Below are 57671 nucleotides of genomic sequence, written 5' to 3'. Positions count from 1 at the left end.
TCATAAAAAACGGAGCAATAGCTTCTTCGTTTTTTATAGTTCCCCGTAATGTACTTGGTGGAATTGGGTTTATTTCTCCAAGTGACCAATTAAACCTAGCAGCTATCGGTGCAGGTGGAAAAGGTAGGAGCGATATCAAAAATGCGTCGGTAAATGGGCGTGAAAGAGTAACAGCTTTGTGTGATGTCGACTTTTCAGGATCGGCTGCTGACTCGGTAAAGTTATTTCCAAATGCCAAACGTTTTTCGGATTATCGTGTAATGTTAGATTCGATGAAGGACATCGATGCAGTTACAATTTCTACACCTGATCACGTACATGGTCCTGCAGCGAAATATGCCATGGAAAGAGGGAAGCATGTATATGTGCAAAAACCAATGACACATAATATCCGTGAAGCTAGGTTACTCACAGAAATGGCTCGAAAATATAAAATTGTAAGCCAAATGGGTAACCAAGGAGCCTCAAATCCGCTTTTGAAAACTGTTCAGAAATGGGTGGATTCAGGCAAATTGGGCAAGATTGGTAAAGTTCAAATATGGACAAACCGTCCAGTATGGCCACAAGGTGGAGCTATGCCAAAACCAGACGACAGCCTTAAGCCCAAAGATTTGGATTGGGATATGTGGTTAGGACCAGCCGAATTTAAGCCTTTTACACCAAATATGCACCCATTTAACTGGCGTGGATGGTGGGATTACGGCACAGGAGCATTGGGTGATGTGGGTTGTCACTTGATTGATATTCCTTTTCGTACCTTAGGTTTGAAGTATCCAACAGATGCAGAATGTAGTGTAGCCTCGGTTTACACCAAAATGTGGACAGCTGACTACAATCCAGAGGGTTGCCCTGCATCTTCATTCATTACTTTGCATTTTGGCGAGACTCCGAAAAGTAAGTCAAAAATAGAAATGACTTGGAGTGATGGAGGCATAAGACCTTCACATCCTGATATAATTCCTGCAAACGAAGATATTGGCGGTGCGAATAGTGCAAATGGTGTAATGATAATTGGAGAAAAAGGTATCATAACCACCAATATAAACGATAGCTCTCCAATGATGCCTAAGTTATTTTTGAATGATGGCACCCGCGAACTCGGCCCTGATCTACCAAAAGATATGGAGTCTGAGTATGGACACCAAAGACTATGGGTGGATGCCTGCAAAGCTGGTTTTAAGAGCAAGGAGCATCTTGGTTTGACTTCCTCATTCGATTACGCCGGCCCAATGACCGAAACCGTTTTGATGGGTAATTTGGCCATTAGAAGTTATATGCTCAGAAAAGAAGATAGTAAAGGCAAAATGGAATTCTTCGCTCGTAAGAAATTGCTTTGGGATGGTGAAAACATGAGAATTACTAATCTTGAAGAAGCCAATCAATTTGTTGGACGTACTTACCGTAAAGGCTGGGAAGTGTAGACTGAAAGAAGTAGATATAATTAGGGATGGCATTTTAAAGAAATTTAGAATGCCATTTCTTTTTGCCGGTAGAGGTAGAATTTATGCCTAAAAGTATGGGCATAAAAAAAGCGACTCGAAAGTCGCTTTTTTTATATTTGAGTAGAAAATATTATTTCAACAAGAATTCGGTTCTAGAACCAGATTTTGCTCCGGTAGCGTTGGTGTAAGATGTGTTTGGATCTTCATCGCCAAATCCATCATAAGACATTCTTGCCTTAGATACACATTTCTTTTTCATGAAATAAGTATAAATAGCACAAGCTCTTAATTTAGCCAATCTTACATTTTGAGAACCGCTTCCACCGTCGTTGTAAGTATTGATGGTCAAGTTAGCGTCTTTACATCTTCCAAGAACATCACAAACTCTTTGAAGAGACTTGTAAGAAGATGGCTTCAGTTTGTTTGTTCCAGGGTAGAACTCAATTCCTTGTGCAGCAAAACTCAATTGCTCCAATTCGTTAGCCGTGATTATACAACCACTGGCTGATTTATATCCTCTCATTGGGGCAACACCGTTTACATAACCTTCAGGACAACCTTGGTTGCTCATTAAGCCAGGAACAGACGGACACAAATCTTTATTATCAGGCACTCCATCACCGTCACTATCAGGACATCCGTTGGCAGAGGCTAAACCTTTTACATTGATACAGTCATCGTTTGTATCAGCTATTCCGTCACCATCAGTGTCAGGACAACCGTTCAAGGCAGCAGGACCTGCAGCATTTGGACACGCATCGTCTTTGTCTGCTATACCATCACCGTCGGTATCTGGGCAACCTTTTAGTTCTTTCACACCAGCTACATCTGGACAGGCATCGTCTTTATCAGCAACGCCGTCAAAATCCTTATCTGGACATCCTTTTAAGTAAGCAGGACCCACTAGGGTAGGACATGCGTCGTCTTTATCTGCAATACCGTCACCATCGCTATCCGGACAACCTTTTAAGCCAATTGGGCCTGGAGCTGTTGGGCACTCGTCGTCTTTATCTGGCACTCCGTCGCCGTCTGTGTCAGGACAACCTTGGAATTTTGGCAAACCAGCTTCGTTTACACAAACATCACATTTGTCAACAACACCGTCTTTGTCAGCATCTTTGTCACCAAATCTATAAGAACCTAGTACGTTGGCTAAAAAATAACCATCTTTTCTGTCTGAATTACCGGCAAGGCTCAATCCGTCTAAATAATCCGAAGTAGAGAATCTGTAACCAGCCTCAGCTCCAATCGTAAATCTTCTAGCAATATTGTACTTCAAACCTAAACCCACAGGGATAACTGCAGCTATTCTGTTACCAAACTTGGCTGTGTGGTCTCTATCTGCTTGCAAATCTCTTGGAATTACTGGGAACTGTGCACCAGGTTCTTGGTAGATAGTCGGATTACTATATGTAGCACCAATACCACCAAAAATATAAGGAGAGAGGGTTTTCTTCATAAAACCATCACATGTAAATCGTCTTTCTTTCAATGGATAAAACTCACCAAGAACGGCAGCTTCTACAAACGGAGTAGATGAAAATCTTAGTCTTCTGTAGTCCCAAAGTCCGTCAGGATTGTCAAGGTCTCTACCCGCTAATTTACCAACAAGTACTTGTGGCCTTATTGCGAAATAATCACTGATGTGTCTTCTAACAAAAAGACCACCCATGAAGTTATTCTGCGAAGCATAGGGCTTGCTGCAGTGCATGTCACCGAAATATTGATTGACGCCTAAAAGTGCTCCAATCTCCCAAGGGTAAGGTTTGCAAACAGTACAAGAATCTTGTGCCTTTGTTGTAATGGAGCCAAAAGCAAAGAAAGCTAAAATTAAAAATGTTACCTTCTTCATTTGAATTTAAGTAATATTGAAAGAAATTTGAATGAATTTACTACAAAAAATATTGCTACACAATCATTCAGTGCATATTATTACACAAAAATATGACAAAATACATTTAAATAAAACATTTTAGGGGTTTATTAAAATTTTAATTAAGTTTTTGTGCCAACCCTAAAATAAATGTATACATCAATGCGGTGTTTTTTAACGCTGAAAATCTACCAGAAGCCCCACCATGGCCCGAGGTCATGTCAGTGTGAAGCAATAAGATGTTATCGTCTGTTTTGTAATCTCTTAACTTAGCTACCCATTTTGCTGGCTCCCAATATTGCACTTGGCTATCATGTAAACCGGTAGTAACAAGCATATTAGGGTATTTTTTCTTTTCCAGATTATCATAAGGCGAATACGAAAGCATGTAGTCATAAGAAGCCTTGTTTTTTGGATTTCCCCACTCCTCAAACTCCCCAGTAGTGAGCGGAATAGACTCGTCAAGCATGGTAGTTACAACATCGACAAATGGAACGGCCGCTACAACTCCTTTGTAAAGTTCTGGCGATTGATTGATAATGGCTCCCATTAAAAGTCCTCCAGCACTGCCTCCCATAGCAAATAAATTGTCTTTGCTGGTATATTTTAGGTCAATTAGGGCTTTTGAACAATCAACAAAATCGTTAAAGGTGTTTATTTTTTTGAACATTTTACCGTCCTCGTACCATTGTCTTCCCATTTCTTGCCCGCCCCTAATGTGAGCGATAGCATAAACAAAGCCTCTATTGAGTAGGCTTAGTCTTGTAGAGCTAAACGATGCATCCATTGAAGAACCATATGATCCATAGGCATATTGCAGCAGGGGTGAATTTCCGTCTATTTTGGTGTTTTTGTGGTAAACAATAGACACTGGTATTTTGGCACCGTCTCTTGCAGTCACATAAATACGCTCGGTTTTGTAATTCGATTTGTCAAAACCTCCCAAAACCTCTTGTTCCTTTTTGAGAACTTTCGCTTTTGTGTTCATGTCATAGTCGAATGTCGAGTTTGGCGTAGTCATTGAATTATAACCAAATCTCAAGGTATTGGTATCAAATTCGGGGTTTGTGCCAATGTAAGCGTCATAAGTAGGTTCGCCGAAATCTAGGAAATGTTCTTTCTGCGTTTTTTGATCCATAATTCTGAGTTGAATGAGTCCTTCTTTACGTTCTTGCAAAACCAAATGGTTTTTGAATACCTCCAAACCTTCCAAGAAAACATCGTTGCGATGGGCAATCTTTGTCTTCCAGTTCTTCGGATTTCCACCCAGTTTTTCATCCACTTCCATTAGCTGGTAGTTAGGAGAATTACCGAGGTTTGTTCTTATAAAAAACTTGTTTTCGTAGTGCTCCAAATAATACTCCAAGCCATTCTTTCTTTTCAAAAAAGTTTTAGGTGCCACATTTGGAGTAGTTGCGTTAATTAGTTGATATTCAGTAGCTATTCCGTTTTGTTCAGAGAAAATAACCACATATTTTTTAGATTTCATTCTACCGATACCCATGTAATATTGGTTGTTTTTTTCTTCATAAACCAATACGTCGGTTTTGGGGTCTGTTCCCAAAATATGTTTGTAAACTTTGTTGCCCAGTAAGGTCTGTTGGTCTCTTACCACATAGAAAAAAGTCTTGTTATCGGCAGCCCAAGCGTAGCTTCCGCCCTCTGTATTTGGTATTTTTTCAGGATAAAGCTGGCCCGTTTTGAGGTTTTTGAATTGCAATATGTAATTTCGTCTACTTACCGTGTCTTCTCCGAAGGCTATAATTTCTTCATTATCAGATATTTCAAAGCCTCCAATGCTGAAATAAGTATGACCTTTTGCCATCTGGTTTCCATCGAGCATTATCTCCTCTGCGGCATCAAGAGATTTGTATTTTCTACAAAAAACGGGATATTCGCCGCCTTCAACGAATTTTGAATAATAGAAATAAGATCCATCTTTGTAAGGTACCGATTCGTCTTTTTCTTTTATCCGACCTTTCATTTCCTCAAAAAGTGCATTTTTTTGACTTTCCAAAGAAGACATTACTTTTTCGGTATAGGTATTTTCGGCATTCAAATAGTCTATCACCTCGCTGTCTTCTCTTTTATTGAGCCAGTAGTAGTCATCCACTCTTGTGTGATTGTGAATAGTCATTGGATGAGGTTTTTTAGTAGCTTTGGGTGCTGTCAAACCCGCTGAAGTCATTTTTTGTGCCATTAATACGTTAATTGCTATTATATTTAGAAGAACTAAAAGTGTTTTTTTCATCAGAACAAAGATTTAAAAACTGAAATAAAAAAAAATATTTATATTTATGTTTTGATTTACCTAAACACAAAGCAAATCTAAGCTTCAAACCAATATACTTCCTATTAACAGACCATCATTATGAAAAATTATTTTCTTGCGGCATTTATATTTTTATTTGGCATAAGTGCATTCAAAGCCAAAGATGCGGACCTGAAAGGTATTTTTACGAAGATAAATGCAGACGTTTTACAAAATGGTAAGGTGTATGAAACCTTGGAAGAAGCTACTTCTACAATTGGCCATCGATTAACAGGAAGTACCAACGGCAAAAAGGCGGAGGAATATGCCTACAATCTCCTAAAAAAATATGGATTCGCCAATACGCAATATCAACCATTTGTGGTGGAGTCTTGGTCTAGAGATACCGTGAGTTTGACACTTGTGCCTGAGAAAAGTGACAATTATGTCGATTATAAGGTAGTGGCTTTGGCTCATTCTCCTGTTTCATCGCATGTTACAGGTAAAATTGTCGATTGTGGCGATGGATTAGAGGAAGATTTCGAGAAAGTCAAAGACGAAGTCAAAGGCAAGGTGGCTTTGTTTAATATCAACATACAATCTGAGGCGAACAAGGGCAAAAAGAATTTGCACCGCTCGGAGAAAACGGCTTTGGCTATTCAATATGGAGCTACTGGAGTTATCATTGCCAATGCTGTTGAGGGTGGAGTTTTGCTAACAGGAACGGCTTCGGTTACTGGTGAATTAATACCCATACCGGCCGTTTGTGTGTCAGTAGAATCGGGTAAAAGTATGAGACGTTGGATAAGAGACGAGAAAAATATTTTAGCGGTAATTGATATGCGGAATTTCAGTCGTCCGATAAACGCAAGAAATGTAGTGGCCACGCTTCCTGGAACCTCCAAAAAGCTTAAAAATGAGAAAATAGTGATTGGTGGGCATCTTGACTCATGGGATTTGGCAACTGGAGCTATGGATAATGGAATCGGTTCTTTTACTATTTTGGATGTTGCCAGAGTATTTAAGGCCCTAAATTTGAAAACCAAACGTACCATAGAATTTACGATGTTTATGGGCGAAGAACAAGGCTTGTTGGGCTCGAGACATATGGTTAAAAAGTACTTGGAAACTAATCAATTAAACAACGTGAAGTTGATGATGAACCTTGACATGGTAAACAATACTATGGGTTTTAATGCCGGCGGAAACGATGCTCTGAAGGCAAAAATGGATGAAATAGGTGAAATCATAAAGTCAGTAGACCCAGATTATAAAAACATGAATCGCAACGCCGCTGGTTTACATAGCGACAATCAGCCATTTATGCTTCGCGGAGTTTCTACTTGTTCGCCGTCGGGTAGCTTTCCGGTTAAGGCTTACAACTGTTACCACGCCAATTGCGACAGATTTGATCTTATCAATAAAGACCAAATTAACAACAATGTAAGGTTTACAGCCATGATGCTTTATGCCTTGGCCAACATGGACGAACTACCTACTAAGACCATGACAGACGATGAGACAAAAGAATTTTTAACAAAACAAAACCTCAAGAAAGAGCTAATCATTGGTAAAGATTGGCGTTGGGAACAATAATCACTTATAAAATATATGTTATCCACAACATTTGGTGCTGCCGTTTATGGTGTCAGTGCGGCTTTAATAACAGTAGAAGTTAGTGTACTAAAGGGCGGCTTTGGCGTGAGCGTGGTTGGTCTACCTGACAATGCAGTTCGAGAAAGTTTACAAAGAATAGATGCCTCGCTCAAAAATGGTGGTTTCGAACTTTCGAGATACAAAACCATTATCAATCTCGCTCCGGCTGACATTCGGAAAGAAGGCTCGGCTTACGATTTGCCCATAGCGGTATGTATGCTTACTTCTGGAGGTAAGTTAGAGTATGAAAAAGACCTTAAAGAGTATGTGATACTTGGAGAATTGTCTTTAGATGGAAAACTAAGACCCATAAAAGGAGTTTTGCCAATAGCTATAGAGGCCAGAGCCAATAAACTCAAGGGTTTTATTTTGCCAAAAGAAAATGCTCTTGAAGCTTCCATAGTTAACAATTTAGACGTTATTCCGGTGGAGACCTTACAAGATGCCGTAGGCTTTTTGACTGGAGAACTCGACATAAAGCCACTCATAACCGATACCAGAGATATCTTTTATCATACTATAAACGAGTATGAGGCGGATTTCTCCCATGTGCAAGGACAGGAAAATATCAAAAGGGCGTTAGAAATTGCTGCTGCTGGTGGTCACAACGCCATAATGATTGGTCCTCCCGGGGCTGGTAAAACGATGTTAGCCAAGCGATTGCCTTCTATTTTGCCGCCTTTAACCTTAATGGAAGCCCTAGAAACTACCAAAATACACTCAGTTGCAGGCAAATTGGATTCTTCATCCTCCTTGATTTCAAGAAGACCTTTTCGCAATCCACATCACACCATTTCAGATGCCGCTTTGGTAGGTGGAGGCAGTTTTCCACAACCTGGCGAAATATCTTTGGCACATAATGGGGTATTATTTCTCGACGAATTGCCAGAATTCAAACGGACGGTTTTGGAGGTTATGCGGCAACCTTTGGAAGAACGCAAAGTGGTGATTTCTAGAACTCGACTGGCGGTAGAATTTCCTTCAAGTTTTATGCTCATTGCCAGTATGAATCCTTGTCCATGCGGGTATTATAATCATCCTGAAAAAGACTGTACCTGCCCACCGGGAGCCGTGGAAAAGTATTTGAATAAAATATCAGGCCCACTTTTGGATAGAATAGACCTGCATGTGGAGGTAACCCCGGTGAGTTTTGATGAGATTTCTTCTACGCGTAAAAACGAAACCTCATCTCAAATTAGAGAGCGTGTGGTAAAAGCTAGGGAAATTCAAATTGAGCGATTTAAATCTTTTGAAGAAATACATTCAAACGCCATGATGCCCGCCGAAATGGTGAAGAAAATTTGTGAAATTGGCGACCCAGGCAAAGCACTCCTTAAAAAAGCAATGGAACGTCTTGGTCTTTCTGCACGTGCCTACGACCGAATCCTGAAAGTTTCCAGAACGATAGCTGACTTGGCAGGGACAGAAGAAATAAGAATAGAGCACCTAGCGGAGGCCATCCAATATAGAAGTTTGGATAGAGAAAATTGGGCAGGGTAAGGTTTATTTAGGACTTCTGAACCATTTCCACCTATTTTTGATTACAAAATAAGGCTATTACTGAAAAATACCTCTCTGAAATAATGGAAATAAAACCCCTCAGTTCATATCAAAAGTTTGTGATGGCCATGCTGGCAATTACCCAGTTTACCGTTGTTTTAGATTTTATGGTGATGTCTCCTTTGGGAGATATTTTGATGAAGTCTTTGGTAATTACACCGAAACAATTTGGAATTGCGGTTTCGAGTTATGCATTCAGTGCAGGTATTTCTGGTTTATTGGCTGCAGGTTTTGCAGATAAATTTGATAGGAAAAAGCTTTTGATATTTTTCTATTTGGGCTTTATAGTGGGTACTTTTCTTTGTGGAATGGCTCCAACTTACGAAACATTGGTAGCCGCTAGAATATTCACAGGTATTTTCGGCGGTGTAATGGGTTCCATCAGCATGGCCATCATTACCGATATTTTTGAGCTAAATCAACGAGGACGAGTGATGGGGATAGTCCAGATGGGCTTTGCGGCCAGTCAAGTATTAGGAATTCCAATGGGACTGTATTTTGCCAATCTTTGGGGCTGGCATGCACCATTTATGATGATTGTGGTTTTGGCAGTGGTCGTAATACTCGTTGTAATAATTAAACTGAAGCCAGTCAACGCACATTTATCAGTGAAAAACGAAAGAAATGTTTGGGCTCATTTTAGACACGTTTTGTTCTTGAAAAATTACAGAATTGCGTTTCTTTCAACGGCCTTGCTATCTATTGGAGGTTATTTGATGATGCCTTTTGGAAGTGCCTTTGCGGTGAATAATTTGGGCGTTTTACAGTCAGAACTTCCACTTATTTTTATGCTTACGGGTGTATCTTCTTTGATTTTTATGCCTTTGGTAGGTAAACTAAGTGATAGATACGACAAGTTCAAGATTTTTGCAATCGGGTCTGTTTGGGCTGTGGTTTTTACCTTGATTTATACCAATCTTTCAGTTACTCCGCTTTATGCTATTATTACGCTGAATATTTTGTTGTTCATGGGTATTTCGTCTAGGATGATACCATCAAGCACACTTACTTCTGCTATTCCAAACCTTCAAGATAGAGGAGCATTTATGAGTATCAATTCTTCCTTGCAACAGATAGCAGGAGGCATAGCTACTATGTTGGCAGGTCTGATTATTGTTCAGAAAGACAAAAATAGTCCACTAGAAAACTATCCAATATTGGGTATCATTGGTTCTATTTTTATACTAATGACCGTTTGGTTTATTTATAGGGTTTATAGGATTGTGAAAAATAAAGAAGCACAACCGAAATAATCCGATTGTGCTTCAATTTGTATGCAAAAACCAAGTCCTTTTACTTAAATCCTGCCTTGCCTTTGTCTAAAAACTTGATAAAATCGGCTTCACTAGAGTAACCGAGTGGTTCCAATAATTTCTCACCATTGGGATGAACGATGACGTAGTAAGGCTGAGCGTTATTGTTATATTTGGTGATTTCCAAATCCATGTTTTTGTCGCCAACGGTAGTTTTTAGCTCATCATCGTATGTAGAGGTGTACTGTTTTTCTTTTGGCAGTTCCTTTTTGTCATCCACGTAAAGTGAGGCTATCACAAAATCTTCTTTCAGCCTTTTAAGTACCTCGGGTTTTGACCAAACGTTTTCTTCCATTTTGCGACAATTGGCACAAGCATAACCCGTGAAATCTATCAAAATCGGCTTATTTATTTCTTTTGCATAAGCTTGGGCATCATCAAAATCATAAAAACCGTATAATCCGTGCGGCAGAGCTCGCATTTTGTCTGTTGGTAAATTTGCATTTGAAGCACTAGGAGATTCTACTGGCATTGGTGGTAGTATTCCAGATAGCAAAGCCAATGGTTTGTTGGCCACTCCAGGAAGCATATATGCAGCTAATCCTAAGAATAGAGCAGCAAAAGCTATTCTTAAAGGTCCACGTTTTTCAATTTTATCATCCTTAGAAAAACGGATGAAACCTAAAATATAAATGCCTGTAATGACAGCGATAACTATCCAAATGGCCAAGAAAATATTTCTATGGAGTAAGTTAAAATTATAAGCCAAGTCAATATTGCTCAAGAATTTCAATGCCAGTGCAAATTCTAAGAATCCAAAGACAGCTTTCAGTTCATTTAACCATCCGCCAGATTTAGGAAGGTTTTTGAGCAATTGTGGAAACATGGCCAAACCTGCAAACACTATTGCAAAAGGAGCTCCGAAAGCAAGCATTCCGTACAATGGACGAAGTACCTCACCTTGAGCGGCAGCAATCAGCAACGTACCTACTAATGGAACTGTACAGCTAAATGAAACCAAAACCAAAGTTAATGCCATAAAAAATATGCCTATTAAACCGCCTTTGTCCCCGAGTCTGTCGACTTTGTTTACAGTAGAATGAGGGAGGACAATCTCAAAAGCCCCTAAGAGAGATATACCGAAAAGTATGAATATCACAAAAAATAATAAATTAGGAGCCCAGTGGGTACTGAGAAAGTTAAGAAAAGGTGCACCAAAAGCCATCGCCACGAGTCCCATTAAGCCAAAAATAGCCATAATTGATATGCCGTAGAAAACTGCTTTTGATTTTCCGTTTTTTTGTTTTGTAAAAAAACTGACCGTCATCGGCATAATGGGGTAGATGCATGGCATAAATATGGACGCAAATCCAACACCAAATGCGGCCAATAAAAATTGCCAAAGGCTCTTACTTTCTTCCATGGGTTTTTGAGAAATTTCTGATTTTCTGCTTATTTTTTTATCATTTGGAGCGTTTTCATTAGTTATAACTGCCGTTGCAGTATCTTGGCTCACTATGTCTGCTATCGGCTCTGTTTTGGCGGCTTCTGTAGTAGCTATTTTTATGCTAAAATTCTCATTTCCAGGCACACACTTGCCGTCTATATCAGTACAGGTTTGATAACTTATTTTTCCTTTTATGGTAGGATTGGCCTCGAGTATCTTAATTTTTTGAATGAATTTCCCTGTTCCTTTGAAGTAAGTAACGTCACCTCCCCAAATCTCATCAAATTTCTTTTTCGGATTAATGGGTTTTATTTTCCCAACTGGCTGAAAACCTTCGTCTTTTGGAAAGGTGAACTCGGTAACCGTTGGGCCTAGTTCAGGACTAAAATCTGATGAATACAAATACCAGTCTTTCTGAATTGTAGCCGTAAATTCTACATCCACCACATCTCCGACAGATATTTTGTCTTGTAAAACTTTGTATTTCCAAGTTGTAGGTTTCTCTAACTGGGCAAACGCCGAAATCGATATAAAAAGTAGAATAAGAACCTTTCTGAAATGCATAAATGGTTTGTTCGTTTGAATATGTATACGAGTATTTGTAAGATATCGTTTCTTTTCTAACAAAAAGCCCCTCAAATATATTTCAATCTGAGAGGCTTTTTTTGAATTCATATCATTATTTAGAATTTTGGACAAGCCAATTCTTTCTTTCTCTGCTTTAAATAAGGACTCTTGTCATTGTCAAATTTGTCCAACTGATAAGATATAGAAAACTCGTGTGAGCCACCAGTTCCTCGGCCCGCTGCTAAGCCCGATATCGTGAAGTCGTAACTATAACCAACCGAAAAGTTATCAAATCTGAAACCTACTAATGCTGCTATGGCGTCTTGGTTCGGGAAATTGTCAAAAACCTTTTTAAGTGGAATACCTCTATACTGAAGTCCCAGTGTAAGTGGCGTGTAGGTGGCGTAGGCTCCCAAATCCAACTGAGAAAACTGACCTTGTTTTTTGTATAAAAACGTCGGAGTTATGGTAAATTCCTTATCCATATTGGCCGAACCTGTTATTAAGTGGCTTAAGTTTATATTATAGCCTCCATTTACTACATATTTACGAGGAATACAGTCGCCTGTAGCACATCCGTCAGCAGTAGAAACTCCGCTATAAGATACCGTAGGCTGTGTTATGTGAGTAACTGCCAAACCCATAAATACTTTTGGATTGTAAAACAAAACCCCTGAGCCCACGTCGAAATTTTTAACTGTTCGGTAGTTGGTAAGACTTGCATATGGGTCAGCAGAAGGATTGCCTGTATAGCCACTATTGGACAACTGATCTCCAAAAATTAATCCGTTAGGATCAAAACCTCTGTTGGAATAACTACCTTGAAGCCCCATTCTTAGAAAATTTTTCTCCCCAACTCTTAGTTGGTAAGCATAAAGAGCCGTTACTTCTGAGTTTTTAATTCTATTGCCTTGGGCATCACTCATCATGGTAATGCCTATGCCGCTGTTGGCTTTTTCTATGAAATGATCTACACTTATAACCGAAGTTATAAAATTAGCATTCAACGAAGGCCACTGATTTCTGTAATTATAAATCAACCTTGGAGCATATCCAGAACCCGTAAAGGCGGGGTTGTGATACAAAGGAGCAGCGTAAAACTGGGTAAATTGTGGGTCTTGTGCAAAGGCCACGTTTACCAAATTTGCCAATATCAATATTTGAAAAAGTCTTTTCATACAGTATTTTATGGAACAGTCAAATTAATCCTACAAATTTCGTTCCAATTTGTTTTTTCATAAAACGCATCAGATTTTGGAAAGTTGTTTCACGCGATTTTAAAATTGTTCCTTCGCACTAAACTACTAAAATAACTAAGAATTCCAAACAAATTGCCATACCACAAAGTTTTTCATTTTCTTTTGGTTATTTTTAGTCTAAAAATCCGAAATAAAAAGTATATTTAGTACGTTTTTTGCGTATGTATTTGTACAAATAATTAACCTCCTTTGAAAAATTGGGTAAAAATATTTCAAGCCCTTCTAATTACGCTCCTTTTGGGTGTGGTAGGGAGTGTGCATGCCCAGTTTTATGTTAGCCCTAAAGTATGTGTAACAGACATATCGATGGACCCTGCCACCGGGCAAATGATAGGTTGCGAGAAAAGAACTTCGTTTTTTGATACTGACCCTTCATCTACGGCTTGGTTCTGGGATTTTGGCGATGGTGGTCAGTCTATTTCGAGAAATCCCCAGTATCCTTACCAATCCCCAGGTACATATACGGTCAGGTTGAATAGAACCTTGGCAAACGGTACTTTGGACGTACAAACAAGAGATGTTACGGTAGGCACTTTTCCAACTCAACCAAAGTTTAACGATAAAATTTCGGCAGACACCACGGTTTGTGAGTCAAGTAGTTTAGAACTCAATCCTTTCAAACTTCAGTTGGCGGGCAATGTAAAATATCGTTGGTTTCCAACAGGCGACACCACCAAAACCATAACCGTGGATACTTCTGGCTGCTATTCGGTGGAGGTTTTTGATGCAGTCTCGGGATGTTCAAGAAGTGCCAAAATAAACGTAAAGTTCTGTTTGCAAGAGAGTAGCTCTGGTGGAGGATCAGAAAAATGGTATTTTGGAAAAGGTGGAAGCTTGGAATTTGGTGTCGAGGGCGATAGTACCGAACGTGATTCGTTGGCCAATGAGGGAGATTTGAATCCTGACTTGACAATTGAAGACCCCACTTATAAACCTAGCGATTCAAACGACCTCAGTTTGGTAAACACCAATGGTGCGGTAGCCATGGTTTATGACAAAAATAACAATCTAGTTTTTTATACCGACGGTACCAAGCTCTTTGCCGGAAGCGATGATTCTGAAATTTTTACAGCTAGCGGAACGAATTTTACCGTTGGAAATCCAAACAGTGCTCAAGGATTAACGCTAGTCCCTAAGCCTAACTGCAACTCCTGTAATTTTACGGAATACTATTTGCTTTCTCAGAATCCTGTCACTAAGTTATTGTCTTACAGCGTGATAGACATGCGTTACAACAATAGAAAAGGAGCTGTTGTGGAGCAAAATATCCCAATAGCCTTCACTGCTTCGGAAAAAATGGCAGCAATAAGATCAAGTAACGATTCCGCCTATGTGATGTATTCCTTTGACTACAAAAAAGGAGCATTTAATATACTCACCATAGATTCTACTGGGATAAAAACCACTGAGCAAATTATCGGAAGTCCAGTTGTAGATAGTTCTTCGTCAATTGGTTACATCGCTATATCGCCCAATGGGCGTAAGTTGGCACATGGTGTTGTCATAGCCGGCAGAAATTATGTAGAGATTTTTGATAGAAATCTAAATACAAATACCCTCTCAAATCCAATGCTTATAGATCTCAACATAGCTGCCCCTCCGGTGGTTTATGGCGTGGCTTTTGGCTCAAACAGCGATATTCTTTATACTACCGTTAAAGGGAATCCAGCTTTAAATCAAGATTCTTACTTAGTTCAACTTGCTCTTTTTCTCGGTGATGCCGCCAGTATAGCTGCTCAAAAGGAAATAATTTCTCAACGTCGTGGTGAGGAATTCGGTGCTTTGATGCTAGGGCCAGTTTATGGTGCTGGTACCAAATATTTATACATGAGTGTGAACAATAAAAACTTTTTGCCTTATCTGCAAAATCCTGATGTAAAAGGAAATGCGGCTGTGGTGGGTTTGACATACGTTCCGGGTTCAGCAAAATTTGGAGCCCCACTTGATGGCTTGGCTACGCTTGGATTACCGAACATTTTGGCACCTGCAGCTGAGCAAGAAGGAGAAGGAATTAGTGCTAATTACAGTGGAAATTGCCAGAATTCTCCCACCATCCTTACCACACAAGGTATTTGTAGTCCAATGCGAAATAAGGTGACGTGGTATTTCCACGATGGCACAAGCAAGGAAGGAACTCAAACATCATATACTTACACAAAACCAGGCTGGTATCCCATCAGAATGGTGATTGAGGTTTTTCAGAAAAGTAAAATCAGCAGCGTGGTCAACAATCAAGTAGTCGATAGACTAACTGAAACAGAATGTACCGAGGAGGAATACACAGGTACTATCTACATTAAACCGGCTCCGGTTACACAGTTGCCAAGGACACTGTATATATGTTTTGAGGAATTTGAGAAAAAGGCGTTTGGTCCGAGTCCAAAAGGAGGCGATAGTTTCGACTACACCTGGATGACAAGCTTAGGTACCACCTTAAGTAGAGACTCCGCCTATGTTTTTGATATTCCAGCCACGTATTTACTTGATGTCGAAAATAATTTTGGATGTCTTGCGAAAGATACCATCACTGTTAGAGAAGGCTGTGAACCAGAACTTTTTCTGCCAGATGTTTTTACACCCAACGACGACAACCTCAACAATGACCTCGAGGTTATTCCAGCTTACATTACCGACTTTGACTTTAAGGTTTTTAACCGTTGGGGTGAATTGGTTTTTACATCAAAAAACCCCGAAATCAAATGGGATGGAAAATTCAAGGGTAAGGTTTTCGGAAATCAATTGTATCCTTACATCATCAATTATCGTTCAAAATATTTCCCCGAACGAGGCGAACTCCAGACTCGAGGTTCGATTCTGATTTTAAAATAATACCTGTTTCTAAACGATTTTTTCGTCAATGACCTCTATATTTGAGTTTAGGTTAGTATTTTCTTTGAAAATAATATTCAATACATGCGTCAAGATTTTTTAACAGGAGATGATGAGGGAATGAGCCCAGGCGAAAAAGATTTCGAAAGGGCTTTGAGGCCTGTTTCGTTTGAAGATTTTGCAGGGCAGGATAAAATCTTGGAAAACTTGAAGGTGTTTGTGAAGGCCGCCAAAATGCGGAATGAGGCCTTGGATCATGTTTTACTACACGGACCTCCAGGTTTGGGAAAAACTACACTCTCGCATATAGTAGCCAATGAGTTAGGTGCAAGTCTGAAAATAACCTCAGGTCCCGTGCTGGATAAACCCAGCGATTTGGCTGGCTTATTGACTTCATTAGATACCAACGATGTACTTTTTATCGATGAGATTCACCGATTGAATCCGATAGTGGAAGAATACCTGTATTCGGCCATGGAAGATTACAAAATAGACATCATGCTCGATTCAGGCCCCAATGCCCGCAGTGTGCAGATTGGTCTGAATCCATTCACTTTGGTTGGAGCTACTACTCGTTCTGGATTATTGACATCGCCTCTAAGAGCTAGATTTGGAATTAATGCCCGTTTGGAGTACTACGATGCCGAACTTTTAAGTCGAATATTGGTGCGTTCGGCACAAATTTTAAATACACCCATAGACGAGAAAGGAGCTTTCGAAATAGCCCGAAGAAGTAGAGGAACGCCTAGGATTGCCAATAACTTGTTGAGAAGAACCCGAGATTTTGCACAAGTAAAAGGCAACGGCATTATCACCATAGAAATAGCCGAAATGGCCCTCACCGCACTTGAAGTTGATCAAGACGGTCTTGACGAAATGGACAATAGGATATTACTAACCATTGTCGAAAAATTCAAAGGAGGTCCGGTGGGGTTATCTACCATAGCCACTGCAGTAGGAGAGGAGGCCGAAACAATTGAGGAGGTTTATGAGCCGTTTTTGATACAAGAAGGTTTTCTTAAAAGAACAGCCAGAGGCCGTGAGGCTACCGAAAAAGCGTACAGGCATTTGAATCTCGTTCCTAAATATAAATTGGGAGAGTTATTTTAGACTGAAAAGATTTTATTTAACATTTTTATTTTTATTTTTATCACTGTGTTTAGATTATATTGTCTAAAAACAGTGATTTTTTTATTAAATATCTATAAAACAGACCATTAATATTTATAAACTTGAATTTATATGCCCATAGGAAAATTGAAAAGAGAACAAGAGGAAACAGTAAAAATTGAGAGAAAGACCTCAGCTAAGCCAATTCTTTTTGAAATAGCTTGGGAAGTTTGTAATCAAGTTGGTGGAATTTATACCGTTATACGCTCCAAAGTACCCGCAATGGTGGAGGAATGGGGTGACAATTACTGTCTGATTGGACCATATTTTGCCCAGACAGCTGGTATTGAGTTTGAAAGGCTTGATAACGACGATTCTATATTTTCAAAAGCCGCACAAGGATTGAGAGAAAAGGGGATGGAGGTGTATTATGGTCGTTGGTTGGTTACAGGTAAGCCAAGAATCATACTTATTGATTTTCATGCCAATCTAGCCAAGGTAGATATGTTGAAGTTTGATCTTTGGGAAAGACACAGAATATCGACTATTAATTGCGAGGATTTGGTAAACCGTGTTATAGCGTTTGGTGATTTGGTGAGGCAATACCTGCAATCTTTTGTAGAAGACCATAGCAAAAAGCAAGAGGTAATTGCCCATTTTCACGAGTGGATGGCTTCGACAGCATTGATTGATTTGCGAAAAGACAAGGTAAATATTGGTACAGTATTTACCACCCATGCCACCATGTTGGGTAGGTACATTGCCGGCAATGTGAATGATTTTTATGAAAAGCTGGATAGATACGACTGGGAGAAAGAGGCCAAAAACTACGGTATTGAAGCCCAAGCAGGTATAGAGCGTCAGTCAGCTCAATTGTCGCACGTACTTACAACAGTGAGCGATGTTACAGCCAAAGAGTGTGAGGTTTTCTTCGGAAGAGTGTGCGACTTGATTCTTCCTAACGGTCTGAACATTACACGATTTGCGGCCACACACGAGTTTCAGAATTTACACCTCAAATACAAACAAAAAATCAATCAGTTTGTGATGGGGCATTTCTTTCAGAGTTACTCTTGGGATCTTGACAATACACTTTACTTCTTTACCTCAGGCCGATATGAGTTCAAAAACAAGGGCTACGACCTTACTTTGGAAGCACTAAAAAGGCTCAATTTCAAGATTGTACAGTCTGGTCTGGACATGACGGTAGTGATGTTTATGATAACGAAAAATCCGGTACATTCTATTGATCCTCAGGTGCTTCAGTCTCGTGCAGTGATGGAGGAAATCCGACAGACTTGCGAGTCAATGGAGAAAGAAATCGGTGAGCATCTTTTTCATGCTTCGGCATCAAATGAGGATGTAAACTTGCCTGACCTCAACGAGTTTGTAAGTGAGTACTGGAGACTTCGGTTAAGAAGGACTATACAAACTTGGAGAACTAAAACCCTTCCTCGCACGGTGACTCATCTGCTGAAAGAGCCTGACGATATCACCGATTTCTTTGAGAGAACCAACCTCATGAATCACCAGCAGGACAGGGTGAAATTTGTCTACCATCCCGATTTTATCTCACCAACCAATCCACTTTTTGGTTTAGAATATAGTCAGTTTGTGAGAGGTTGTCACTTGGGTGTATTTCCAAGTTATTATGAACCATGGGGTTATACACCGCTCGAGTGCGTGGTCAGAGGTATTCCAACAGTTACCAGTGACTTATCAGGTTTTGGAGATTTCATGATGCAGCTGATGACAGACTACGAAAACGTAGGTGTGTATGTGGTAAATAGAAAGGACCAGAACTTCGACAAAGCAGCCGATCAATTGGCCAACATCATGTTTAAGTTTGTTACCATGACCCGCCGCGATAGAATTATGCAAAGAAACCGCGTTGAAAACATCTCAGATGTATTTGACTGGACCAACCTTAGGGCTTACTATGATACTGCTCATGACCTCGCTCTCAAGAAAAAAGGTTTAGGGAAAAATTAAATCTTGATATTTTTTAAATGATTGTAAATAAGCCATTTACAATCATTTTTTATTTTTTGGTATTAAAATCGTACAATTTTGTATTTTTGCGAAATAATACCAGAAAGTCCCGATGTTATTGAAAGTTGTAGTTTACGCATTTGCTTATTTGGTGGGTTCCATCCCTACTGCATATTGGTATGCCAAATATTTTCATGGGATAGATATCAGACAACATGGTAGTGGCAATGTGGGGGCTACCAATTCCCTCAGAGTTTTAGGAAAGAAAGCAGGCATTATAGTTCTTATTTTTGATTTATTAAAAGGTCTATTACCAGTTTTGCTTGCTCGTTATTTGGATTTTTCTGAAGAACAAACATTCACTGTAGGTATTGTAGCTATTTTGGGGCATATCTGGTCAGTTTTTGCCAATTTCAAAGGAGGAAAAGGTATTGCTACTTCATTGGGTGTTATTTTGGCGGTTTCACCTGCCGGGGCTGGTCTTAGTGTTGCAGTGTTTGTTGCGGTTGTATATTTTACAAGATACGTTTCACTGGCCTCTATGTTAGCTGGTTTGACATTTGTATTTTACTATTTGTTTTTCAATTTTGACCAAACCTACATGTCTCTCATAGCTTTTGGATTGTTTTTGCTATTGGTTTTTACGCACCGCGAAAACATCAAAAGGCTCGCCAAGGGTACTGAAAGTAAGATTTCTTCTAAAAAATAATTACTCCAGTACTTCTTTCAAAACGCCCATCGAACGCAAGTTGCCAAAACCCTCCACATGTATTTTATAGTAGGTAAGAATAAGGTCTAATAGTCTCATCCTTAGGTGTTTGTTTATAAATAATGTACTTCCAAAATTTTGTTGAATTAGGTCTTTCAAAAGCTTTTTCTCGTCAGAACTTACCGGAATTGCGTGTTCTTGTAATTGGTTCACTACATCGTCTTCGTTTTCTGGCCCAAATCCCAAATAAAAGCAATAGTTGATCAGAAAATAGAGGTGAAAGTTCTCAATTTGCTCTTCGTGTTGGTCGAGATATTTCAAGGAGTCCTCAAGGAAATTGAACAGCGGTGTGTTTTCGGCATGCTCTTTTAGGCTGTTGTTGAGTACTTCGTTTACAAAAATTCCAAGGCTCGATTTCTTAATATCTACGGTTATGGTGTTGTAAGGGTAGAGGCATTTTATTTCTGAGATTCTATGAATTTCTTTTTTGGAGTCGTGATAAACCACAAGGTCGAGTAGTGTAAGTGGCTGAAAAAGAGCTATTTTATTTTTTCCTTTAGAGCTCCTTACGCCATTCTCGATGTATGTTTGAATACCAAAAATCTCTGTGTATATTTTTACAATGATGGATGTCTCCTTGTATTTTACAAAACTGATGACAATTCCTTTTGTTTTATGTAGCATGATACAACAAAAATAAGAAAATAAACAGCCACAATACATCCAAGAAGTGCCAATAAATATAGATTAGTTTGAAATTCAATTGGTTGGGTGGATTAACGCTGTAAACAAATGAGTCTACATAAGATTTGTTACGGAAAACCTTGGCTACAGTCAGTGATAAGCCCACTATACCTCCAAAAGTATGTAAGATGTGGAGTCCTGATAAAATGTATAAAAATGAAACACCCGTATGGTTGGCCATCGTAAAGCCTCTGTTTGCTAATTCCATCCAACCTGTTATCTGTAAAACCAAAAATGCCAAACCTAGTAAATAAGTAATGCCTAGGTTAGTTTTGAATCCTTTAAAAATTTGATTTTCAAGGTTTTTCTTGGCCAAAAATATAGATAAACTACTGCCCAAAATAGCCACTGAACTTGCCCAAAAAACCTTCGGTAGAACCAATGGGATATTTTGATTGACGAGTTCTTTTTTTAGAAAAATCACAAAAATTGCTAAAAATAATAAAGTACTTCCAAAAATGGCCAAATAAAGCATAAATGCAAATGGCTCCCTCCGTTTAAAAAATTTATTGTCGTTCATGTGCTTTATCCTTAACTATTTTTTATCTTCGTTCTAAAAATGTCTTCAAATTCAAAACAATGGTTTTTGTTAAAAGTTTGATACATGTTATATTTAAAGGAAACAAAATCGAAAATAGGTTGCGATTAATATTACTTTCCATATTGACTTTCGTTTTTTTTCAGTCCAAATCTCAGGATTTGTGTCAACAACCTTCGTTTGCCAAAGGTGAATTTGACCTAAGTAGTACTACACTCTGTTTACCACAAATGTTGACAGTTACGGATAAATCATTGAGCAAAAATGTTAAATATGTCTTTAACTATCAAGGAGAAAGCCTAGAAGAAGTTAAAATGTTGGCCACCTCACAAATCACGTTTGACTATACTTCTTTGGTCAAAAAACCTGAAACATTTACTGTTGTACAAATTGGTGATTTTAATGGTAAAGTTTCAGTAGCTTGCAAAAATCTGGTTGTAAGACCTGGGAATTATGCCATTCATAGCTACACCCAATGCGTGGGAAGTTCGCTTGTTGTAAATATTCCAGTTCATACTTATAATGATTTCGACACTTATGAAATTATTGTTGGTACCACTAGCACAATGATTACTCGAAGTCAATTGCCCTATCAAACGACTAAAAATGTTGTTTTGCCAACTCAGTTTAAAGTTACAGGTAATTATAATGATCCAACGAAAGGCTGTTCAACTCCTGTTCCTACTACCACAATTACGTCTTCTGTTTTGGTTGCAGGAGGTATTGATCGCCCATTCAATCCCAATATTTCTGAAGTCAAGCTACAAAATCCACAAAAAGCGACCATAACTTTTACAGGTTCGTATCACACTTCTAATGTTGCCGCTGAACAATACCGGCTCTATGCCTATCCTAAAGGCACTTTACCAACTACAAGTAATGTGATAATTTCTAATATTGTTCCTGGCAAATACTCGGTGAATATACCAGATAGCACCAAGTCGTATTGTTATTTTATTCAAAGAGAAAAAACTGGCTGTGGTTTCTCAACCGAATGGTCAGCCGAGCTATGCACACATCCACTTAAAAGTGTTGTTTTTAGCCCTTATCAGTATAAATTGGACTGGACTAGATACCCTAATACAATGTTTGGTATGCCTAGTAATTTTATTACCAATATTGCAATCAGCCAGCGAATTGAACGAACAGAAAACTCATCAATTGTGACCCCAATTATGCTTTTTGCCAATATTTTTACTTATACCGATAATACAATTACTTGTAAAAACAAATATTGTTATAGAGTAAAAGTCAATACCACTGGTCAAATAGGATTTCTAAAATTTTCAGGACAAAGTCTCTCTAATCTTGTATGTGTAGATAGGTCAAATATTGTAGCTGAAAAGCCAAAGGAGGTGTATGTTAGTACTGATTTCGATAATAAGAATGCCGTGTACTTTGATAAAACCCCAAACTGGCCCATAGACATTAACCGTTGGGTTTTATACAAAAAAAGTAATGGTAGTTTTAAGAAAATAGACAGCTTAGTTCATCCGACGGATTTTATTGCAGACAAGGTATTGGCTTCGAAATCTGAGGAATACAGAATTGGTTATATAGACAAGTGTGAAAGCGTTTCGGCCCTTTCTGATTCTGTTGCTTCTGTATTTATGAGTTATCAAGAACCCAAGCTACTCAATTGGAAAAACGACAATCCATTCTCTGAATCAAATATTGCTTCAAGAGAGATTGAATATTTGGAAGAGAACGCCAATACTATTAAAGCTTTAAAACCAGTAATTGGAAACCAACATGAGGCCGATTTTGAAGGTTACAACGACCAAGCAAAGATTAGGCTCAAAACCGTTTCTGATTCTAATCCGGCCTTAGTGAGTTATTCTAATGTGGTAAAGATGGAAGTTCCAACGAATCTGGTCTTCCCTAATGTATTTACGCCGAATAATGATAAGTTTAACGATTTTTTTGGACTTAAAGGAAAATTCGACAACATCGAATCTTATAACCTCCAAGTTTTTAATAGATATGGAGAGCAGGTAGTTCAACTATCCAATCCAGCTGAAAGTTGGGATGGAAGTATCAAAGGTAAAACAGCTCCTGCTGGTATTTATTTTTACAGAATATCTGCAATTTTAAAAAATGGCGAATCTTTTAACAAAGATGGAATTCTGGAATTACTAAGATAATTTGTCGTTCGGAGTTAATTTTAGCCTTTCGTAACATGTATTTTTTTGAAATACATTCCTTGTAAATACCGTTTTGTGGCGATTTTCCTCGACCTTTGTACAGAAATTACATCAGATGAAAACAAAAGGAAATCGTAAGTCAAAAATCAATATAGTCACATTGGGTTGTTCAAAAAACCTTGTTGACTCAGAAATATTGTACACACAACTAAAGGGAAATGGTTTAAGTGTAACACATGAAGCCGAAAAGGACGACGCTCAAATAGTAGTTATTAACACCTGTGGATTTATAGACAACGCCAAGCAGGAGAGTATAGATACCATTCTAAGATACGTGGAGGCCAAAGAAGCTGGTCATGTAGAGAAAGTAATAGTTACAGGTTGTTTATCGCACAGATATAAGGACGAACTTGAAAAAGAAATACCACTTGTAGACTCTTGGTTTGGTACCAATGAACTTCCTAGATTGCTTAAAACACTCAAGGCGGATTATAAAAAGGAGCTTGTTGGTGAACGTCTTTTGACTACCCCAGCCCATTATGCCTATCTCAAAATTGCTGAGGGATGCGACCGTCCGTGTAGTTTTTGTGCTATTCCGCTCATGAGAGGCAAGCATGAGTCTCGGCCAATGGAAGAGTTGTTACTTTCTGCTAAAAATCTTGCAGCCAAAGGCACAAAGGAAATTATTCTCATCGCACAAGATCTAACTTATTATGGTTTAGATATTTACAAAAAAAGAAATTTAGCTGAGTTTTTGGACAGGTTATCTGATGTGGAAGGTATCGATTGGATACGTTTACAATACGCTTACCCGTCGGGTTTTCCGATGGATATATTGGACGTAATGGCCAAGAAACCAAATATCTGTAAATATTTGGACATGCCCTTGCAACATGGCTCTTCAGAGATGTTGAAAATCATGCGTCGTGGCATTGATAGACCTAAAACCGAGCAACTATTGGCAGATATCCGCAACAAAGTACCTGAAATTGCCATCCGAACCACACTTATTGCGGGTCATCCAGGCGAAACTGAAGATATGTTTGAGGAGATGTATAACTTCGTAAAGGAGCAAAGATTTGATAGATTGGGCGTGTTTCAATATTCTCACGAAGACGACACGCATTCATATCAGATGAACGACGACATACCAGCCGAGGAAAAACAAGAAAGAGTGGATATTATCATGGAGCTACAGCAAGGAATATCTGAGGAGCTCAATCAAAAGAAAGTTGGCAATACTTACAAAGTCCTTTTTGATAGAAAAGAAAGTGGGTATTTTATAGGAAGAACCCAATTTGATTCCCCAGAAGTAGACAACGAAGTCTTGGTATCGGCTGACGAGTATGTAAGGCTTGGCGACTTCGCTGATGTTAAAATTACCAGTGCTGCTGAGTTTGACCTTTATGGCACTTTGGCGAAATAAGCTTTTTACCTCAGATACATCGGGAATCTCGTGAAACGTAGGCCTATGGTAAAGTCTAATCTGTTTAGATTTATGGCCGTAGGTAGTTTAACTTTTTCTATAGAATTGTCTATGGTGGTTATTTGGCCGTAGTTGTAACCGCCCTCAAGGCTGAGTATAATATCTCGTCCGAAAATGTCATTTCCCAACAAAAAGTCTAAACCTAGTGTAGCTGCAGCACCATAGGCCTGTCCTGTAAATTTAAACGCTGCATTGTTGGTTAAACCTTTGTCGGTGTATAGGTGCATACCTGGGCTTAAGGTCAAAATTGCGAACGTTTTGTAGTCTATGTTTTTTCTATATAAAAATGTTGGACCTACAAACTTATGCGATACCTTGTTTGACAGTTGTCCCGCTGAAATAGCTTCACCAGTAAACAAATTGGGGTAATCGAGTTGGGTGCTTGAATTTCTAGCCTGAAAATTCGTGTAAGTTGCTCCAATTCCTATATTATCTTTAAAAAAGTATGCGGCATCTACGCCAAACATCCAACCTCTAAGGAGCTTTTCTTTATACAATCCATAGGGAGAGGTATCCGTGTTCTTGGCAATAATGTTTCCCAAACCACCCTTGGCACCTATTCTGTACTTGAGGTAGTTTTTAAACTCTGAAACAGGCTCGGCATCAGCCAATGGAGACAAATCTTCTTTCTTTATTTCTTCTTTTTTAGCCTCAGCCTCTTTTGCTAATTTATCAGCCTTCGAGTTTTTTGTATCGGGTTTGGAGTCTTCTAGAGGTTTTTGGGTATTATTTTCTACAGGTTTTTCCGCTACTTTTTCCGAAGATTCTGTACTCGTAGATTTTGCCGTTTCTGGGCTGCTTTTGGTGCTCAAGCTATCTTTACTTGTAGCAGTTACTGCAGCTTTTTTGTTATTGCTGCCTACTTCTTTTTTTGCTGGTGTTTCCTTGCCTTTTGAAGCCGTTGAAGGCTTTTCCTCAGCAGTGGATGGTCTAAGTGGTTCTGCTCTGTTTGATTGTCCCGACTTGGTTTTTTCTATTAGTTTGTCATTTTTCAAAACATCACTAGGGTAATAGCTGTATTTAAAAGAGGATACTAGATTTTTGAATATTTCATTTCTCAGAATTTTATTCTTTGGACCCAAGTAAGCATAAACAAACCTTGTCGGGGTTTCGTCTAAGATTTTACACCTTATCTCTTCTCCGGCTTGTGTAATGATTAAATCTTTTTGTGCGTAAGTTTTCGAGCCTATAAATATAAAGGCCAAAAACACAATAACCTTAAATAAAAGTTTGGTCATCCTAATGTCAGATAAAATTGATATTTGTTAATTTTTTAAGCACCTAGGTGCAAAAATAATCAAAAACTAGATAAAAGTTTTGAAAGCTTGATTTAGTACCATTCAATAACATTTCGTACATACTCTTTTACAAAAATCGTACCGAAAAGTCTTTTTTTAAATAAACGTTGAAAAACCCAATATAATCTTCCCTATGACACATTAAATGCCCTTTTTGTTTATTTGGAATAGTTTTTGAAGTAAATTTAGAGGTCTTTCAAGAGAAAATATTGTGTTTAAAATGGTTATTAACTAACCGTTAACTAATTTTTTTCTACCAAAATTTGACTTTTAAAAATTTATTGTTTTATATTTCGGAAAAATAATTCTTCAAATTTAAAAACCCCGTTCGTACAATATGGTATAAAACTCTACGTTAACTAATCTGAAAATACATAATGGAAAAAATCCTAGTTAACGAAAGTGAGCTTATATCAGCGTACATACGTGGAGACGAAAAGGCATTCGCCACGCTTGTTAATAGATACAAGTCCAAAGTTTACACTACTATTTACCTTGTTGTGAAAGACAGTTACGTCGCTGAAGACCTAACCCAAGACACCTTTATTAAGGCCATAAAGACCTTGAAAGAAGGAAGGTACAACGAAGAAGGCAAATTTTTGCCATGGATTCTTCGGATTGCCCACAACTTGGCCATTGACTATTTTCGTAGGGCAAAACGTTATCCTAACGTAGTTTTTGAGGATGGAAGTAGTGTGTTCAACTCTCTTAATTTCGCAGAAGATTCTATTGAGTCAGCTCAAATCAAAAAAGAATCTTACGAGCATTTGAGGAGTATGATCAAGAAGTTGCCGGAGCAACAACGCGAAGTATTGGTAATGAGGCATTATGAAGACCTCAGTTTCCAAGAGATTGCCGAAGCTACGGGCGTGAGTATCAATACTGCATTAGGACGTATGCGTTATGCTCTTATCAATCTGAGAAAATTGATGAGTAAAACAAAATATGCCTATGACACAAACCTGTACATCAACGCAGAATGAGATTGTCCGTTACATTTATAACGAAACCTCGAGTTCTGAAAATGTTATCATTGAGACCTCTTTAATTTATGACAATGATTTGCTGGAGTTCTATCTCGACTGTATAGAGATTAAAGAAGAAATGAACCAGATAAATCTAAGTCCGAGAGAATCGACGATACAAAACATCTTAAATTTTTCTAAAAGCTTTAGACCTGCGATTTAATCGCAGGTTTTTTTTGTTAAAATAGCAGTTGCCTCCTCACCATGTTCCACCTAAGGCCAAACGACAAAATACTCTCGGTTTCGTCTTCAAAGTAAGAATCTTTGCGTCTTTGATACATTAAATCAATGAATAAGTTGTGTTTTACCATTACCGAGGCCACCATTTCTGTATTTTTAATGCGGTTTTCGAAGCCCTGACCTATGTAGTTGTCATAATCTGATATTCTTCCAATGCGGTTATTAAGTTTTATATTTCCCCCGTAATTACTACTGTCTTTGTCTTCCCCTTTCAAGGCACTCATGGCCACAAATGATAGAAATACTTTGGCATGAGGTTGATATTTGACAGAAACAATGTTTTCTTTAAAATTTGCTCCTAATGGATGAGCAACAGGGAGGTTGTAATTTACGTAGTTGGTGTAGTCTGTAAAGTGAGAATACATGTAGGGTCTGGCCCTATTGAGTTCATATTGGAGGTCAAGATTTTTGATTTTAAATACATCAAAATATTTTGCTCCCAGTTGCCAAGCATATTTTTTGGACCACCAACCCTCTTTTTTAAACTCAGTTGAATTGTACTCATCTAAAAAATACTGGCCGTACGCCGTAAATGTTTTGAAAAGATTAAGCTTAAAGTCGGCCCCAACCATGGCATTGTCAGAGCTCCCCAAATAACCTTCCACGAATCTGTAGAAAATAACGGGATTGAGATAGTTTAACTCAAAACCTGTTCTACGATTGCCATACATCACGCTTTCAAACAAACCTACATTGAGGGTTTTGGTAAGATTAATGTTTAGGTGATGAAAAGCCATGTACTTAGGTGCGTTGGTGATTTGGCTAAAAGGTGGATTTACAACTTGTAGGTTGGTCATTTGTCCTAGAATAGACAAATATTGAAGTCTGCCAATTCGTAGGTCTGTTTTTAGTTGTAAATATGGTGCACTAAAATCACTGAGAACCATGGATCTGATTCCCGAGCCGATAAAGTTTTTGTCATGTCCAAACGTCAGGGTAAGGCTTTTTATAGGCTTAAAGGCGAAATAGCCAAGAGCTGAAAAATAGTCGCCTTGAAGTAAATCGTAGTTATCATTTTTTATTTTTACCAACGATTGGTAAGGATAACCCTCGTAAATTTTGTAGAAATTCACCAGAAAATTGGCACTTGAGCTTTGGTTATCAGTTAACATCGTATAAAAGCCCAACTTTTTGTTAATGCTTCCTCTAATTTCTATTCCCCGCGTATTTACAAATGTAGATTTTGAAGCTAATTCACCATGGGCGGAGTTGGTTCCGAGACCGACATTTAAAATCGGTGAAGCGTGAATGTCATAATCATCAGCTTGTACATAGTACATCTCTGATTTGTTTTTGTAGAGATGCTTGAGGATGGGTTTTTTACTTTTATTTTCTATTATTTTATTTTGATTGATAAACTCCCAATTATCTATCTGGAGATATTCGAGGTTCCGCCTATCTACTTTTGAAAATTTCAAAAAAGTAGAGGTATCTATTTGGGCTAAAAAATCACCTATTTGTTGTCTGCTGAAGGGTTTTACGTTGGCATGAAATGTATTAGATAGTTTGCCAGATTTAACTTCTATTCTTTCAAGAAATGCATCAGATATTTGTGAAATTGAACTATTGGCACTTTGCGAGAAACCACTTTGCAGACTTACAAGAAATACAAGGAACAGAAGTTTTGACCTCATGTGCTGAAAAATATTAGGAAGAAAGGTGCGAAAATAATTAATATTTAGCACTAATGAGCAGATTAATTGATAATTTTGGAACAAAGCAATAATGCATTAAGTTTTCAAAATAACGAAAACCAATTGAATGAAGACATTTGAGATTCCGCAAATATATAGAAGTTCCATAATAGCAAGTATCAAAGAAAAACGCAGGTTAAAAGATAAGTTAAAGAAAGACTTTAGTCCTACTGTTCTGGATTTCGAGAGTGTTAAGATATTGATAGCTAGGCATTTTGGGTTTTGTTATGGTGTAGAAAATGCGGTGGAGATTGCCTATAAAGTGTTAACAGAGAATGAAGGTAAGCGGATTTTCTTGTTAAGCGAAATGATCCATAACCCTGAGGTAAACGCCGATTTGTTGTCTAGAGGAGTAAAGTTTTTGATGGATACAAAAGGCAATAAATTGGAAGCCTTTGCAGATCTAAAAGCAGATGACATAGTGATAGTGCCGGCTTTTGGAACGACCATCGAGTTGCAAAACGAACTGGCTGCTTTAGGTATAAATTCATACCAATATGATACTACTTGTCCTTTTGTTGAGAAAGTCTGGAACCGTGCCCAACAAATAGGAGAGAGGGGATTTAGTGTTATAGTACATGGAAAACCCGATCACGAAGAAACCCGAGCGACATTTTCGCATAGTCAAGAAAACTCGCCCACCATAGTTATAAAAGACATGTCGGAGGCGGAGCTTTTGGCAGCCTACATCAGAAAGGAGAAAACCTCGGCAGAATTTTATCAGCAGTTTCAAGGTAGATTTTCTGAAGGATTTGATCCTGAAAAGGATCTGGAAAGATTCGGTGTGGTGAATCAAACCACTATGTTGGCCTCAGAAACTCAGGATATCGCCAACTATTTAAAGGGCGAACTTATTAAAGCAAAGAACTTATCAGAGTTGCAGATTCCAGCCTTTTTTGCAAGTACGCGAGATACACTTTGTTATGCTACCAACGACAATCAGGATGCTACTTATGCCCTTATGAAAGAGCAAGCTGATTTGGCCATAGTGGTGGGTGGTTATAACAGTTCGAATACAACACATTTGGTGGAATTACTTGAAACCACTTTTCCTACTTACTTTATTCAGACGGAGGCCGACCTAATATCGGTAGACTGTGTATCTCATTTTGACATCCATACTCAAACGGAAAAGGAAAGTTTTGGTGTTTTTAGTTTTGGTAAAAAACCTACAATTGTACTCACATGCGGTGCGTCTTGCCCAGATGCTGTCGTGGAGACTGTTCTTAGAAAAATTGTTGGATTTTTTGAGGAAAGTACCGATTTTGAAAATGTAATATCCCGAGTGTAGTCCTTAAAAAGTCTTAAATGGAAGATTATTTTTAAAGATTTATAAAAGAATTGAAAATAAACGACGTTATATAATGACATAAACATATTACCCATGAAGATGCTTGAGTATATAAAAATGATCTTGGATAAAGTTAGTTTTGATTCAAAGTTATTCGAAAAAGAATTAAAAAAGGGTTTAAAGGAGTTGCTGCCACCAGAAATGAAAGAGTTAAAAAACTGGTGCTATGAGAAATTTGGGAAAATTTATCAAACCGTACTTAATAAGGTCTTTAGAAGAGTAAAACTCACATAAGTACTCAAAAAAAAGTCGCTTCTAAATGGAGCGACTTTTTTTGTATTTATCGATTGAACAAGAGCCTTTTACCTGACTTCTTATTGTAGAAATTACCTTCGTCATAAAGTAATTCGCCCGAAATGTAAGTCTTGCACACACTGGCTCCGAAGGTTTTTCCTTCAAAAGGCGACCAACCTGCTTTATATAGTATATTTTCTTTCGAAACTGTATATGGTGAGTTTAAATCTACCAGTACCAAATCTGCCCAATAGCCTTCTCTAATATACCCACGGCGGTCTATTTTGAAGCATTCTGCCGGAGCGTGGCACATTTTCTCTATAATTTTCTCCAGACTTATTTTGCCTTTTGCATAAAAATCAAGCATAACTTGGAGGCTATTTTGTATCAATGGCAAACCAGAAGGTGCATTCCAATAGTCACTGGATTTTTCTTCTATGGTGTGAGGTGCATGGTCGGTGGCAATAATATCGAGTTTATCGTTCAGTAGACCTGCTAAAAGTTTTTCTCGATGATTGTGTTTGATGGCCGGGTTACACTTTATCTTGGTGCCAAGTTGCTTATAATCTTCGGCGTCAAAATATAAATGATGCACACAAACCTCGGAGGTCAACTTTTTGTCGGCTAGAGGTATAGAATTATCGAATAACTCGAGCTCTTCACCCGTCGAAATATGGAGGATATGAAGACGTGTGCCATGTTTTTTTGCTAAACTCGAGGCCATAGAGCTGGATAAGTAGCAGGCTTTCTCGTTTCTGATGAGAGCATGAATATCATATGGAATTACGCCATTTGCATATTTTTCTTTGTAGAATTCCAGATTGGCTCTCACAGTGCCTTCGTCTTCACAATGTGTAGCTATTAGCCCTGAGAAATTACTAAAAATGTTCTCAAGTGTTTTTTCATTGTCAACCAACATATTTCCGGTAGAGCTACCCATAAATAGCTTTAAACCACATACTTGACTCAAATCAGTCTTCATGGCTTCATCATAATTGTCATTGGACCCACCCATAAAAAACGAGTAGTTTGTCCAGCTTGATTGAGCCGCTATTTGGTATTTGTCCTCCAATAAGGCTTGTGTAAGGGCATTGGGAACGGTATTGGGCATTTCCATAAAGCTGGTAGTTCCTCCCGCCAAAGCAGCTTTCGATTCACTCTCAATAGTCGCTTTATGTGTTAATCCCGGCTCTCTAAAGTGCACTTGGTCATCTATAACACCAGGCATTAGGTATTTCTCTGAGGCATCTACTATATTATCAGCAGTTAAATGTCTGAGGTCTTTACCTATTTTGTCAATTTTCCCATCTTTTACAAAGACATCTAATTCCTCTATTTTTCCCTCATTTATGACTTTGGCGTTTAAAATCAGCGAGCTCGACATATTGATTAAATTAAGATATTTTTTTTAATTCTGTTTTAGCGGCATCCACAACCCATTGGTATTCTGCTATTTGGAGGCATTCTTTATACAAAGCCTTTGCTTTTCCTAGGTCTTTTTGTTTCACAAATATACGAGCCATTCCCAAATATGCCATTCCATGATATTCTTTGGTGTAGCGGTCATCGTGAGGTATTTTCAGTGCTTTTGCATAGTTTACTAAAGCCCCCTGTAGATTTTTGTCTGCGTGTTCTTCTTTATAAGCTTCAAAAACCAATGTTGACAACTGGCTCACTTTATCTTTTCTGGATTTTAATTGCTCAATAAGTTTTATGGCTTCTTCAAATTCATTGTTTAGCAATAAACTCTCCACGTGCTTTATCTTGAAAATATAGTTATTGGGGTATTTTGAATGTAGAATATTCGAATAGACCAGAGATTTTTTAAAGTTTGATTCGTACTTTATGTTGATGTTAACCAAATATAAGGCAGCTTCGGTTCTGCTGAAAATAGATTTTTTATAGGAGTTTTCGAGTTCCTGAAGGCCAAGTTTTTTATTGCCGTTTTCAAAAAACATTACCACTGGTTTCACCATCGGGTGAGATTCTGGATACTGCACTCTGTAAAAATTATATAATCCAGATGCAAACAAAAATTCGGGGTTCTCATTTTTATATTTTTTTCCTTCATTGAAAAAGGAATAAGCTTTTTTTGCCTCGCTGGCGGCATCGAAGTATTCCTTTTGGTAATTATTTGACAGTGCAATGAATCCATGAGCAGCCAAAAGGAAAAAAGTAGCCTCCTTTTTGTATTTAGGATTTTTGTAAATCACCTTGGCCGCTGAGATGCATTTGTTTAGTTCAGCTATATATTTTTTTAAGATTTCTGGATTTTTGTCTATTGGCACATATTGCCATTGTAGTTCTAAGGCATTAAGTAGAAACTTCACGGGGTGTTGTGGATAGGCCAATTTTACGTTGTTTAAGGCCTCTTTGGCTTGGTCAAACTGCTGATTATAAAGGAAGTCTAAGCCTTTAATAGTCTGTTCTTTGTTCTTTTCATCGTCTAAAAATTGAGCTTTACAAGGTAGTTGACAAACAATTAAAGCGATTAAAAACGATATTACTTTGGATTTCATAAAAATAAAAAAACCCTTTCGCTGGTTGCAGAGAAAGGGTTTTCATTAAGACCTTTTGATATTACAAGCTAGTACTCAAGAAATTCATGACTTCTTTGTAGTTTTTCATGTCAACACCGCTTTTCTCAAGAGAAGCACCAACAGTTTTAGAAGTTACAACAATGTCAAACGTTAAGTCACCGTTTGGTTTGTAAGAAGTTGATCCGTTTGTACCAAACAATTGAGACTGCATTCTGTAGAACAACTCTACTTGACCAGTTTTATAACCGTAGTCTAAACGCTCCACAGAGTTATCAAAATCCTTTGTATATAGAATTGGCAAAGCTTTCAAAGTTTCCCCATTTTTAACAAAAACCATAACGAATTTGTCTGTTGAAACCAAGGCATTTGTTATCGCTACACCACCCCATTTGCTAGATACACCATTGCCAACGCCAGTAACGTCAACTTCTTTCCAGTCTGTAGACTTTACAGTAGCTTGGAAGCTTTGAACGTTTGCATTGCCATTTGCTCCGGCTGGACCAGCAGGGCCAACAGCACCAGCAGGGCCTGTAGGGCCAGTAGGGCCAGCAACACCAGTAGGTCCAATAGGGCCGACAGGGCCAGTTTCTCCTTGTATACCTTGATCACCTTTGCAAGACCAAAATGAAACAGTTGTAGCTAGTGCAAAAATTGATAGTAGCTTTACTAATTTGTTCATAATTTTAAGAATTAAGATTTATTTGACTTCGAGATTTTTAGCAATATTATTCAAAATTGAACAACTTTGCAAGATAATTCAATTGAATATTTATTTTACGGTAATATTTTTTCAAATATCATAATTAAAAACAAAATGGACAAACTCGATTGTTTAAATCAAGTGGCTGATTTTCACAGAACTTTTCACCATCCGATAGAAAAAACACCTATTATTCCTGCTCAGAAGCGTTGTGAGCTAAGGGTTGAGCTTATTTCGGAGGAATTAAAAGAACTGGCGGAGGCTATAAAAAATAATGACATTGTGGAGGTTGCGGATGCCCTTTGTGATATCCAATATGTATTGTCCGGAGCGGTTTTAGAATTTGGTTTGGGAGATAAATTCAAGGAGCTATTTGATGAGGTGCAACTGTCAAATATGAGCAAAGCGTGTGCGAATGTAGCAGAGGCGGAGGCTACTGTGGAGCATTACACCAAAAAAGGTTTTGAATGCTATTATAAAAAAGACGGGGACAGATATTTGGTTTATAGGACAGCAGATAACAAAACGCTTAAGAATATTAACTATTCTCCCGCTGATTTGAAATCTATTCTTGAAAAATGATGATAAATCTAAAGGATGCACTTCTCGATAGGTTTCTGAGGTATGTTAAAATTGACACGCAGTCTGATCCAGAAAGTGAATGTAGCCCCTCAACTGAAAAACAAAAGAATTTGGGAAGAATTTTGGTGGAGGAGTTGGAGGCATTTGGGTTGCAAAATGCCGAAATGGATGATTTTGGGGTAGTTTATGCCACCCTAAGTCGTAATTCTACCAAGACAGATGTACCTAAAATTATGTTTTGTTCTCACATGGACACCTCGCCTGATTGTTCGGGTGAAAATGTGAAACCCATCATTCATGAAAATTATCAAGGGCAAGATTTGATTTTGCCAGATGATAACTCTCAGGTTATCAGAATGTCTGAACATCCCGACCTGAAACATCAGCTTGGAAATGACATCATCACAGCCTCAGGAACTACACTTTTGGGTGCAGATAATAAAGCTGGTTTGGCTGCAATTATGACCGCATTGGAATATTTAGCAAAGCATCCTGAAATTAAACATGGCGACATAAAAATTCTTTTCACACCAGATGAAGAAGTGGGTAGAGGGACTGAAAATGTGGATTTGAAGCGATTGGATGCAGATTTTGGTTACACGGTGGATGGAGAAACATTGGGTTCTATTGAAAATGAAACTTTTTCAGCAGATGGTGTGGAGATTAGGATTCATGGTGTGAGTGCTCATCCTGGTTTTGCCAAAGGAAAAATGCAAAATGCACTTAAAATTGGTGCTGAAATTATTGCAGCTTTGCCTAAAGAAATACTTTCGCCTGAAACGACAGAAAGCAAAGAAGGATTTATTCATCCCACTGATATTCAAGGAAATGTGGAGTTATGTAAACTGAGTTTTATCGTCAGAGACTTTGATGAATCAGGACTTTTGAAGAAAGAAAATCTGCTCAAAGAAATAGTTGAAGATGTGCTGAAAGAATACGATAACTCGAGCTTTGAGTTTATGGTGAAAGAACAATACCGGAACATGAAAGTCGTTCTGGACAATTATCCGCAGGTGACCGAAAATGCTATTCAAGCTATAAAAAGAGCGGGAATTGAACCCAAGTTGCAAAGCATACGAGGTGGAACAGACGGATCAAAGTTATCTTTTATGGGTTTACCTTGCCCGAATATTTTTGCAGGAGAACATGCTTTTCATTCAAAATTAGAGTGGGTTTCAGTACAAGATATGCTCAAAGCGGCTGAAGTTATTGTAAATTTGGCCATAATTTATGAGGAAAAGGCATGACGGAAGTTCAGGAAAATATAACAAATCTTAAAAAACAAATTCCGGCCGGGGTAAAACTGGTGGCTGTTTCGAAGTTTAAGCCAAAAGAATTGCTTTTGGAGGCCTATGAAATTGGCTTCAGAGCATTTGGAGAAAACTATGTGCAAGAGTTAGTTGACAAATGCGAAGCCTTGCCCAAAGATATTGAATGGCATTTTATAGGGCATTTACAAACCAATAAGGTCAAGTCTATTGCTCCTTTTGTGCATTTGATTCACTCCGTAGACAGTTTCAAGCTTTTGAAGGAGATAGATAAGCAAGCCGCGAGAAATGAGCGTGTTATTGAATGTTTGATACAAATTTACATAGCTAAAGAGGATTCAAAAACTGGCATGGATAAGGCTGAATACCTAGAAATGCTGGAGTCAGAGGAGTTTAAGTCGCTAAAAAACATCAAAGTAAAAGGTTTGATGGGTATGAGTACTTTTACCGACAATATGGATTTGATTCGAGAGGAATTTCGAAGCCTAAAAGAGCTTTTTGAACAAACTCGGAACATTCAAGCGGATAATTTTTCACTGGACGAAATTTCAATGGGAATGAGTGGTGACTGGCAGCTAGCGGTGGAAGAAGGCAGTACGATGATAAGGGTGGGCAGTTCTATTTTTGGCAGTCGAGGTTAATTAATGTGATAATTTGTTAATTATCAATATGTTAAATATATCTTTAGTTTCCGATTTTTGGATTTAATCAAAATATTAAAAAAATCAATTTATGAATAAGTTTTTTCTTCTTTCAGGTTCGGTTTTGGGTCTTTTGGGTGTGGCAATTGGTGCTTTTGGTGCTCATGCTTTGAAGGCAATGTTAGAGTCATCCGGCCGATCGGATACCTTCGAAACAGGGGTGCGTTATATGTTTTATCATGCCATAGCCTTGGTGTTGGTTGGGATTTTGAGCAAAGAGTTTCCTGGAAATACCATCAACTGGAGCGGAAATGCCTTCCTTTTGGGTACTTTGATTTTTTCAGGTAGTTTGTTTTTAATTTGTTTTACGGGCATTAATGTATTCGGAGCAGTAGCTCCAATAGGCGGTACTTTGCTTGTAATTGGCTGGGGCTTGCTATTTTGGAGTGTTTTGAAAGGTTGATAAGATATGTTATTTTTGTAAAAACAGTTTCAAAATGAGTGCATTAGATGAATATTCTCTTGATATACAGCAGCTTTGTGTCAATCACAAAGTCAAGACTCTCTATGCTTTTGGTTCTATTTTAACAGAGAATTTTAAAGATGCAAGTGATGTAGATTTAGTTGTTGATTTTGAAAATTTGAACTTCCAAGAGTATGCAGATAATTATTTTAATTTGAAGTTTTCTCTGCAAGATTTGTTTAATAGGCCAATCGATTTGTTGGAGGAAAAAGGAATAAAAAACCCTTTTTTTCGGAAAACCTTAGAAATTCAAAAAAAGCTAATTTATGCAAGATGACATAAAAACTTGGCTGTATGACATTTTGAATGCAATCATGGAGATTGATGGTTTCATGATTGATATAGAATCTAATTTTGACTTTTACCTCAAGGACGTCAGAACAAAAAGAGCCACAGAAAGAAATATTGAGATCATAGGGGAGGCAATGAATAGGATTTTAAAGGCAAATGATGAAATAGAAATATCTTATTCTAGAAATATAGTTGATGCTCGAAATCGCATAATTCATGGTTACGATTCAGTTTCAGATGTTCTGATTTGGAGTATTGTTACTAAATATTTGCCTATTTTAAAAATAGATGTGGAGAAACTTGTTGGAGAAAACTAATCTCACAACCCCTGCATAGTCACCAATTTTCGATAATATCCGTTTTCTTCATCGAAAAGACTTTGATGCGTGCCTTGCTCCACCACTTCACCGTTTTGAATAACATAGATTTTGTCCGCATTTTGAATGGTACTGAGCCTGTGAGCTATCACTAACGAAGTTCTGTTTTTCATCAAATTCGCCAAGGCATCTTGTACCAGTTTTTCGGATTCTGTATCGAGGGCTGAGGTAGCTTCATCTAGGATTAGTATGGGCGGATTTTGCAAAATGGCTCGGGCTATCGAAAGACGTTGTTTTTGCCCGCCCGAAAGTTTTGTACCTCGGTCGCCGATATTGGTTTCGTATCCTTCGGGTTGATTCATGATAAATTCGTGTGCGTTTGCAATTTTAGCGGCGTTCTGAATTTCTTCCAAACCCGCATTTCTTCCAAAGGCTATGTTATTTAAAATGGAATCATTGTAAAGCATTGGTTCTTGGGTAACCACTCCAATATGTTCTCTTAGACTTTTCTGGCTTATATTTTTGATATTTTGGGTGTCTAACAAAATCTCGCCTTTTTGCACGTCATAAAACCTTATCAACAAGTCGGCTATGGTAGATTTACCTCCTCCTGAAGCCCCAACTAAGGCCACAGTTTGCCCTTTCTTTATTTCTAGACTGATATTTTTCAGTATTTCTTTGTCTTCAATATAAGAAAATCCAACATTTTTGAATTCTATTTTGGAGTTAAAACTCTCTAAAACCGTAGCATCTTTATCATCCACAATATCCGCCTTTTGGTTAATCAATTCCATTACTCTTTGGCCGGATGCTAAACCCCTTTGAGCGGTGCTGATGGCTTGAGATATTTCTTTGGCTGGTCTGATGACTTGAGAAAATATGGCGATATAAGATATAAATGTTGAGGCAGTAAGAGACCCAGTTCCTTCTAAAATCAGGCTGCCACCAAAATAAAGTAAGGAGGCCACCATGCTTATGCCGATGAATTCTGAAAATGGATTGGCCATTTCTCTTTTTGAGGCATAGGCAAACATCGACTTTCGGTAAGCTGTGTTTTGTTCAAAAAACCTTTTGGAAATAAAGGCTTCGGCCAGAAATGCCTTCACTACACGCATACTGCCGAAAGCTTCGTCCATTATACTGATGAGGTTGCTCAGCCGTTGTTGACTGTCGCCAGCATTGTGTCGCATTCTTTTCAGTACAATTCCAAGAAAGGCCCCAGTAACAGGAATTACAATCAATGAAAACAGTGTGAGTTTCCATGAAATATAAAAAAGAGCCACCAAGTAAGCCGCCAAAAGTATGAATTCTTTGATGGCCGCTGAGAAGGAATTGGCTATCGAATTTTCAACTTCCTGTACATCTGTTGTAATTCTAGAGATGAGTTCGCCTTTTTTTTCATTTGAATAGAAACTCAAATGCAACTGTAAAGTATGCTCAAAAACCGCCTGACGAAGGTTGGCCACCATGTTGGTTTTGAATCTCTCCAATAATCTCAAACTAAAATATCTTGAAACATTGGCCACAAAACTGACGCCTAAAATGGTAAAACAGACAAATTTTAACCCACCGAGTTTGCCATCTGAAAGTATAGCTTCAGTAAAATATTTCTGATACCAGTCTAATATTTGATAGGTTTCTGGTTTTTTGTTGGCCATTTCAACAATCACACTATCAGCTACTTGTCCAAAAAGTACATCAAGCAAAGGCTTTAGTAAAACCAAGTTTAATACGCCAAAAACTCCAGCGATAAGAGAAGTAAATACAAAAGGAACTACAAAGTTTTGAAGGTTACCTGCGTATTTTAATATTTTGAAATATATATTCATTGTTGGCAAAATTAGAAAAGGAATTTTGGATAAACCTTATTTTTTTGATTTAGGTTTGTGGTGAACACAGAATTTAAGGCTTTTGTGCATTGACCTGAATTTTGATAGAACACGGATTTTATGAATTTGACAAGGATTTATTTCTTATTTTTAGTCTTATTTTTAGGTGGTTGCAAATCTGAAAATAGGCCTAAAGATTTAGGCCGAGCAGTGTATTTTTGGAAGACTAATTTTGAGTTAAGTAAAAAAGAAAAGGCGTTTTTGGAAGAGAATAAAATCGAAAAGATTTATTTGAGATTTTTTGATGTGGATATGCTTCAAAATGAGGCTATTCCGAAAGGAATTGTTTCTATCAGAACTAAGGTAAATCAAGAAATTGTACCCACTGTCTTTATAACCAACCGCGTTTTTGAAAGGTTGAAGTTTGAGCAAATCGAGGATTTATCGGCCAATGTATTGGGCCAAATCAATAAAATATCAAATGCACATAAAGAAATTCAGTTCGATTGCGACTGGACCCTAAGCACAAAAAGCAAGTATTTTTTCTTTTTGGAGAAAATAAATGAGAAGTCGCCAAAAGATATGAAGTACTCAGCCACCATTCGTTTGCACCAAATTAAATTTTATAAAAAAACGGGTATTCCACCTGTTGATGAAGGTGTTTTGATGCTTTATAATACAGGAGATTGGCGAAAGTTGACCTTGGAAAATTCGCTTTTTGATGCCCAAACAACTATGAATTATTTGGACAATCTCTCTGAATATCCGTTAAATTTGAATTTTGCTTTTACGTTTTTTCAACAAGTTTTGGCTTATAGAAATGGGATTTTCTATACTTTTATAAAAAATTGTACGCTTAGTGAAATTGAAGCCAATGCGGCCTTTGAAAAAACAAAAACAGAAAATCAATTTTTGTGTAAAAAGGACGTTCAGTTCAAGAATATTTCGTTTCGAGAAAACGATATTTTGAAATTTGAGAACTCAGAATTTGAAAAAGTAAACAAGACCAAAAATAGAATTTTACAAAAAACAAAAGCCTTAAAAACTACCATAATTCTTTATCATTTAGATGAAAAAAGCCTTTCAAACTACAATCAAGAACAAATTCAGGAGTTTTTCTCCCAAAACTAAAACTTTCATAAAGTTGTGTGCGGTTATGGCCATATTGGCGTGTGGCCCAAGTCCTATGGACTATGCGGAGTACTTTTCGTTGTTTTACCCCGAAAACGCCAATACGCCAGCGGCTACCAAGCCCTATTATTTTTCGACGAATTTCCTGAACGAAGAGCCGTATTTTTATGAAGAAACTCCGTCTCCAAAAGCCGAAACAGTAGAGGAAACGGAAAATATAAATGCATGGGAGGCTTATTTAAAGTCTAAGGTTTCTAGAGATGTGATAAAGTCTTCCTTGTACGGCGAGTCCAAATTGAGTTTGTTGGCTTCAAAAGTTTCGGCTTTTGACAAAGCAGCGAGTCTTTATCTAGTTTTTGCTCAAGAGGCTGAGTCCGCCACTCCGCACAAAGTAAACTATTGGGAGGAGAGTCCTGCAGTCGATTCGCTCAAAATTGTGGATTTGATAGATAAGGCTCAAGAAGGATTTCAAAATGCCACAAATGATTTTCTTAAGGAAAGATATCTTTTTCAGAAAATTAAGCTAAGTGGCGAAATCGGTAGGTACGATAACCTTATTGACGATTTTGCGGCAAATTCTCGTGCCATAAAACGAAAGTCGTTCATTTCTGATTGGTCCAAAAGTAGGGTAGCGGGAGCTACTATGGCTCTTGGAGATACCGCCAATGCAGTATTAATGTTTGCTCAGATTTTTAATGATTGTCCATCTAGACGATTTGCAGCAGATTTAAGTGTCAGAAGAATCAGTCCTAAGTTTTTTGCAGAAGCACTTGAACTCGCTACAAAAAGTGACGAAAAAGCCAATGTCTTGGCTTTGCAAGGAATCCAGCCACTTCAGGACGGACTTGATATTTTGGAGAAAATGTATGATTTGAACCCTAAACACCCACTATTGGAGTTGGTTTTTGCAAGGGAAATTAACAAGAACGAAATGGCATTTTTTGCTGACAAAAACAGCACAGTTTACGGTAATTTCGATAATTATTACGACGATAATTATAAAATTGACCAAGCCAAAGTAGATGCTCAACACAAAAAAGGAGAGACATATTTAGAAAAATTATTGAGTTTTTCTGAAAAATTGAATTCTGACGGAAAAGTGGAAAATCCTCAGTTTTGGAACTTATCGACTGCCTATTTCCTATACCTCAAAAACGATACAAAAGCTGCATTGGAATTATTAAATGGCATAAAAGTAGATGGAAATGTCAAACTGAAAAAACAAGTAGAATTTCTGACTTTCGAGATGATGGATAAAACACCATCAGATGAGACAGAACAAAAAATGTTAAATACGGTGGCCACTTTTACTGACATCAAAGAATATCGGGACAACAATTTGCTTCTGAAAATGAGCGAAACATTGGCCAATTATTACGCCAATAAGAAGGAAGAAAAGAAAAGTGGGTGGTTTTGGTCATGTTCCGACAATTCGGATGGTGGGCAAGGAAATTTTGTAAAGGCATTTCTGGCCCACAGTATCGCGGCGGGTTCTGATTATGGCAGAGGCTACCAAATAGGTACTAGTCACAATGCTTTGATAGACACTTGTTCGTCAGATTTCTTACATAAACTAATAGCTTTTACTCAAAGGAAAGACTTGAATATCAATGATAAAAAGCTCGTTGAATTGTCGAATTTAAAGGCCGATTACATGAATCTAGCCCTGGCAAGAAGACAAGTTTCTGAGTCAAAATTTGCTGAAGCATCAGAAACTTTTAAACTTGTTTCGGCTTTGACCCTTACAAATAATGGTTTTGCCGAAAATTTTGAGAGTGAAGCCAAAGACATCAATTTGGGTAAATCTGGAGCGAAGGATTCGCCTGCAAATTTTGTAAGTAAATTAGCCGTTTTACAGTCCAAGACGAACGAAAAAAATGCTTCAGCCGAAGACTGGTATGCCTACGGTAAAGGGCTTTATAATTTAAGTTATTACGGACAAGCTTGGATATTGACTCAGAGAGGCAAAAGTACAGCAGACCTTGAGTACAATGATGAATTAAAATCAGATTATTATCTTACCGAAAATGCCAGAAAAGCGTTCGAAAAGGCACTGTCACTTAATCCCGATCAAGAGTTGGCGGCTAAAATATGCTATGCTGGTGCACTTTGCGAGCGTAATCAGTATTTGGTGAAATATTATTCTGAGAGACCAGATGATTATGCTCAGGAAGAAGCATATACCGCAAAAATGCGGAAAAACGAATTGTCGAAATATAGGACTTTCTTCACCAAATTATGGAAGAACTATCAAAATACCCAATACCAAAAGATGGTATTGAAGGAATGTGAAACTTACGCTAATTTTGTAAAATAGGCTATGCTATACTTAGCTCTAAGTATTTTATTTTCAGTTCTTTTGCTGGTAAATTTCCGGATTTTCCCAAAGTTCAACATCAGCACTTTTCAGGCTATAGCATTCAATTATCCTGTTTGTTTTCTTACCGGAATGCTGCTTATGCCCGAAGGTCAACGTTTTCAATTGGATCTTTCGCAGAATTGGACCTTGTACAGCCTTGCTTTGGGAGTTGGGTTTATTATTACCTTCATTTTAAGTGGTTTGGCTACGCAAAAAATAGGGATGACCATCACTTCTATGGCCAATAATGTGTCTTTGGTTATTCCAGTATTGTTCAGTTTATTGGTTTTTGGTAGCGGAGGTAAAACTTTTGACTGGATAAACTATCTCGGTCTTGTGCTCGCTGTGGTTTCGGTTGCTATTGCTACTTTTAAGTCGGGGTCTGATACAAGTACTAAAGCAAACTTTTGGCTTCAGGGAGGTTTGGCATTAGCGGTTTTTTTGATGTACGGCATAACAAATACGGCTATTAATTACCTAAATATCACTTACATTGCAGATGCCTCTAAAGTTGTTCCTGTTACCCTAGTGATGGTTTTGGGAGCGGCTGTTTCGGGTCTTATTCTGTTGATATTCAAAATCTTAAATGGGTCTGAAAAGATTGAAGTAAAGAATATTGTGGCGGCTTTAACACTAGGTGTACCTAATTTTCTGTCTTTTTACTTTTTGATTCTAACTTTAGGATATTTTGGGAATAGCGGAGCCTTTGTTTATCCTATCTATAACATGGGTGTTATTTTGGTCTCTGCATTTGTGGCCATTTTGTTTTTCAAAGAAAAAGTATCTATTCTGAATAAACTGGGGCTTTTCTTGGCCGTTATTGCCATTTTGATGATTTCTTGGCAGGAGGTTTTTGGAACATGAAGCAGTATAAACAGTTGACAACTTTTTAAAAGTTGTCAACTGTAAGTCAATTGTATTTTTGAGTCTACTTTACTGGTTTTTCTTTCCAATTTCCTTATTTTTTCCTATCTTTGCATCCTTTTTGATTTTTCGAAAGGGTTGATAATAAAATATTTATATAAAAAGAGGGATAAGTGATATGTCGAATATAGTAGCTATAGTAGGTAGACCAAACGTAGGTAAATCTACATTATTTAACAGACTGATTGAGGACCGTGTGGCTATTACAGATAACCAATCTGGCGTAACGCGTGATAGGCACTACGGAAATGCATTTTGGTTACAAAAGAATTTTACGGTTATAGATACGGGTGGTTATGTGGTTGGTTCGGACGATACTTTTGAGGAAGCCATCAGAAGCCAGGTGGAATTGGCATTGGACGAAGCCACCGTCATTCTTTTTGTGGTTGATACCAAGCAAGGTTTGACAGAGTTGGACGAAGAATTTGCCAACGTTTTGCGTAGATCTAAAAAGCCAATTTTTGTGGTTGCCAACAAAGCAGAGACTTTTGAAAGAGCCAATTTGGTTGCCTCAGAGTTTTATGGAATGGGTTTGGCGAGTGAAGTTTACCCTATTTCAGCGGCTGATGGCTCAGGAACTGGCGAATTGCTGGATGAAGTTGTGAAACACCTCGAGTTTGACCAAGTGGAGAATCCAAATGAGGGAATTCCGAGAATTTCAATTTTAGGTCGTCCGAATGTTGGTAAATCGTCGTTTCTGAATGCTTTGTTAGGCAAGGAAAGAAGCATAGTAACAGACATTGCAGGTACAACAAGAGACGCCATAGATACACATTACAAAATGTTCGGCAAAGATTTTATCTTGACGGACACCGCTGGTATCAGAAAAAAAGCCAAGGTAAATGAGGATATAGAGTTTTATTCGGTTTTGAGATCTATCAAGGCTCTTGATAATTCTGACGTATGTATAGTCCTTTTGGATGCAACTCTAGGACTTGAATCTCAAGATGTGAGCATTATCGCTCAGGCTCACAATGCCAAAAAAGGCATTGTAATCATGGTAAACAAATGGGACGCTTTGGAGAAAGACTCTAAAACGGCTGATACTATGAAAAAGGAGATTTTGGAAAGATTGGCTCCAATGAATTACATGCCTATCATTTTTGCTTCGGCATTGGAGAAGCAACGTATTTTCCAAGTTATAGAAAAGGCAATGGAAGTTTATGAAGTTAGAAAATCACAGATTTCTACTTCTAAATTGAACGATATTCTACTGCCGATTATTGAAAACTACCCACCGCCATCTATGAAAGGCAAAATGGTTAGAATCAAATATATCGTTCAGGTCCCTACGCCATCGCCAACTTTTGTGTTCTTCTGTAATTTGCCTCAATATGTGATGGAGTCTTACCAAAGATTTTTGCAGAACAAAATCAGAGAGCACTTTGGGTTTGAAGGTGTGGTGATTACGACGTTTTTCCGAAAAAAATAGTGAATGGGGCATCGCCCCATTCACTATTAAGACCGATTTGTGTTTATAAGGAGACAGTTTTAAGAACGAAGTATTATTTTTCTTTTAGAAAAAATGTATATTTGTTAAAAGAAGCACTAAAAATGAAGACAATACATTTGCAAGTTCCAGATGATTTAGATTTGAAAGAGTATGATTTTTCGATGATAATAGCATCCAAATTATTTGAAGAAGGTAAACTTTCGTTAGGACAAGCTGCCGAAATGGTGGGTTTGTCGAAAGGAGCTTTTTTAGAAATTATTGGCAAATATGGTGTTTCTGTTTTCAGTAGTTCCTTGACAGACTTGTATTCAGATATTTCAAATGCCTAATATTGTAATTTCGGATACAAGTTGCTTGATATTGTTTCATAAAATAGACCACCTAGAAATTCTGCTCAGGGTTTATCAAAATGTTATTACCACTCCTCAAATAGCTTCTGAATTTAACGAAACTTTGCCTTCTTGGATTAAAATCGTTTCTGTAAAAGACCAAAAGTATTTGGATTTTTTATCAACCCAGGTTGATTTAGGAGAGGCAAGTGCCATAGCTTTAGCCAAAGAATTGGACAATCCATTAGTGATATTGGATGAATTAAAAGGTAGAAAATTGGCAAAACAATTGGGTTTGAAAATTACTGGTTCGCTTGGGATTATTCATAAAGCCAAAGAATTGGGAGTAATTGAAGCCATCAAACCAATACTTGATAAAATTACAGAAACAAATTTCAGAATTTCTGATAAGATTTTGGCAGAACTCCTTTTACTCAATAACGAAAGTTAATACTATAATATTCAAGAAATCAAAATGGCAAAACACACCCTACTTATGGAAGGTCCGGATGCAAAGGGGCTTATATTTCATGTGACGAGTGTTCTTTTTAATAACGAATGCAATATTCTCAGGCAAGACGAATACGTAAGTCCGAATGGTTGGTTTTTTATGCGTACAGAGTTTGTGAGTGCCGATGATTTTGACACCCAGAAAGTATTGGTGGATTTGCGGGTAAAAGTGCCAAGTGAGGAAATACAGTTCAGGCTAAATACACAAAAGAAAAAGGATATCGTGTTGCTTTGTACTAAAGAACACCACTGTTTATCTGAAATTTTGATTCGCTATGCTTTTGAAGAATTGAATGCCAATGTGTTAGCCGTGGTGAGCAACTACAACACTTTACAGCCGTTTGTAAGTAAATTTGGCATTCCTTTTCATTATGTTTCGGCTGAAGATAAAACCCGTGAGGAACACGAAGTCGCCGTTTTGAAGACTTTGGACATTTATAACCCAGAGCTCTTGGTTTTGGCCAAATATATGCGGATTCTATCGCCAGATTTTGTTTCGAAATACTCCAATAAGATAGTCAACATACATCATTCATTTCTTCCGGCATTTATTGGAGCTAACCCATACAAACAAGCCTATGAACGTGGGGTAAAAGTTATAGGTGCCACTGCACACTTTGTAAATAATCACCTAGACGAAGGTCCAATTATTGCCCAAGACACCCGTGAAGTAGATCACCGTTACTCAGCAGCAGACATGGCCCGTGATGGCCGAGATGTGGAAAAAATGGTGCTGATAAAAGCCCTTAAACTAGTTTTGGATGATAGGGTATTTATTTTTGGGAATCGGACGGTGATTCTTTAAACTCTTTGGCAAAATATTTGCTGAATGTATTTCGAATAATTAACACTCAATTCGAAATGAAAATTAAATCTACCATCTTCTTACTTCTTTTCTCAACGGTATTCGCATTTGGTCAATTTGAATACGTAGATACTTTAAGCGTTTTTAGAGGTGAAAACATGTACGTAAAGGGCATGTTGGATGCCGAAAAAAATTACAAGGGATATCGAAAGTCCGAATTGGGAACTTTCGGAGTAAGTTTATTATCACCTTTAATTGGCTTAATTCCTGCTGTGGCATGTACATTCAATCCACCAAAAGAGAAAAACTTAAATTATCCTGAACCTAAATTGGCCAAAAATATTGAATATAGAATGGGTTACATTGATAAAGCATCTAAAATTAAACGCAAAAAAGTTTGGGGCTCTTGGCTCGGAGCACTGGCAACTTCAGTTGCCTTTGCAATAGTTTCAAGTAGATAATTTTAAATGAAAACTCCTAATCTCATGACTAGTACAGAACCATTCAAATTAAAGGATTGAGGATTTATGTATCCAAAATTTTGACCACCTAAACTATACATAATTGATACAAAGCTTCCTTTTTGTTGCCAAGACCTATTCTGATAAAATCCAGCACCAATTAGAGGTAACCCTCCCCATTTCTTACCAGTTGGGGCAAGATAACCAGGGTCATTAGCTTTTGGGTCGATTGGATAAAAGTTTATTTTATCAGAATTCATTATTTCATACTCCGCCTGAGCAAAAATTGATTTCCAAATACCTTGTCTCAAAAATAATCTACCACCATAGCTTAGGGACCCATTTCGACTACCGCTTACAGAATTTCTTGGTTGTCCGAAGTATATTAAGGAACCCCCTAGACCCACAACTGTGTTCTTTTCCGAAACATCAAAACCAATCATTGGTGAGGCATCAACATAAAAAGATCCGTATGAACCAAGCCAAAAATTGCCTCCCCAATGCATTCTTTGTTTCCAAGCGGGTTTAGGTTCTTCAAAAAGAACAGGTTTTTCTTCTTGCTCTTCTTTAGGTTCCTCTTCTTCAATTGGCTCAGCAGGTGGTATAATTTGTGCCGACAGATTAAGGCTCAAAAACAATAACAACAGGATTCTATACATACATTTGGTTATATTCTTCTTCAAAAGTAGGCAGTATTATGTTTTCTATCATCTGATTTTCTAACATTTTAGCCCATTCTTTCATGTAAACGACTACATCGTCTTTATGATTGTGACTCAAAGTGTATTTTTTGTCACCCAAACGTTCCAAAATTTTCGGATCAGAGAGTTTTTCTAGGTGTTTTAGGTCGTCTGTAGTAAATCCGAAGGTCAACAACTCAAAAATTATCAAATCTATAGGCATTTCTGTTTGTCCGCAATAGTGATTCACCTGCTCGTTCCAGTCGCCGTGCCCTTGCATAGCGTAGGCGTGTATTTCGGCTTTGGTTCTTTTGGTTACCACCTGAGCCAAGTTTCCACAGTTGCACGAGCCCATATGTCCCCACATGTATGGAGAGCCGTTTTCTATGCTGTCTGCTGTTTTTTTCAATGCTTCTATTACTTCAATACTTGCCTTTGCCATGATTATGAATGTTTTATTTCATTTAAAAACCAACAATAATAAAAAAAGTTTTGGGTATTTCAATCCAAAAACAAAAGGAAGGCGTAATTAAATCAAACAAATTTAAAAAAGAACAAACAATGAAAAGATTACTTAAAACATTAGGATTAGCAATTGGATTTGCACTTGTAGGATCGTCAACTTTTGCACAAAGTGGAACTGTTACTGTAGGCGGGGAAGCCATGTATCCAAAGAAAAACATCGTTGAAAACGCTGTAAATTCTAAAGATCACACCACGCTTGTAGCAGCCGTAAAAGCAGCAGGCTTGGTAGATGCCTTAATGGGAGCCGGTCCGTTTACAGTATTTGCACCAGTAAATTCGGCTTTTGATAAATTGCCAGCTGGTACAGTAGAAACTTTGCTAAAGCCTGAAAACAAAGGTACGTTGGCAAAGGTTTTAACCTACCACGTAGTTGCAGGTAAGTTTGACGCCAAAGAGTTGATGAAATTGATCGAAAAAGGTAAAGGTTCGGCAAAACTAAAAACACTTTCTGGCGGTACATTGGTTGCCAAAATGAACGGTGATATGAACATTTCTATTACCGACGAAAAAGGTGGAGTAGCTAACATAGCTATCTATAATGTGTATCAGTCAAACGGCGTGATACATACCTTAGATACTGTGTTGTTGCCGATGTAATATTTCACATTTTGCACAAATTATTGAAAAACAAAAACCAAATTCCCAAAAGTCCCTCTCGTGTGGAGAGGGATTTAGGGTGAGGTATAAAAGCCTTTGATATCAAAGTATTCCTCCAATATGTATTTTGATATTGATTTTTGAATTATTTTTAAAAAACCTCTAAACAAATTTTATTTTGACAACGCAAATCTCAGAAGAAGAATTGGTGAGGTCGCTCAAACAAAATAGCCAGAAGGCCTTTGAATATTTGTATGATAATTACTCAGGAAGTTTAATGGGTGTTATTGTAAAAATTATCAAAGACACAGAAAAGTCAGAAGACATCCTGCAAGATGCATTCTTGAAAATTTGGCGGAAAATTGGCGACTACGACCCATCAAAAGGCCGACTGTTTACCTGGATGGTAAACATAGCCCGCAACACAGCCATTGATCAGTTCCGGAAGGACAAAAACATTTGGCTTGAAGACATTGACGAATCTATCGGAGCGGTGGACAGAAAGGCGAGTTTTCAGCCCGAAATGTCACTTTTCGATATAAAAGGACTTACAGATAAACTAAAGACAGACAGGAAAGTGTTGATAGATATGGTTTATTTTCAAGGTTATACGCAAGAAGAGGCGGCGGATATTTTACAAATACCGCTCGGAACGGCCAAATCAAGGATAAGGACAGCTCTTCAGGACCTAAAAACGATTTTTAAGATATGAATACCAGCGAATATATAGCATCCGGTATATTGGAAGCATACGTGCTTGGCTCGGTTACACCCCAAGAGAAACAAGAAGTGGAGTGTTTATCGAAAATATACCCAGAGATAAAAACAGAACTAACGGCGATAGAGGAAACGATGGAAACTTATGCCAAAATGCACGAGGTAAAGCCATCTGCTCAGCTTAAATCCAAGATTTTTGCTCAAATGAACTTCGACGAAGAAGTTGAGGAAAGCGGTAGTACTTTGGAAAGTAACAAAGAAGAAGTAATAGAAAGAGAGGTGAGGGTGATACCAATGTGGTCAAAAGTAGCAGTAGCCGCTTCGGTTGTTTTCGGGTTGTTGTTTGGCTGGACTTACCAAAACTCTCAGAAAATGTCCAATGAATTGGCCGAAACAAAGGCTAAAATGAGTGAAGAGGCGTCTAAGCAAGCTATGACGGAAAGCGTTTTGGCTCTCTATAAAGATAACAATAGCGTACCGATGGAGCTAAAAGGTGTTGAAAAATCGCCGGATAGCAAAGTAATGGTATTCTGGAATAAGGAAGCCGAAGAGATGAAACTCATGGTAGAAAATTTACCTGCAGCACCTAAGGGTAAACAATACCAACTCTGGGGTATAGTAGACGGTAAGCCAGTAGACATGGGTATGATTGACCTCAGTTTTGAGAATAAAATATTGGCTATGAAAGTGCCAAAAGGCAATATAGCGGCGTTTGCGATAACGCTCGAAAAACAAGGGGGAAGTCCTACGCCTACATTAGAGGAAATGTATGTGATAGGAAACGTTTAGAGGTAAAGTGAGATAGCCCTTAACACCATTGTCGGCGGACAGTGGTGTTTTCTGCGTTTATATTTTACCTTTTAACGTTCCATTAACGTAGTTTAAATAATAATTTTTGCTTGACTCAGAAAATTATCATTCATTTGCCAAAAATTAAACTCTTTAGAAATGAAAAAATTAGTATTGCCTTTACTCTTGATTTTTGCTTTAGCTACTAAAGCTCAAGAAACTACACCAAAGATGGTTATTGAGAAATATATCGAAACCATTGGCGGAAAGGCAGCAATAGATGGCATTCAGGACTTTTCAATGGACTTGACGGCTGAAGTTCAAGGACAAGCCATGAGCATGGTGGTTAGAAAAAAAATGCCTAACAAGTTTTTGACCATAGTAAAAATTGACGGTATGGGCGAGGTGAACAATACAGTATTTGACGGAGTGAAAGGCAAAATGACTCAAATGGGTCAAGAACAGGTGATTGAAGGAGATGCTGCCAAAGGCTTAGATGCCCAGTCGAACATCATTGGAGAGGTGGTTTATTTGACAGATTTGGGAAAATTAACTTATCTGGGTAAAGAAACGCTAGACGGTGTTGAATGCCATAAACTGAAAGTATTGAATGCCGCTGGCGAGGCTGAGGAGTTTTATGAAGTAGCTTCTGGCCTTAAAAAACGTCAAATAAATGAAGTAGAATCGCCAATGGGTAAGATGAAAATAACAATAGACTACGCTGATTATAAGCAAGTAGGAAGTGTTAAATTCCCTCATTCGCTAAAACAAGATATGGGAATGATCGCATTTGAACTTAAGGCGACTCAAATAAAAGTAAATTCTGGTTTAGAGGATTCTTTGTTTGAAGTAAAAGACGGCGTAAAGTAAAAGGTCAATTTAGAGAATACTTGAAAGCAGTCACTTGTGGCTGCTTTTTTTTATCCATTGCAACCAGAACAATCCAACCTTATCCCAATTATAAATACTATAGTTTATGTTTCTTAATTTATCTACTGGGAAAAAATTGTGTTCAGTATTTATGTAGCCGTTAAAGGTGAAATTGTTTTTTTTAGCTCGTATTGACTCTAGTTCCAATAAATTTATAAATGGAGCACTCCAATCTAAGCTACCAAAAGTAACTAAAACTGGTATTTTTAATTTTAGAAGGTTTGTGATAATGTTTTTGGAAAAACTATATGTCGTTTTGTTGGAATCACCGAAGGTGTTATCTAAATTTTGAGAGTCGCCGCAAACCATTTTCCAGTATTCCATTTCGTTTTTTACAAGACTTAAAGTATCAGAATCTTTTTGGTTTTCTTCTTGAATAATTGAAAGAATTCTTCCAGCTGGATTTCCACCTGAGTAGATTAAATGTGTAATTTTCTTAAAACTAAAAGACATGTTTGCCGCAATCGTACTGCCTTCAGAATGCCCAGCCACGACTAATGTTTTGCTGTCAACCCACTTTTCCTTTCTCAGGCTTTTTAAAATATGTATATTTCTTGAAACGTAATATTCCAAATAATTTCTATCAGAATAGGCTTTTAAAGGGGTTCCTGTTGAGTCTAAAACCTGAAAATTATTTTTAAGGTTGTTTACATTTTCAATAATTGGTGTGGAAGGTTTAGATACAATGACAATGTGAAAATGATTCGTCAAGGAGTCTGTATTAAATGGTAAAATGCCGTACATTCCATCACCATCATATTTGATTAAAGGTTGGGGGCCACTACCTTGACAGAAGAAAAAAAGTGGCTTTTGTACAAATTCCTCACCCTTTTTGGATAAAACCAAGTAACTTATTTTATCTTTTTTAAAATTGGTTTCAATGACTTTTAATCCAAAATCCTCAGGAGTTTTAGGTTGAGCTATCAATTTGGTATAAAAGAGTAAGAATAAAACAAAGAATCGAATCATATTTTTTATTAGTAAATTAAGCTACTTTTACCCATTCAGTTGTTTAGAACTATTTGATTTAAGAATTATTAACGAATTTTTATGAAAGCCATTCTACTAAAAGGCCCCAACGATTGGGAGCTAGCCGAAATTCCAAAACCAGTTCCTGCCAAAGGTCAAGTATTGGTTAAAATGGCCTTTGCACCTATCAATCCCTCTGATTTAGCCTTTTTGACGGGCAATTATGGTCTAAAAAAGGCGTTTCCTGTGGTGCCAGGTTTAGAAGGAAGTGGAGTAGTGGTGGAGTCGGGTGGAGGTTTTATGGCCAACAGATTGTTGAATAAAAATGTGGCTTGCACCGCTCCTAATACGGGCAATGGCACATGGGCCGAATATATGCTCACCGATGCCAACAAATGCATGGATTTGAGCAAAAATGTAAGTCTAGAGCAAGGTTCCATGTTGTTTGTAAATCCATTAACGGCCCTTTCTTTTGCCAAAAAAGCAAAGAAAATGAGTGCTGACCTTATCGTGTTTTCTGCTGCCGGAAGTGCATTGGGGCAGATGGTTACCCACTTTGCAAACGAAATAAATATCCCAGTTTTTGGAGTGATACGAAAAGAAAACCTGAAAGATGAGACCTTGAAAAAGGGATTTACAAAGGTCTTTTGTACAGAAAATTCAGAATATCTGAAGGAATTAAACTCAGCTGCAAAATCATACAAAAAAGTAATATTTTTTGACTCTGTTGGTGGAGGATCTATACCGTATCAAATATTAAATGCCTTGCCTGACAATACCAGAATGGTGATTTATGGCAGATTGGATCAAAACCCCAGTGATTTTTCGCCACAGAATATCCTATTTAAACAAAACACAGTTGAAGGCTACTGGCTAAGCAAAGAAGCACAGAAGAAGTCCATTGTGGAAGTAATATTAGATGTCAGGAAAATCCAAAAGATGCTTTCAAATGGCTTCGAAACTCAGATACAGAAAAAAGTAAAATTGTCAGAATTGCAAACTGGCTTAGAAACTTATGTAAAAGGTATGTCTGCGGGGAAGGTTTTGATTGATTGTCACTTTGATTCTGCTCCGTGATTCGAATTGTTTCCTTGAGCTTGTCGAAGTGTCTCCCTGAGCTTGTCGAATGGGTGTTCAGTGCTTGAATAGATTTTGATAACCAATAACAAGCGTGGCTTCGACAAGCTCAGCCTGACAGCAGAGTTAACTGAGCGAAGCTAAAGTGTGGCCCCTGAACTCGTCGAAATGAGCCGAAGTGTGGTCACTGAGCTGTGGTCATTGAGCTCGTCGAAATGAGCCGAAGTGTGGTCACTGAGCGGTGGTCATTGAGCTCGTCGAAATGAGCCGAAGTGCGGTCACTGAGCGGAGTCGAAGTGAGCCCACTTATTCATGGCCAAAACCATTAAGGCCGTAGTGTAAGCCTCTGATTTGAAATGTAATACATTTCTAACCACTGTTCCTCCTGAAAAGAAAACGCCACCATTCCATGAGCCGTCTTCATTTTGATGTTTTAACAAAAAGCTCATCGTTAGGTTAATTCGGTCTTTTGGTACATCATAGCCAAGTTCTTTGAGGTTGAGCAGGCTTGTAAGGCCATAAACGGTCGACTGCAGGATGTCCTTTTTATTAACTTTTCTGCGGCTTTCAAAATGCCCATCTTGAAATTGCGTGTCTAACAAATGCGACAAAATAGTTTGACCGTTCGCCGAAATTTTATCCTTTCCGGCAAGCATACTACGGCTGACAGCATAATGAAAATGATATTTGTTGGGGTAATACATACCCGCTCGGCTCCAGCGACCACGATTTATTTGGTAATTGATCAATCGTTCGGCACCTTTTCGGCCTTTGGAGTTCTCTAATTGTTGGGTTGACCCTAAATACGTTAGAATATTTGCATTGACTACTGCGTCGATATCATTTGCTCCCCAAGGTATATAAGGCTTAAATGGCCTCGGATTAGCACAGCTTGAGGGTAGATAGAAGACCAAATTGTGCATGGCCGCTTTGAAAAAACTCCAACGTTTAAATTCCCGTTCTTTTCCTTGCCAGGTCAGAAAAGCATTGGTTTCTCTTGGTATTTTCACCAAATAATTGTGCCAATGGTAGGCTTTTCTGTTGGTGTCTAGATATTTATCAAAAGTGGCATAGCCAACATTTTGAAATTGTTTTTCACCAAATATTCTGGAATAATAGAAGAGCGATAGGTTGCCCATGGAGGTGTCGTCGTTATCAAAAGCCACATTGGCGGCGTTGTTGATAAACCTCGTTTTGAGTTTATAGTGCGTTGGCCTTCGCACCAAAAGGCCTTCAGGATTATCTGTTTTTCTGGACAAATCTCTGTTTGGAGGAAGTAATTTCCAGAAATTAAAAAGCGAATCTTTTCTATAGCTAAGTAGCTCAGGATAAGCATTTTTTAGCATGTTTTTGATAGCCGATTGTGTGGTGTCTTGTAGATAAGCTTCAGCCAAGGCGTTGAAAACGCCAGTCATATTGAAGCAGTTGGAATCTCTATATTTTTCGGATTTCCCGAGCAGCACAAAGGCGTTGGTCATGTGCATATAGGCGGGCCATTCTCCTGCAAAAGTCTTATTTTCGGTAGTCGTTTTTATTTGGGAATTTTCAAGATATGTAAGGGCCTTTTGTTTATGTGTTTCTATTTTTTCCAAAGAAATTTCCTGTCCCAAAATATTTGAACTTATTAAAACCAAAAGAACAATTCCGAACCTTATCATAATCTAACAAAGTATTCAGTCATCTTGCATTCATTAACGATTCTTGGCATTTTATTAGGTTTTGGGGTTTTTATTTCCGTCGAATAGTAGTTTTTTCTAATCTTCGTTACTCTCGCCAGAAGTAGCTTATTATTGAAAACAAAATTAAGAAGTTTAAACGGATTTTGGCCGCTTTGGATTTCAAATTCTAATTCTGAATACAGATTAAATGAACATCCAAATCTTATGAATTTTATCATATATTTCGCTCTGTTCTAAAGACCGATATGTTTTAAAATCTAGAATTTTACTATTCATATACAATTTAAAATTCTCAAAATCAATCCAATAATGGAAATTTTATCTTTTTTTGTAAACAATGTAGTTTGTCATAGTATATTATTGCTTTTAGAAATAGATTTGTAAAAAAAGTATTCTCATGTTAGAAACATTTAATTTGTTGGAGTACGGTATTAACCCGAAAGAAGTTATCAGAAATGCAGCACCTGCAAAATTGTATGCCCTAGCTATAAAATACGAGCCAGAGGCTGAGATTACGAGCTCGGGAGCCTTGTCTTTGAAGTCGGGTTCTAAAACAGGTCGTAGCCCCAAAGACAAGCGTATCATAGAACGCCCAGAGAGCGTAAAAGATATTTGGTGGGGCAATGTGAACATTAAAATGGACGAGCACACCTTTGATATCAACCGTCAACGGGCCATCGATTATTTCAATACCCGAACAAGAATCTACGTGGTAGATGGTTTTGCAGGTTGGGATCCAAAATATCAGATAAAAGTTAGAGTTATTTGTACACGGCCTTATCACGCACTTTTTATGCATAATATGCTCATTAGGCCTACTCAAGAGCAATTAGCCAACTTTGGTAAGCCCGACTACGTGATATATAATGGCGGAGAATTTCCGGCCAATACCTTTACCTCGCACATGAATTCCCGCACGAGCGTGGATTTGTGTTTCGAGAGAAAAGAATTCGTGATATTAGGCACCGAATACGCTGGAGAAATGAAAAAAGGCGTCTTTACAGTCATGAATTATATTATGCCCAAAAAGGGTATCATGAGCATGCACTGCTCGGCAAACATGGGCAGTGAAAATGCAGATGTTTCGCTTTTCTTTGGCCTTAGCGGTACGGGCAAAACCACACTTTCGGCTGATCCTGACCGAAAATTGATTGGCGATGACGAACATTGTTGGTCTGACGACGGCGTGTTTAACATCGAAGGCGGTTGCTATGCCAAAGCCATTGACCTTTCAGCCGAAAAAGAGCCAGAGATTTTTAATGCCATCAAGTTTGGGACAGTTTTAGAAAATGTGGTACTCAACCCCGTGACCTCCGAAGTGGATTATACCGACGCCAGCATTACCGAAAATACACGTGCGGCTTATCCGATTGAATACATTCCGAATGCCCAGATTCCTTGCATTGGTGGCCATCCGAATCATATAATTTTCTTGACAGCAGATGCTTATGGTGTGTTGCCTCCTGTGGCGAAGCTGAGCCCTGAGCAGAGTATGTATCATTTTATAAGTGGTTATACGGCCAAAGTGGCGGGTACCGAAATGGGCGTAACCGAGCCTCAAGCCACGTTTTCGGCATGTTTTGGTGCGGCATTTATGGTGTGGCATCCAAGCAAATATGCTGAACTTTTGGCCGAAAAAATCAAAAAGCACGATACCAAAGTTTGGTTGGTAAATACGGGTTGGATTGGCGGTGCTTATGGAGTAGGTAGCCGTATAAAACTAAAATATACACGTGCTATCATCCATGCCATACATACGGGAGCATTGGAAAATGTAAAAACCACAAAAGACGAAAGATTCGGATTTGAAATACCAACTTCTTGTCCCGAAGTGCCTTCTGAGCTGCTGATTCCATCAAATACTTGGGCGGATAAAGCTGCTTATGAGGCCCAAGCCAAGCACTTGGCAGGCTTATTTGTAGAAAACTTCAAGAAATTCGAAGAAGGAAGTTCGGTGGCGATTATTGCTGCGGGGCCGAAAGTTTGAGATTCATATCGCACAGAAATCACTGAATTTCACGGAAAACTTTTACGGAGTAATAATTCTGTGTGATTCTGTGATTTCCGAGCGAGAAATGACGAATGAGGGATTTCTTTCACTATAAAAAATACTACGTTAAATGTCCGCACAGAAATCATTGAATTTCACGGAAAACTTTTACGGAGTAATAATTCTGTGTGATTCTGTGATTTCCGAGCGAGAAATGACGAATGAGGGATTTCTTTCACTATAAAAAATACTACGTTAAATGTCCGCACAGAAATCATTGAATTTCACGGAAAACTTTTACGGAGTAATAATTCTGTGTGATTCTGTGATTTCCGAGCGAGAAATGACGAATG

Annotated in this window: 49 protein-coding genes (1 of these 49 running past the window's edge); 33 read left to right on the top strand and 16 right to left on the bottom strand. The window is 38.0% G+C overall.

The annotated features are described in order from the left end of the window. A protein-coding gene (locus EGI31_RS03095) for a Gfo/Idh/MocA family protein (RefSeq protein WP_255035683.1) crosses the window boundary here: on the top strand, window positions 1-1421 show its 3' portion. It extends 37 nt beyond the left edge of the window; 1421 of the gene's 1458 nt are visible here — the last part of the coding sequence; its start codon lies off the left edge, out of view; the stop codon is at window positions 1419-1421. 151 nt (window positions 1422-1572) lie between these two features. Here EGI31_RS03095 and EGI31_RS03090 read toward each other — a convergent pair whose 3' ends face one another. Together EGI31_RS03090 and EGI31_RS03085 are read right to left on the bottom strand one after the other, a co-directional pair. Further along, window positions 1573-3294 (bottom strand): DUF6089 family protein, encoded by a 1722-nt coding sequence (locus tag EGI31_RS03090; protein WP_255035682.1) that lies wholly within the window; start codon window positions 3292-3294, stop codon window positions 1573-1575. A gap of 139 nt (window positions 3295-3433) precedes the next feature. Beyond that, entirely contained in the window at window positions 3434-5566 is a 2133-nt protein-coding gene (locus EGI31_RS03085; protein ID WP_255035681.1) for a S9 family peptidase, read from the bottom strand. 120 nt (window positions 5567-5686) lie between these two features. Here EGI31_RS03085 and EGI31_RS03080 point away from each other — a divergent pair, with 120 nt between their 5' ends. From EGI31_RS03080 to EGI31_RS03070, 3 genes are all read left to right on the top strand, one after another. Then, on the top strand, window positions 5687-7162 hold the full coding sequence (locus EGI31_RS03080) for a M28 family peptidase (protein WP_255035680.1): 1476 nt from the start codon (window positions 5687-5689) through the stop codon (window positions 7160-7162). 15 nt (window positions 7163-7177) lie between these two features. Continuing rightward, on the top strand, window positions 7178-8722 hold the full coding sequence (locus tag EGI31_RS03075; protein ID WP_255035679.1) for a YifB family Mg chelatase-like AAA ATPase: 1545 nt from the start codon (window positions 7178-7180) through the stop codon (window positions 8720-8722). A gap of 83 nt (window positions 8723-8805) precedes the next feature. Continuing rightward, window positions 8806-10035: an MFS transporter gene (locus EGI31_RS03070; protein WP_255035678.1), complete on the top strand. Its 1230-nt coding sequence runs from the start codon at window positions 8806-8808 to the stop codon at window positions 10033-10035. A gap of 40 nt (window positions 10036-10075) precedes the next feature. Here EGI31_RS03070 and EGI31_RS03065 read toward each other — a convergent pair whose 3' ends face one another. Both EGI31_RS03065 and EGI31_RS03060 read right to left on the bottom strand, forming a co-directional pair. After that, entirely contained in the window at window positions 10076-12046 is a 1971-nt protein-coding gene (locus tag EGI31_RS03065) for a protein-disulfide reductase DsbD family protein (RefSeq protein WP_255035677.1), read from the bottom strand. Window positions 12047-12165: 119 nt separating this feature from the next. Continuing rightward, entirely contained in the window at window positions 12166-13227 is a 1062-nt protein-coding gene (locus EGI31_RS03060) for a PorP/SprF family type IX secretion system membrane protein (protein ID WP_255035676.1), read from the bottom strand. 270 nt (window positions 13228-13497) lie between these two features. Between EGI31_RS03060 and EGI31_RS03055 the strand changes: the two genes are divergently transcribed. From EGI31_RS03055 to plsY, 4 genes are all read left to right on the top strand, one after another. After that, window positions 13498-16137, top strand: coding sequence for a PKD domain-containing protein (locus EGI31_RS03055; protein WP_255035675.1), 2640 nt, complete (start codon window positions 13498-13500; stop codon window positions 16135-16137). Window positions 16138-16221: 84 nt separating this feature from the next. After that, window positions 16222-17247, top strand: a complete 1026-nt coding sequence (gene ruvB, locus EGI31_RS03050; RefSeq protein ID WP_255035674.1) for a Holliday junction branch migration DNA helicase RuvB — start codon at window positions 16222-16224, stop codon at window positions 17245-17247. Between the two features lie 132 nt (window positions 17248-17379). Next, window positions 17380-19239 carry a glycosyltransferase family protein gene (locus EGI31_RS03045; RefSeq protein ID WP_255035673.1) on the top strand — a complete coding sequence of 620 codons (1860 nt, stop codon included), beginning with the start codon at window positions 17380-17382 and terminating at the stop codon, window positions 19237-19239. Window positions 19240-19351: 112 nt separating this feature from the next. Beyond that, window positions 19352-19948 carry a glycerol-3-phosphate 1-O-acyltransferase PlsY gene (gene plsY, locus EGI31_RS03040; RefSeq protein ID WP_255035672.1) on the top strand — a complete coding sequence of 199 codons (597 nt, stop codon included), beginning with the start codon at window positions 19352-19354 and terminating at the stop codon, window positions 19946-19948. On the opposite strand, the gene recO is transcribed toward plsY, so the two are convergent. Together recO and EGI31_RS03030 are read right to left on the bottom strand one after the other, a co-directional pair. Next, a complete protein-coding gene (recO, locus tag EGI31_RS03035; protein WP_255035671.1) occupies window positions 19949-20632 on the bottom strand; it encodes a DNA repair protein RecO in 684 nt (227 codons plus the stop codon). Next, the gene (locus tag EGI31_RS03030; RefSeq protein WP_255035670.1) at window positions 20622-21212 is read right to left on the bottom strand and encodes a cytochrome c oxidase subunit 3; all 591 of its coding nucleotides are present in this window, start codon (window positions 21210-21212) and stop codon (window positions 20622-20624) included. Before EGI31_RS03030 ends, recO begins: the two co-directional genes overlap by 11 nt. A 119-nt stretch (window positions 21213-21331) precedes the next feature. Between EGI31_RS03030 and EGI31_RS03025 the strand changes: the two genes are divergently transcribed. Continuing rightward, a complete protein-coding gene (locus EGI31_RS03025) occupies window positions 21332-23374 on the top strand; it encodes a T9SS type B sorting domain-containing protein (protein ID WP_255035669.1) in 2043 nt (680 codons plus the stop codon). 115 nt (window positions 23375-23489) lie between these two features. Beyond that, window positions 23490-24800 (top strand): 30S ribosomal protein S12 methylthiotransferase RimO, encoded by a 1311-nt coding sequence (gene rimO / locus EGI31_RS03020; RefSeq protein ID WP_255035668.1) that lies wholly within the window; start codon window positions 23490-23492, stop codon window positions 24798-24800. A gap of 5 nt (window positions 24801-24805) precedes the next feature. On the opposite strand, the gene EGI31_RS03015 is transcribed toward rimO, so the two are convergent. Beyond that, window positions 24806-26098, bottom strand: a complete 1293-nt coding sequence (locus tag EGI31_RS03015; RefSeq protein ID WP_255035667.1) for a hypothetical protein — start codon at window positions 26096-26098, stop codon at window positions 24806-24808. 437 nt (window positions 26099-26535) lie between these two features. Between EGI31_RS03015 and EGI31_RS03010 the strand changes: the two genes are divergently transcribed. Next, window positions 26536-27141: an RNA polymerase sigma factor gene (locus EGI31_RS03010; RefSeq protein WP_255035666.1), complete on the top strand. Its 606-nt coding sequence runs from the start codon at window positions 26536-26538 to the stop codon at window positions 27139-27141. After that, window positions 27110-27346 carry a hypothetical protein gene (locus EGI31_RS03005; protein ID WP_255035665.1) on the top strand — a complete coding sequence of 79 codons (237 nt, stop codon included), beginning with the start codon at window positions 27110-27112 and terminating at the stop codon, window positions 27344-27346. The genes EGI31_RS03010 and EGI31_RS03005 overlap by 32 nt, the downstream gene beginning before the upstream one ends. Window positions 27347-27362: 16 nt before the next feature. On the opposite strand, the gene EGI31_RS03000 is transcribed toward EGI31_RS03005, so the two are convergent. After that, window positions 27363-29057: a capsule assembly Wzi family protein gene (locus tag EGI31_RS03000; RefSeq protein ID WP_255035664.1), complete on the bottom strand. Its 1695-nt coding sequence runs from the start codon at window positions 29055-29057 to the stop codon at window positions 27363-27365. Window positions 29058-29184: 127 nt separating this feature from the next. Between EGI31_RS03000 and EGI31_RS02995 the strand changes: the two genes are divergently transcribed. After that, the gene (locus EGI31_RS02995; RefSeq protein WP_255035663.1) at window positions 29185-30408 is read left to right on the top strand and encodes a 4-hydroxy-3-methylbut-2-enyl diphosphate reductase; all 1224 of its coding nucleotides are present in this window, start codon (window positions 29185-29187) and stop codon (window positions 30406-30408) included. Window positions 30409-30748: 340 nt separating this feature from the next. Here the strand turns inward: EGI31_RS02995 and EGI31_RS02985 are convergent, their stop codons facing one another. The 3 genes from EGI31_RS02985 to EGI31_RS25190 all read right to left on the bottom strand — a co-directional run bounded on the left by EGI31_RS02985 (window position 30749) and on the right by EGI31_RS25190 (window position 33921). Continuing rightward, complete coding sequence (locus EGI31_RS02985; protein WP_255035661.1) at window positions 30749-32086, bottom strand: dihydroorotase; 1338 nt, start codon at window positions 32084-32086, stop codon at window positions 30749-30751. A 10-nt stretch (window positions 32087-32096) separates the two neighbouring features. Further along, window positions 32097-33221 carry a tetratricopeptide repeat protein gene (locus EGI31_RS02980; RefSeq protein ID WP_255035660.1) on the bottom strand — a complete coding sequence of 375 codons (1125 nt, stop codon included), beginning with the start codon at window positions 33219-33221 and terminating at the stop codon, window positions 32097-32099. 61 nt (window positions 33222-33282) lie between these two features. Next, window positions 33283-33921, bottom strand: coding sequence for a collagen-like triple helix repeat-containing protein (locus EGI31_RS25190; RefSeq protein ID WP_262925355.1), 639 nt, complete (start codon window positions 33919-33921; stop codon window positions 33283-33285). A 135-nt stretch (window positions 33922-34056) separates the two neighbouring features. Between EGI31_RS25190 and EGI31_RS02970 the strand changes: the two genes are divergently transcribed. The 6 genes from EGI31_RS02970 (at window position 34057) to EGI31_RS02945 (ending at window position 37564) form a co-directional block, all read left to right on the top strand. Beyond that, the gene (locus EGI31_RS02970; protein ID WP_255035659.1) at window positions 34057-34524 is read left to right on the top strand and encodes a pyrophosphohydrolase domain-containing protein; all 468 of its coding nucleotides are present in this window, start codon (window positions 34057-34059) and stop codon (window positions 34522-34524) included. Then, window positions 34524-35771 (top strand): peptidase T, encoded by a 1248-nt coding sequence (gene pepT / locus EGI31_RS02965; protein WP_374760674.1) that lies wholly within the window; start codon window positions 34524-34526, stop codon window positions 35769-35771. The genes EGI31_RS02970 and pepT overlap by 1 nt, the downstream gene beginning before the upstream one ends. After that, window positions 35768-36433, top strand: a complete 666-nt coding sequence (locus EGI31_RS02960) for a YggS family pyridoxal phosphate-dependent enzyme (protein ID WP_255035655.1) — start codon at window positions 35768-35770, stop codon at window positions 36431-36433. Before pepT ends, EGI31_RS02960 begins: the two co-directional genes overlap by 4 nt. A gap of 91 nt (window positions 36434-36524) precedes the next feature. After that, window positions 36525-36896, top strand: coding sequence for a DUF423 domain-containing protein (locus tag EGI31_RS02955; protein ID WP_255035654.1), 372 nt, complete (start codon window positions 36525-36527; stop codon window positions 36894-36896). 34 nt (window positions 36897-36930) lie between these two features. After that, the gene (locus EGI31_RS02950; RefSeq protein ID WP_255035653.1) at window positions 36931-37233 is read left to right on the top strand and encodes a nucleotidyltransferase family protein; all 303 of its coding nucleotides are present in this window, start codon (window positions 36931-36933) and stop codon (window positions 37231-37233) included. Next, window positions 37223-37564, top strand: a complete 342-nt coding sequence (locus tag EGI31_RS02945; RefSeq protein WP_255035652.1) for a HepT-like ribonuclease domain-containing protein — start codon at window positions 37223-37225, stop codon at window positions 37562-37564. Before EGI31_RS02950 ends, EGI31_RS02945 begins: the two co-directional genes overlap by 11 nt. A 2-nt stretch (window positions 37565-37566) precedes the next feature. Here EGI31_RS02945 and EGI31_RS02940 read toward each other — a convergent pair whose 3' ends face one another. Next, window positions 37567-39393, bottom strand: coding sequence for an ABC transporter ATP-binding protein (locus tag EGI31_RS02940; protein WP_255035650.1), 1827 nt, complete (start codon window positions 39391-39393; stop codon window positions 37567-37569). A 120-nt stretch (window positions 39394-39513) separates the two neighbouring features. Here EGI31_RS02940 and EGI31_RS02935 point away from each other — a divergent pair, with 120 nt between their 5' ends. The 8 genes from EGI31_RS02935 (at window position 39514) to EGI31_RS02900 (ending at window position 47365) form a co-directional block, all read left to right on the top strand. After that, entirely contained in the window at window positions 39514-40524 is a 1011-nt protein-coding gene (locus EGI31_RS02935; RefSeq protein WP_255035649.1) for a hypothetical protein, read from the top strand. Beyond that, window positions 40463-42841 carry a hypothetical protein gene (locus EGI31_RS02930; RefSeq protein WP_255035648.1) on the top strand — a complete coding sequence of 793 codons (2379 nt, stop codon included), beginning with the start codon at window positions 40463-40465 and terminating at the stop codon, window positions 42839-42841. Before EGI31_RS02935 ends, EGI31_RS02930 begins: the two co-directional genes overlap by 62 nt. Before the next feature lie 3 nt (window positions 42842-42844). Then, entirely contained in the window at window positions 42845-43747 is a 903-nt protein-coding gene (locus EGI31_RS02925; RefSeq protein WP_255035646.1) for a DMT family transporter, read from the top strand. Between the two features lie 178 nt (window positions 43748-43925). Beyond that, on the top strand, window positions 43926-45239 hold the full coding sequence (der, locus tag EGI31_RS02920) for a ribosome biogenesis GTPase Der (protein WP_255035645.1): 1314 nt from the start codon (window positions 43926-43928) through the stop codon (window positions 45237-45239). Between the two features lie 122 nt (window positions 45240-45361). Then, the gene (locus EGI31_RS02915) at window positions 45362-45589 is read left to right on the top strand and encodes a UPF0175 family protein (RefSeq protein WP_255035644.1); all 228 of its coding nucleotides are present in this window, start codon (window positions 45362-45364) and stop codon (window positions 45587-45589) included. After that, entirely contained in the window at window positions 45582-46040 is a 459-nt protein-coding gene (locus tag EGI31_RS02910) for a PIN domain-containing protein (RefSeq protein ID WP_255035643.1), read from the top strand. Before EGI31_RS02915 ends, EGI31_RS02910 begins: the two co-directional genes overlap by 8 nt. Before the next feature lie 24 nt (window positions 46041-46064). Continuing rightward, complete coding sequence (gene purU / locus EGI31_RS02905; protein WP_255035642.1) at window positions 46065-46904, top strand: formyltetrahydrofolate deformylase; 840 nt, start codon at window positions 46065-46067, stop codon at window positions 46902-46904. Window positions 46905-46960: 56 nt separating this feature from the next. Further along, window positions 46961-47365, top strand: coding sequence for a hypothetical protein (locus tag EGI31_RS02900; RefSeq protein ID WP_255035641.1), 405 nt, complete (start codon window positions 46961-46963; stop codon window positions 47363-47365). Window positions 47366-47367: 2 nt separating this feature from the next. Here EGI31_RS02900 and EGI31_RS02895 read toward each other — a convergent pair whose 3' ends face one another. Both EGI31_RS02895 and EGI31_RS02890 read right to left on the bottom strand, forming a co-directional pair. Further along, the gene (locus EGI31_RS02895) at window positions 47368-48024 is read right to left on the bottom strand and encodes a hypothetical protein (RefSeq protein ID WP_255035640.1); all 657 of its coding nucleotides are present in this window, start codon (window positions 48022-48024) and stop codon (window positions 47368-47370) included. Continuing rightward, the gene (locus tag EGI31_RS02890; RefSeq protein ID WP_255035639.1) at window positions 48017-48487 is read right to left on the bottom strand and encodes a hypothetical protein; all 471 of its coding nucleotides are present in this window, start codon (window positions 48485-48487) and stop codon (window positions 48017-48019) included. The genes EGI31_RS02895 and EGI31_RS02890 overlap by 8 nt, the downstream gene beginning before the upstream one ends. Before the next feature lie 119 nt (window positions 48488-48606). On the opposite strand from EGI31_RS02890, the gene EGI31_RS02885 reads away from it, so the two are divergent. The 4 genes from EGI31_RS02885 to EGI31_RS02870 all read left to right on the top strand — a co-directional run bounded on the left by EGI31_RS02885 (window position 48607) and on the right by EGI31_RS02870 (window position 51543). Further along, window positions 48607-49167 (top strand): fasciclin domain-containing protein, encoded by a 561-nt coding sequence (locus EGI31_RS02885; RefSeq protein WP_255035638.1) that lies wholly within the window; start codon window positions 48607-48609, stop codon window positions 49165-49167. Between the two features lie 178 nt (window positions 49168-49345). Further along, window positions 49346-49879, top strand: coding sequence for an RNA polymerase sigma factor (locus tag EGI31_RS02880; RefSeq protein ID WP_255035637.1), 534 nt, complete (start codon window positions 49346-49348; stop codon window positions 49877-49879). Further along, window positions 49876-50673, top strand: a complete 798-nt coding sequence (locus tag EGI31_RS02875; protein WP_255035636.1) for an anti-sigma factor — start codon at window positions 49876-49878, stop codon at window positions 50671-50673. Before EGI31_RS02880 ends, EGI31_RS02875 begins: the two co-directional genes overlap by 4 nt. Window positions 50674-50832: 159 nt before the next feature. Then, window positions 50833-51543, top strand: a complete 711-nt coding sequence (locus EGI31_RS02870) for a hypothetical protein (protein ID WP_255035635.1) — start codon at window positions 50833-50835, stop codon at window positions 51541-51543. 30 nt (window positions 51544-51573) lie between these two features. Here EGI31_RS02870 and EGI31_RS02865 read toward each other — a convergent pair whose 3' ends face one another. Then, window positions 51574-52572 carry a hypothetical protein gene (locus EGI31_RS02865; RefSeq protein WP_255035634.1) on the bottom strand — a complete coding sequence of 333 codons (999 nt, stop codon included), beginning with the start codon at window positions 52570-52572 and terminating at the stop codon, window positions 51574-51576. Between the two features lie 81 nt (window positions 52573-52653). Here EGI31_RS02865 and EGI31_RS02860 point away from each other — a divergent pair, with 81 nt between their 5' ends. Beyond that, window positions 52654-53649, top strand: a complete 996-nt coding sequence (locus tag EGI31_RS02860; RefSeq protein WP_255035633.1) for an alcohol dehydrogenase catalytic domain-containing protein — start codon at window positions 52654-52656, stop codon at window positions 53647-53649. Between the two features lie 278 nt (window positions 53650-53927). On the opposite strand, the gene EGI31_RS02855 is transcribed toward EGI31_RS02860, so the two are convergent. Further along, on the bottom strand, window positions 53928-55307 hold the full coding sequence (locus tag EGI31_RS02855; protein ID WP_255035632.1) for a prenyltransferase/squalene oxidase repeat-containing protein: 1380 nt from the start codon (window positions 55305-55307) through the stop codon (window positions 53928-53930). A gap of 418 nt (window positions 55308-55725) precedes the next feature. Here EGI31_RS02855 and pckA point away from each other — a divergent pair, with 418 nt between their 5' ends. Next, window positions 55726-57315, top strand: coding sequence for a phosphoenolpyruvate carboxykinase (ATP) (gene pckA / locus EGI31_RS02850; protein WP_255035631.1), 1590 nt, complete (start codon window positions 55726-55728; stop codon window positions 57313-57315). Window positions 57316-57671 lie beyond the last annotated feature (356 nt).

Source organism: Lacihabitans soyangensis (genome assembly GCF_024343775.1).
In the GTDB taxonomy this organism is placed as follows: domain Bacteria; phylum Bacteroidota; class Bacteroidia; order Cytophagales; family Spirosomataceae; genus Leadbetterella; species Leadbetterella soyangensis.
The sequence above is the reverse complement of the archived record's forward strand: the minus strand, read 5'-3'. Positions and strand labels throughout refer to the sequence as shown.

Bases quoted from the DNA above. Each gene is read 5' to 3' on its own strand.
- EGI31_RS03090 (WP_255035682.1), bottom strand. From the start codon at position 3,294: ATGAAGAAGGTAACATTTTTAATTTTAGCTTTCTTTGCTTTTGGCTCC.
- EGI31_RS03085 (WP_255035681.1), bottom strand. From the start codon at position 5,566: ATGAAAAAAACACTTTTAGTTCTTCTAAATATAATAGCAATTAACGTA.
- EGI31_RS03080 (WP_255035680.1), top strand. From the start codon at position 5,687: ATGAAAAATTATTTTCTTGCGGCATTTATATTTTTATTTGGCATAAGT.
- EGI31_RS03075 (WP_255035679.1), top strand. From the start codon at position 7,178: ATGTTATCCACAACATTTGGTGCTGCCGTTTATGGTGTCAGTGCGGCT.
- EGI31_RS03070 (WP_255035678.1), top strand. From the start codon at position 8,806: ATGGAAATAAAACCCCTCAGTTCATATCAAAAGTTTGTGATGGCCATG.
- EGI31_RS03065 (WP_255035677.1), bottom strand. From the start codon at position 12,046: ATGCATTTCAGAAAGGTTCTTATTCTACTTTTTATATCGATTTCGGCG.
- EGI31_RS03060 (WP_255035676.1), bottom strand. From the start codon at position 13,227: ATGAAAAGACTTTTTCAAATATTGATATTGGCAAATTTGGTAAACGTG.
- ruvB (WP_255035674.1), top strand. From the start codon at position 16,222: ATGCGTCAAGATTTTTTAACAGGAGATGATGAGGGAATGAGCCCAGGC.
- EGI31_RS03045 (WP_255035673.1), top strand. From the start codon at position 17,380: ATGCCCATAGGAAAATTGAAAAGAGAACAAGAGGAAACAGTAAAAATT.
- plsY (WP_255035672.1), top strand. From the start codon at position 19,352: ATGTTATTGAAAGTTGTAGTTTACGCATTTGCTTATTTGGTGGGTTCC.
- recO (WP_255035671.1), bottom strand. From the start codon at position 20,632: ATGCTACATAAAACAAAAGGAATTGTCATCAGTTTTGTAAAATACAAG.
- EGI31_RS03030 (WP_255035670.1), bottom strand. From the start codon at position 21,212: ATGAACGACAATAAATTTTTTAAACGGAGGGAGCCATTTGCATTTATG.
- rimO (WP_255035668.1), top strand. From the start codon at position 23,490: ATGAAAACAAAAGGAAATCGTAAGTCAAAAATCAATATAGTCACATTG.
- EGI31_RS03015 (WP_255035667.1), bottom strand. From the start codon at position 26,098: ATGACCAAACTTTTATTTAAGGTTATTGTGTTTTTGGCCTTTATATTT.
- EGI31_RS03010 (WP_255035666.1), top strand. From the start codon at position 26,536: ATGGAAAAAATCCTAGTTAACGAAAGTGAGCTTATATCAGCGTACATA.
- EGI31_RS03005 (WP_255035665.1), top strand. From the start codon at position 27,110: ATGACACAAACCTGTACATCAACGCAGAATGAGATTGTCCGTTACATT.
- EGI31_RS03000 (WP_255035664.1), bottom strand. From the start codon at position 29,057: ATGAGGTCAAAACTTCTGTTCCTTGTATTTCTTGTAAGTCTGCAAAGT.
- EGI31_RS02995 (WP_255035663.1), top strand. From the start codon at position 29,185: ATGAAGACATTTGAGATTCCGCAAATATATAGAAGTTCCATAATAGCA.
- EGI31_RS02985 (WP_255035661.1), bottom strand. From the start codon at position 32,086: ATGTCGAGCTCGCTGATTTTAAACGCCAAAGTCATAAATGAGGGAAAA.
- EGI31_RS02980 (WP_255035660.1), bottom strand. From the start codon at position 33,221: ATGAAATCCAAAGTAATATCGTTTTTAATCGCTTTAATTGTTTGTCAA.
- EGI31_RS25190 (WP_262925355.1), bottom strand. From the start codon at position 33,921: ATGAACAAATTAGTAAAGCTACTATCAATTTTTGCACTAGCTACAACT.
- EGI31_RS02970 (WP_255035659.1), top strand. From the start codon at position 34,057: ATGGACAAACTCGATTGTTTAAATCAAGTGGCTGATTTTCACAGAACT.
- pepT (WP_374760674.1), top strand. From the start codon at position 34,524: ATGATAAATCTAAAGGATGCACTTCTCGATAGGTTTCTGAGGTATGTT.
- EGI31_RS02960 (WP_255035655.1), top strand. From the start codon at position 35,768: ATGACGGAAGTTCAGGAAAATATAACAAATCTTAAAAAACAAATTCCG.
- EGI31_RS02955 (WP_255035654.1), top strand. From the start codon at position 36,525: ATGAATAAGTTTTTTCTTCTTTCAGGTTCGGTTTTGGGTCTTTTGGGT.
- EGI31_RS02950 (WP_255035653.1), top strand. From the start codon at position 36,931: ATGAGTGCATTAGATGAATATTCTCTTGATATACAGCAGCTTTGTGTC.
- EGI31_RS02945 (WP_255035652.1), top strand. From the start codon at position 37,223: ATGCAAGATGACATAAAAACTTGGCTGTATGACATTTTGAATGCAATC.
- EGI31_RS02940 (WP_255035650.1), bottom strand. From the start codon at position 39,393: ATGAATATATATTTCAAAATATTAAAATACGCAGGTAACCTTCAAAAC.
- EGI31_RS02935 (WP_255035649.1), top strand. From the start codon at position 39,514: ATGAATTTGACAAGGATTTATTTCTTATTTTTAGTCTTATTTTTAGGT.
- EGI31_RS02930 (WP_255035648.1), top strand. From the start codon at position 40,463: ATGAAAAAAGCCTTTCAAACTACAATCAAGAACAAATTCAGGAGTTTT.
- EGI31_RS02925 (WP_255035646.1), top strand. From the start codon at position 42,845: ATGCTATACTTAGCTCTAAGTATTTTATTTTCAGTTCTTTTGCTGGTA.
- der (WP_255035645.1), top strand. From the start codon at position 43,926: ATGTCGAATATAGTAGCTATAGTAGGTAGACCAAACGTAGGTAAATCT.
- EGI31_RS02915 (WP_255035644.1), top strand. From the start codon at position 45,362: ATGAAGACAATACATTTGCAAGTTCCAGATGATTTAGATTTGAAAGAG.
- EGI31_RS02910 (WP_255035643.1), top strand. From the start codon at position 45,582: ATGCCTAATATTGTAATTTCGGATACAAGTTGCTTGATATTGTTTCAT.
- purU (WP_255035642.1), top strand. From the start codon at position 46,065: ATGGCAAAACACACCCTACTTATGGAAGGTCCGGATGCAAAGGGGCTT.
- EGI31_RS02900 (WP_255035641.1), top strand. From the start codon at position 46,961: ATGAAAATTAAATCTACCATCTTCTTACTTCTTTTCTCAACGGTATTC.
- EGI31_RS02895 (WP_255035640.1), bottom strand. From the start codon at position 48,024: ATGTATAGAATCCTGTTGTTATTGTTTTTGAGCCTTAATCTGTCGGCA.
- EGI31_RS02890 (WP_255035639.1), bottom strand. From the start codon at position 48,487: ATGGCAAAGGCAAGTATTGAAGTAATAGAAGCATTGAAAAAAACAGCA.
- EGI31_RS02885 (WP_255035638.1), top strand. From the start codon at position 48,607: ATGAAAAGATTACTTAAAACATTAGGATTAGCAATTGGATTTGCACTT.
- EGI31_RS02875 (WP_255035636.1), top strand. From the start codon at position 49,876: ATGAATACCAGCGAATATATAGCATCCGGTATATTGGAAGCATACGTG.
- EGI31_RS02870 (WP_255035635.1), top strand. From the start codon at position 50,833: ATGAAAAAATTAGTATTGCCTTTACTCTTGATTTTTGCTTTAGCTACT.
- EGI31_RS02865 (WP_255035634.1), bottom strand. From the start codon at position 52,572: ATGATTCGATTCTTTGTTTTATTCTTACTCTTTTATACCAAATTGATA.
- EGI31_RS02860 (WP_255035633.1), top strand. From the start codon at position 52,654: ATGAAAGCCATTCTACTAAAAGGCCCCAACGATTGGGAGCTAGCCGAA.
- EGI31_RS02855 (WP_255035632.1), bottom strand. From the start codon at position 55,307: ATGATAAGGTTCGGAATTGTTCTTTTGGTTTTAATAAGTTCAAATATT.
- pckA (WP_255035631.1), top strand. From the start codon at position 55,726: ATGTTAGAAACATTTAATTTGTTGGAGTACGGTATTAACCCGAAAGAA.